General features: G+C 72.5%; 32 protein-coding genes and 1 pseudogene. 11 read left to right on the top strand and 22 right to left on the bottom strand.

Annotation, left to right across the window (positions count from 1 at the left end; all coding sequences use genetic code 11):
• The 3 genes from ACFUJR_RS26430 to ACFUJR_RS26420 all read right to left on the bottom strand — a co-directional run.
• Positions 1-674 (bottom strand): helix-turn-helix domain-containing protein (locus ACFUJR_RS26430; RefSeq protein ID WP_383450769.1); only part of this gene is annotated, 674 nt, incomplete at its 3' end.
• A gap of 274 nt (positions 675-948) precedes the next feature.
• Positions 949-1617 carry a DUF3017 domain-containing protein gene (locus tag ACFUJR_RS26425; RefSeq protein WP_383181133.1) on the bottom strand — a complete coding sequence of 223 codons (669 nt, stop codon included), beginning with the start codon at positions 1615-1617 and terminating at the stop codon, positions 949-951.
• 2 nt (positions 1618-1619) lie between these two features.
• On the bottom strand, positions 1620-2480 hold the full coding sequence (locus ACFUJR_RS26420) for a bifunctional methylenetetrahydrofolate dehydrogenase/methenyltetrahydrofolate cyclohydrolase (RefSeq protein WP_383181136.1): 861 nt from the start codon (positions 2478-2480) through the stop codon (positions 1620-1622).
• A gap of 247 nt (positions 2481-2727) precedes the next feature.
• Here ACFUJR_RS26420 and ACFUJR_RS26415 point away from each other — a divergent pair.
• Positions 2728-3309, top strand: a pseudogene (locus tag ACFUJR_RS26415) (hypothetical protein).
• A gap of 87 nt (positions 3310-3396) precedes the next feature.
• On the opposite strand, the gene ACFUJR_RS26410 reads toward ACFUJR_RS26415, so the two are convergent.
• The 3 genes from ACFUJR_RS26410 to purN all read right to left on the bottom strand — a co-directional run bounded on the left by ACFUJR_RS26410 (position 3397) and on the right by purN (position 7287).
• Positions 3397-4848 carry a DUF2079 domain-containing protein gene (locus tag ACFUJR_RS26410; protein WP_383181139.1) on the bottom strand — a complete coding sequence of 484 codons (1452 nt, stop codon included), beginning with the start codon at positions 4846-4848 and terminating at the stop codon, positions 3397-3399.
• A 259-nt stretch (positions 4849-5107) separates the two neighbouring features.
• Positions 5108-6676: a bifunctional phosphoribosylaminoimidazolecarboxamide formyltransferase/IMP cyclohydrolase gene (gene purH / locus ACFUJR_RS26405; protein ID WP_383180564.1), complete on the bottom strand. Its 1569-nt coding sequence runs from the start codon at positions 6674-6676 to the stop codon at positions 5108-5110.
• Positions 6673-7287 (bottom strand): phosphoribosylglycinamide formyltransferase, encoded by a 615-nt coding sequence (gene purN / locus ACFUJR_RS26400; RefSeq protein ID WP_383180561.1) that lies wholly within the window; start codon positions 7285-7287, stop codon positions 6673-6675. Before purN ends, purH begins: the two co-directional genes overlap by 4 nt.
• Before the next feature lie 219 nt (positions 7288-7506).
• Between purN and ACFUJR_RS26395 the strand changes: the two genes are divergently transcribed.
• Complete coding sequence (locus ACFUJR_RS26395) at positions 7507-8250, top strand: hypothetical protein (RefSeq protein WP_383180557.1); 744 nt, start codon at positions 7507-7509, stop codon at positions 8248-8250.
• A gap of 7 nt (positions 8251-8257) precedes the next feature.
• On the opposite strand, the gene ACFUJR_RS26390 is transcribed toward ACFUJR_RS26395, so the two are convergent.
• On the bottom strand, positions 8258-9784 hold the full coding sequence (locus ACFUJR_RS26390; RefSeq protein ID WP_383180555.1) for a DUF6350 family protein: 1527 nt from the start codon (positions 9782-9784) through the stop codon (positions 8258-8260).
• A gap of 116 nt (positions 9785-9900) precedes the next feature.
• On the opposite strand from ACFUJR_RS26390, the gene ACFUJR_RS26385 reads away from it, so the two are divergent.
• The gene (locus ACFUJR_RS26385) at positions 9901-11343 is read left to right on the top strand and encodes a sigma factor-like helix-turn-helix DNA-binding protein (protein ID WP_383180552.1); all 1443 of its coding nucleotides are present in this window, start codon (positions 9901-9903) and stop codon (positions 11341-11343) included.
• 107 nt (positions 11344-11450) lie between these two features.
• Here the strand turns inward: ACFUJR_RS26385 and sucD are convergent, their stop codons facing one another.
• From sucD to ACFUJR_RS26355, 6 genes are all read right to left on the bottom strand, one after another.
• Positions 11451-12335, bottom strand: a complete 885-nt coding sequence (sucD, locus tag ACFUJR_RS26380) for a succinate--CoA ligase subunit alpha (RefSeq protein WP_260229316.1) — start codon at positions 12333-12335, stop codon at positions 11451-11453.
• A gap of 20 nt (positions 12336-12355) precedes the next feature.
• The gene (sucC, locus tag ACFUJR_RS26375) at positions 12356-13534 is read right to left on the bottom strand and encodes an ADP-forming succinate--CoA ligase subunit beta (RefSeq protein ID WP_383172304.1); all 1179 of its coding nucleotides are present in this window, start codon (positions 13532-13534) and stop codon (positions 12356-12358) included.
• Between the two features lie 377 nt (positions 13535-13911).
• Complete coding sequence (locus tag ACFUJR_RS26370; RefSeq protein WP_383172306.1) at positions 13912-15108, bottom strand: VWA domain-containing protein; 1197 nt, start codon at positions 15106-15108, stop codon at positions 13912-13914.
• Positions 15105-17414 carry a DUF5682 family protein gene (locus ACFUJR_RS26365; RefSeq protein ID WP_383172342.1) on the bottom strand — a complete coding sequence of 770 codons (2310 nt, stop codon included), beginning with the start codon at positions 17412-17414 and terminating at the stop codon, positions 15105-15107. Before ACFUJR_RS26365 ends, ACFUJR_RS26370 begins: the two co-directional genes overlap by 4 nt.
• A gap of 311 nt (positions 17415-17725) precedes the next feature.
• Positions 17726-18895 (bottom strand): AAA family ATPase, encoded by a 1170-nt coding sequence (locus tag ACFUJR_RS26360; protein WP_383172308.1) that lies wholly within the window; start codon positions 18893-18895, stop codon positions 17726-17728.
• Positions 18896-19006: 111 nt separating this feature from the next.
• On the bottom strand, positions 19007-19417 hold the full coding sequence (locus tag ACFUJR_RS26355; protein WP_383172310.1) for a hypothetical protein: 411 nt from the start codon (positions 19415-19417) through the stop codon (positions 19007-19009).
• A gap of 148 nt (positions 19418-19565) precedes the next feature.
• Here ACFUJR_RS26355 and ACFUJR_RS26350 point away from each other — a divergent pair, with 148 nt between their 5' ends.
• Positions 19566-20924 (top strand): SWIM zinc finger family protein, encoded by a 1359-nt coding sequence (locus tag ACFUJR_RS26350; RefSeq protein ID WP_383172312.1) that lies wholly within the window; start codon positions 19566-19568, stop codon positions 20922-20924.
• 71 nt (positions 20925-20995) lie between these two features.
• Positions 20996-22609 carry a DUF5691 domain-containing protein gene (locus ACFUJR_RS26345; protein ID WP_383172314.1) on the top strand — a complete coding sequence of 538 codons (1614 nt, stop codon included), beginning with the start codon at positions 20996-20998 and terminating at the stop codon, positions 22607-22609.
• A gap of 476 nt (positions 22610-23085) precedes the next feature.
• Here the strand turns inward: ACFUJR_RS26345 and ACFUJR_RS26340 are convergent, their stop codons facing one another.
• Positions 23086-23493: a cobalamin B12-binding domain-containing protein gene (locus ACFUJR_RS26340; protein ID WP_352192180.1), complete on the bottom strand. Its 408-nt coding sequence runs from the start codon at positions 23491-23493 to the stop codon at positions 23086-23088.
• 293 nt (positions 23494-23786) lie between these two features.
• Here ACFUJR_RS26340 and ACFUJR_RS26335 point away from each other — a divergent pair, with 293 nt between their 5' ends.
• Positions 23787-24593, top strand: coding sequence for an esterase/lipase family protein (locus tag ACFUJR_RS26335; RefSeq protein WP_383172316.1), 807 nt, complete (start codon positions 23787-23789; stop codon positions 24591-24593).
• 254 nt (positions 24594-24847) lie between these two features.
• On the top strand, positions 24848-26452 hold the full coding sequence (locus ACFUJR_RS26330) for a peptidoglycan DD-metalloendopeptidase family protein (protein ID WP_383172318.1): 1605 nt from the start codon (positions 24848-24850) through the stop codon (positions 26450-26452).
• A gap of 63 nt (positions 26453-26515) precedes the next feature.
• Here the strand turns inward: ACFUJR_RS26330 and pcrA are convergent, their stop codons facing one another.
• Positions 26516-28975, bottom strand: a complete 2460-nt coding sequence (gene pcrA / locus ACFUJR_RS26325) for a DNA helicase PcrA (protein WP_383172320.1) — start codon at positions 28973-28975, stop codon at positions 26516-26518.
• A 278-nt stretch (positions 28976-29253) separates the two neighbouring features.
• Between pcrA and ACFUJR_RS26320 the strand changes: the two genes are divergently transcribed.
• Positions 29254-30429 (top strand): NlpC/P60 family protein, encoded by a 1176-nt coding sequence (locus tag ACFUJR_RS26320; protein ID WP_383172322.1) that lies wholly within the window; start codon positions 29254-29256, stop codon positions 30427-30429.
• A gap of 116 nt (positions 30430-30545) precedes the next feature.
• Here the strand turns inward: ACFUJR_RS26320 and ACFUJR_RS26315 are convergent, their stop codons facing one another.
• Positions 30546-30908, bottom strand: a complete 363-nt coding sequence (locus tag ACFUJR_RS26315) for a hypothetical protein (protein ID WP_383172324.1) — start codon at positions 30906-30908, stop codon at positions 30546-30548.
• Positions 30909-31252: 344 nt separating this feature from the next.
• Between ACFUJR_RS26315 and ACFUJR_RS26310 the strand changes: the two genes are divergently transcribed.
• Complete coding sequence (locus ACFUJR_RS26310) at positions 31253-32338, top strand: NlpC/P60 family protein (protein ID WP_383172325.1); 1086 nt, start codon at positions 31253-31255, stop codon at positions 32336-32338.
• Between the two features lie 162 nt (positions 32339-32500).
• Here ACFUJR_RS26310 and ACFUJR_RS26305 read toward each other — a convergent pair whose 3' ends face one another.
• Positions 32501-33208 carry a LuxR C-terminal-related transcriptional regulator gene (locus tag ACFUJR_RS26305; protein ID WP_383172327.1) on the bottom strand — a complete coding sequence of 236 codons (708 nt, stop codon included), beginning with the start codon at positions 33206-33208 and terminating at the stop codon, positions 32501-32503.
• Positions 33205-34473, bottom strand: coding sequence for a PspC domain-containing protein (locus ACFUJR_RS26300; protein WP_383172328.1), 1269 nt, complete (start codon positions 34471-34473; stop codon positions 33205-33207). Before ACFUJR_RS26300 ends, ACFUJR_RS26305 begins: the two co-directional genes overlap by 4 nt.
• Before the next feature lie 171 nt (positions 34474-34644).
• Between ACFUJR_RS26300 and ACFUJR_RS26295 the strand changes: the two genes are divergently transcribed.
• Positions 34645-35997 carry a PspC domain-containing protein gene (locus ACFUJR_RS26295; protein ID WP_383172330.1) on the top strand — a complete coding sequence of 451 codons (1353 nt, stop codon included), beginning with the start codon at positions 34645-34647 and terminating at the stop codon, positions 35995-35997.
• A 156-nt stretch (positions 35998-36153) separates the two neighbouring features.
• Here the strand turns inward: ACFUJR_RS26295 and ACFUJR_RS26290 are convergent, their stop codons facing one another.
• From ACFUJR_RS26290 to guaA, 4 genes are all read right to left on the bottom strand, one after another.
• Positions 36154-36783: a DoxX family protein gene (locus ACFUJR_RS26290; protein WP_383172332.1), complete on the bottom strand. Its 630-nt coding sequence runs from the start codon at positions 36781-36783 to the stop codon at positions 36154-36156.
• 88 nt (positions 36784-36871) lie between these two features.
• Positions 36872-38101, bottom strand: coding sequence for a hypothetical protein (locus tag ACFUJR_RS26285; protein WP_383172334.1), 1230 nt, complete (start codon positions 38099-38101; stop codon positions 36872-36874).
• A 157-nt stretch (positions 38102-38258) separates the two neighbouring features.
• The gene (locus ACFUJR_RS26280) at positions 38259-39047 is read right to left on the bottom strand and encodes a class II aldolase/adducin family protein (RefSeq protein WP_383172336.1); all 789 of its coding nucleotides are present in this window, start codon (positions 39045-39047) and stop codon (positions 38259-38261) included.
• Between the two features lie 149 nt (positions 39048-39196).
• Complete coding sequence (guaA, locus tag ACFUJR_RS26275; RefSeq protein ID WP_383172338.1) at positions 39197-40798, bottom strand: glutamine-hydrolyzing GMP synthase; 1602 nt, start codon at positions 40796-40798, stop codon at positions 39197-39199.
• 325 nt (positions 40799-41123) lie between these two features.
• Between guaA and ACFUJR_RS26270 the strand changes: the two genes are divergently transcribed.
• The gene (locus ACFUJR_RS26270) at positions 41124-41429 is read left to right on the top strand and encodes a chorismate mutase (RefSeq protein ID WP_383172340.1); all 306 of its coding nucleotides are present in this window, start codon (positions 41124-41126) and stop codon (positions 41427-41429) included.
• The last annotated feature ends 910 nt before the right edge of the window (positions 41430-42339 follow it).

Below are 42339 nucleotides of genomic sequence, written 5' to 3'. Positions count from 1 at the left end.
GTACCGACGTCGGTGAGGAGGACGGCGGCGACGATGACGAACAGGGCGCCGAGGACCCCGGTGACGATCAGGACGGCGCGGCGACGGGGCGGTAGGGGGAAGGGTGGCGGCGCGCCCGCCGGTCCCGCGGGTGCGGTGGGGCGGCGCGGCGGGACGGAGCCCGTAGGGGAGCCGATGCCGGAGCCGGCACCAGGACCCGCACCGAAGCCCGTACCGGAGCCGACACCAGGACCCGCACCGAAGCCGGTGCCGGAGCCCGTACCGGAGCCGGGACCGACTCCCGTACCGGAGCCGTGCGGACCGCCGCCGCCGGCGCCGCTCGTCTCCGTGGCGACGTTCGCGGCGTGTGCGGAGGGGCCCCGGGAGGGCTGCCGGGGGTCCGCGGCAGGTTCGCGGCGCCCCTCGGTACGGCTCCAAGCACGCTCGGCCTGCTCCCACATCGCCGTGAGCAGGCCGGTCTCCGTGCCGGTCACCTCGGCGAGCGCGACGACGGCACCCCGGGGAGCGAGGAGCCGTCCGTCGAGGTACCTCGCCCAGGAGGCCCTGCTGTGGCCGGTGCGGTCGGCGACGGCGGCGACACTGAGCCCGCTGCGGTCGACGAGCCGTCGGAGGTGGCTCACGAACTCGCGTACGCGCGGATCGGGTTCGTCGGGCGGCGCCTTCCCACGAGCCATACGCGATTCCCCCTCGTCACCCACGCCCCCGGAAGATGCTCGGGCCAGGATGACAGCTCGGGGGCGGGGGGCGCAGGGGTGCATGCGCGTCGAGCGCGCGCCCCCGGAGCGTGACGGAGTAGCGGAATGGTCACTTCCGTGCCACAGGGCACCGGCGACGCTTGAACCACGTTGGCGCGTACATGATCCTCAAAGCGGAACGGCGCCCGTCCTCCCTCGGGGGGGAGGACGGGCGCCGTTCCGCCACCGGGGCGGCTAGGGGGTCTGGCACCCCCTAGGTGATCGTCAGATGGAGGATGTCCTCCAGGAACGGGATCTTCAGCCAGGGGGCCGGCTGCACCATCAGCGCGAGCAGCACGATGAGCGCACCCATGACGCCGTACGTCACCATGTCGGTGAACCGCGACCGTACGGCGAGCATCCCCACCGACGGCAGCGCGCGCCGCAGCCCAGCACCGGCGAGCAGCGCGACCCCGACGAGGATCGTCCCGACCCGGAACGCCTGCGGGAAGAGGTCCGTCCCCACGACCAGCAGTCCCAGCGCGGCGAGTCCGAGCACGGTCAGCAGCGGCCACTGGCGCGCGGGCGCGGGAGCCCCGCCGGCCGCGGCCCGCCCGCCGCCCTCGGGCCGCGCGGTGTCGGTCGTCAGCGCCGGAGGCCGCCGCGACCGTCCCGGGGCGTCACCGGACCCCGCTGTACCGGAATCGCCCCCGGCCGCCGGTGCACGGTGCACACCCTCGATCTCCAAGGCGTCCCGAGCACCGGCGCCCGAAGCTCCCGAAGCGTCCCGGGCACCCGCGTCCGAGGCGTCCGAGGCGTCCCGGGCACCCGCGCCCGAAGCGTCCCGAGCGCCGACGTCCGAAGCGCCCGAAGCGTCCCGGGCGCCCGCGTCCGAGGCGTCCGGGGCGTCCGACGTGTCGCCCCCCGTCACCCGCGACGTCATCGTCAGAGCGCCTCGGCCGCGCGCTCCGCGGCCTCGACGACGTTGACGAGCAGCTGGGCGCGGGTCATGGGGCCCACGCCGCCCGGGTTCGGGGAGATCCAGGCCGCCACCTCGTTCACGCCCGGGTCCACGTCACCGACGATCTTGCCCTCGCCGTTGCGCGAGACGCCGACGTCCAGGACGGCCGCGCCCGGCTTCACGTCCTCCGGCTTGATCAGGTGCGGCACGCCCGCCGCCGCGATGATGATGTCCGCACGCCGCAGGTGCGCCGCCAGGTCACGCGTACCCGTGTGGCACTGCGTCACCGTCGCGTTCTCCGAGCGCCGCGTGAGCAGCAGCGGCATCGGGCGGCCGATCGTGACGCCGCGGCCGACGACCACGACCTCCGCACCCTTGATCTCCACACCGTGCCCGCGCAGCAGCGTGATGATGCCGTTGGGGGTGCAGGGCAGGGGCGCCGGCTCGTTCAGTACGAGACGGCCCAGGTTCATCGGGTGCAGACCGTCGGCGTCCTTGGCCGGGTCCATCAACTCCAGGACGCGGTTCTCGTCGATGCCCTTCGGCAGCGGGAGTTGCACGATGTAACCCGTGCACTCGGGGTCCTCGTTGAGCTCCCGTACGACGGCCTCGATCTCCTCCTGCGTGGCCGTCGCGGGCAGTTCACGCTGGATCGAGGCGATGCCGACCTGCGCGCAGTCGCGGTGCTTGCCCGCGACGTACTTCTGACTGCCCGGGTCGTCGCCGACCAGGATCGTGCCGAGGCCGGGCGTGATGCCCTTGCCCTTCAGGACCGCGACGCGGGCGGTCAGATCGGTCTTGATCGCGGCTGCGGTGGCCTTGCCATCGAGAATCTGGGCGCTCATGGCCCCATCCTCCCGGATGACCCCTCGCTTGTTCCAATTCGCGTCGGCGCCGACCGCGCGGAGGCGGGCGGAAAAGTTGCACTCGCACAACACCCGTGCGAACCGACTGGACAAAAAGTCGACGCTACGACGACGATGTCCGCGAACTGCCGCGGGCAGTGCCGGGGGGCAAATCGCTCATAAGCTGTGAAATCTCCTCCGTCGCGGGCCGCGTTGTCCCCGCACAGACCAACGGAGGAATCCCGCGATGAGCTTCGGTGAACCGAACAACCCCTACGGCCAGTAGCAGGGTCAGCAGCCGGGCTACGGCTACCCCCAGCAGCAGGGTCAGCAGCCGGGCTACGGCTACCCGCAGGCTCCCCCGGTCCAGCAGCCGTACGGCGGCGGCTACCCGGGCGTCACGGAGATGCCGGGCGGTGTGAAGGCGGCCCGCGTGATGCTCTTCGTCATCGGCGGCCTCCAGATCCTCGGCGCCATCTTCGCCGCGCTCGCCGCGGTCGGCGTCAGCGCCGCCAAGAACGACCCCGCGCTGAAGGACGACGTCCAGTTCCAGCAGGTGGCCGACTGGTCCGTCGGCGCGGTCTGGGGCGTCACCGTCCTGATCCTCGCCTGGGGTGTCCTCGCCATCGTGCTCGGCGCCAAGTTCGGCAGCGGCGGCAACGGCGTCCGCGTCACGGCCCTGGTCTTCGGCATCATCACTGCGATCCTCGGCATCTACCCGTTCGTCATCATCGGCCTGGCCCACACCGTGATGGCCATCCTCGTCGCGGTCTTCGTCGGCAAGGGCGACGGCTCGGCCTGGTTCAACCGTCAGCGCGCGCAGTACTGACCTACGCGCCGGCCATGCCGAAGGGGCCCGGTTCCGCAAGGAATCCGGGCCCCTTCGACATGGGCGCCCCGCAGGGTCACCCCACGCTCAGCTCCGCTTGAGCACGACGAACTGTCCCGACCGCGCCGACACCTCGTACCGCGCCTCCGGGTGCAGCTGGGAAGCGAGCTGCACCGGATCCGTCACCGGCTGGGACCAGCCCGAGGCCAGGTCGAGGGCAAGGTAGTCCGGGCTGACACCCTTCGCCCCGCCCACCCAGTAGACCTTGCGGTCCGCGGTGAGGTGCGCCATCAGCGTCACGTTCGTCTCGACGCTCGCCCCCGTCGGCACCGCGTCGACCGCCCGCCGGGCCTCCACGGTCCGGGCGTCCGTACGGTACGTCTCCGAGCGCAGCAGCTCCCGCAGCGGCAGGTCCAGGGCGATCACGATCGCGACGGCCGTGACGACCGGGACGACGACCTTGCCGTACGCCACGAGCCACGCGCGCGGGGAGGTCCGGACGGCGCGGACGCCGTCGACGAGGGCGAGGAAGACGATCGGCATCAGGATGGCGCTGTAGTGCCAGATCATCCCCCAGTGGTTCGGGTCCTGGGAGACGAAGCGCCAGCCGAGCGTCGGCAGCACGAGGAGCATCAGCGGGGAACGCAGGGCCAGGAAGCCGGTGATGCCGATGAGGAAGAAGACCATCTCCCACTTGACGCCGGAGTCCAGCGAGCCGAGCAGCACCTGGACGAAGGAGACGTCGGCACCCTCGCTCGACTTCTCGATCTTGGCCCAGTAGTCGTACTGGCCGACCCGGCTCGCCGCCGGGATCAGGACCAGGACCGTCAGGGCGAAGAAGGCGGTGCCGAAGGCGGCCAGCGAGGCGCCGAGGCGCTTCTGCCCCTTGAGGAAGAGGACGGCGCCGACCATCGCGACGGTGAGCCCCATGTCCTCCTTGACCAGGACCAGCGGCGCGGACCAGGCGGCGGCCGCCGTCCAGCGCCCGAGGAGCAGGGCGCGACAGGTCAGCGCGAGCAGCGGGACGGCGAAGGCGATCTCGTGGAAGTCGGACTTGACCGCCTCCTGGAGGCCCCAGGACAGCCCGTACGCGACGGTGAGCCCCAGACCGACGGCGCGGCTGCCGAGCACCTGGTGGGCGGTGCGCCCGACGACGGCGGCGGAGGCGGCGAAGAGCGCGGCCTGCGCGAAGAGGAGGGCGAGCGGGGAGGACCAGATCCAGTACAGGGGCGCGAGGAGCGCCGTTACGGGACTGAAGTGGTCCCCGAGTATGAGGAAGCCGGGGCCCTTGATGTCGACGATCGGTGCCCGGAACTCGGCGTAGGCCCGGACGGACTGGTTGAAGATCCCGAGGTCCCAGGAGGGCGTACGGAAGTGCGCGTACTGAACCCAGGAGTAGAGGAAGTAGAGCGCGCACAGCCCGCCCGCCACCAGGGCGTACGGGCGTACGGGCGCCTCGGCGAGCCCGCGCTCCGGCGGCTCGGCACGGCCGGTCTCCGGGGCGGAGGTCTCCACCGCCCCGCTCTGTACATCCAACACCGCGCCCCCACCCACCAGCCGCCGACAAAAGAGCAACCCATTAGACCAGAGCGCTCCGGCCCGCCCCCCGGCCCGAGGCGTTCCGCGTTCGAACGGACGGCCCGCCGGTACGTGATGTACCGGCGGGCCGTCCGTCGTACCGCTTCGATCAGCGGGGTCCGATCAGCGGGCTACGGTCAGCGCGGTCCGGTCAGTGCGGGCCGGTCAGCGGGCTTCGGTCAGCGCGGTCCGGTCAGCGGGCTTCGATCAGTGCGGTCCGTCAGTGGAAGAAGTGGCGCGTGCCCGTGAAGTACATCGTCACGCCCGCCTTCTTCGCCGCCTCGACCACCTGCTCGTCGCGCACCGAACCGCCCGGCTGCACGACCGCCTTCACGCCCGCCGCCGTGAGGATCTCCAGGCCGTCCGGGAACGGGAAGAACGCGTCCGAGGCCGCGTACGAGCCCCGCGCGCGCTCCTCGCCCGCCCGCTCGACCGCGAGCTTCGCGGAGTCGACGCGGTTGACCTGGCCCATGCCGACGCCGACCGACGCGCCGTCCTTCGCCAGCAGGATCGCGTTGGACTTGACCGCGCGGCACGCCTTCCAGGCGAAGGCGAGCTCGGCCAGCTCGTCGGCGGAGAGGGCGTCGCCCGCCGCCAGCGTCCAGTTCGCCGGGTCGTCGCCCTCGGCCTGGAAGAGGTCGAGGTGCTGGACGACCGCGCCACCCGAGATGGGCTTGATGTCGTCGATCATCGCGGCCGGGAAGCCCTCGACCTTCAGGACCCGGATGTTCTTCTTGCGGGCCAGGACCTCGACCGCCCCGTCCTCGAAGTCCGGAGCGGCGATGACCTCGGTGAAGATCTCCGCGACCTGCTCGGCCATGGCGACCGACACCGGCCGGTTCACGGCGATGACGCCGCCGAAGGCCGACAGCGGGTCGCAGGCGTGCGCCTTGCGGTGCGCCTCCGCGACGTCCTCGCCGAGGGCGATCCCGCACGGGTTGGCGTGCTTGATGATGGCGACACAGGGCTCGTCGTGGTCGAAGGCCGCGCGCCGGGCCGCCTCGGTGTCCACGTAGTTGTTGAAGGACATCTCCTTGCCGTGCAACTGCTCGGCGTTGGCCAGTCCGCCGCGCAGACCGTCGGTGTAGAGCGCGGCACTCTGGTGCGGGTTCTCGCCGTAGCGCAGGGACGACTTGCGCTCCCACGTCTTGCCGAGGAACTCCGGCAGCTCCGCGTCCTCGTCGGCCGCGTAGCTGTCGGTGAACCAGGAGGCGACCGCCACGTCGTACGCGGCGGTGTGCTGGAAGGCCTCGGCCGCCAGGCGCTTGCGCGTGGTCAGGTCGAAGCCGCCGCTCTGGGCGGCCGCGAGCACGTCGGCGTACCGCGCCGGGCTGGTGACGACCGCCACGGACGGGTGGTTCTTGGCGGCGGCGCGGACCATCGACGGGCCGCCGATGTCGATCTGCTCGACGCACTCGTCCGGGCTGGCGCCGGAGGCGACGGTCTCCTTGAACGGGTACAGGTTGACGATCACCAGGTCGAAGGGCTCGACACCCAGCTCGGCGAGCTGGTTGCGGTGGTCCTCCAGGCGCAGGTCGGCGAGGATGCCTGCGTGCACGCGCGGGTGGAGGGTCTTGACCCGGCCGTCCAGGCACTCGGGGAAGCCGGTCAGCTCCTCGACCTTGGTGACCGGGACACCGGCCGCGGCGATCTTCGAGGCGGTGGAGCCGGTGGAGACGAGGGCGACACCCGCCTCGTGCAGGCCGCGGGCCAGCTCCTCAAGGCCGGTCTTGTCGTAGACGCTGACGAGTGCGCGACTGATGGGGCGCTTCGTACCTTCGGCGGTCACGGGATTGTTACCTTTCGTCCCTCAATGCGGTAGCCGTGCCGGGCCAGACGCCCCACGACCTCGACGAGCAGCGAGCGCTCGACTTCCTTGATGCGCTCATGGAGAGCGTCTTCATCGTCCTCGTCCCGGACCTCGACCACGCCCTGGGCGATGATCGGGCCGGTGTCGACGCCGTCGTCGACGAAGTGGACGGTGCATCCGGTGACCTTCGCGCCGTACGCGAGTGCGTCCCGCACTCCATGGGCACCGGGAAAACTGGGCAGCAGCGCCGGGTGGGTGTTGACGACCCGGCCGCCGAAGCGGGCGAGGAACTCCTTGCCGACGATCTTCATGAAGCCAGCCGAGACGACGAGGTCGGGCTCGTGGGCGGCGGTGGCCTCGGTCAGGGCGCGGTCCCACTCCTCGCGGGTCGCGTGGTCCTTCACCCGGCAGACGAAGGTGGGGAGACCGGCACGCTCGGCCCGCTCCAGACCCGCGATGCCGGTGCGGTCGGCGCCGACGGCGACGATCTCCGCGCCGTACCCCTCGGGATCGGCGGCGATGGCGTCGAGCAGCGCCTGAAGGTTGGTGCCGGAGCCGGAGACCAGGACGACGAGGCGGGCGGCGGCCACTGGGTCACTCTTTCCGTGGTGTTTGTACGGTCGCACGAATGAATCGTGCCTCTGGATACGGGGAACCCTACGAAGGACCCGACCGTCAGCAACGATACCGGCACACGGGAAGGCCCCCACGGGACGGGGGCGTGGCCTGGGGGTAGCGTCGGGGTTCGACGACAGTTCAGCCCGTAGTTGAGACAGCAGTTGCGACGACAGAGGGAAGACGTTCAGCAGATGCCGGAACGCCAGTCCACGGACGACAACAACCCGTTCGCGCCGCCGCCCGAGGGGCAGCCGGACCAGCCGTGGCAGCCGCGGCGGCCGGAGGGCTCGGGCGACGACCCGTCGTCCGGGGCCCCCGACGGCTCCGACCGCTCCGGAGCCCCGGGCCGCTGGAGCAGCCGCCAGCCCGGTCGCTCCTCCGACGGCTTCGGCCGACGCCCGGAGCGCCCCAGCGGCCCTGACGGTCAGGGCCAGGGGCCGGGACCCCGGTGGGACCCCACGGACCCCACGCAGCGGCGGGCGCGGTACGCGCTGCTCGCGGGCATGTGGGCGTTCTTCTTCGCGATCTTCGACATCCCGGAGCTGGCGATGCTGCTCGGCGCGCTGGGCATGTACTGGTCGATCAGCGCCCTGCGGTCCAAGCCGAAGGCACAGACACAGGGGCAGGCTCAGGGTCAGGCCCCGGCGCCCGACCCGTCACACGTCCAGCCGCAGCCCCTGTCGGCGAGCGGCCCGCAGCCGCCCGCCCAGCCAGGGACCTCGCGCATCGCGGCCCGCGCACAGCGCACGGCCGCGGTGAGCGGTCTGGTCGCCGCGGTGCTGTCCCTGCTGATCGTGGCCGGTGGCTTCACCCTGCAGATGGTCTACCGCGACTTCTACACCTGCCGCGACGACGCTCTGACCAGGTCGGGCCAGCTTGCCTGCAACGACCTGCTGCCGGAACCGCTGCGGGAGCCGTTCGGCGTACCGAAGTAGGTCCGCTCTACGCGTCGCCGTCAGGAGCCGCCTGCGCCCGAGGCGGAGCCTCGGGCGACGGAGACAGAGACAGAGCCTCGGGCGACGGGGGCGGGGGCGGGGGCGGCAGGGGCAGCGGCGGCAGGGCCGGTTCCCAGGCCGCCGGCAGGTAGTCGTACGGCTCGAACCCCGCATCGTCGTCGTCCTGCTCCGCCTCCTCGGGGAGCAGGACGGATACGGGCACAGGCACGGGCACGGGTGCCGGTCCGGGCGCCGGAACGGGGCCCGGAGCCGTGACGGAGGCCCTCGGCGGCTCCGGCGCGGGCGCCGGCTTCATGCCGCGCCGGGCCCAGGCCCGTACCCCCAGCGCCATCGGCACCCCGACCGCCGCGCACCACAGCACCGCCGCCGCGCCGGCCTGCCACCACACCGGGCCGAACTCGGCCAGCCGGCCCGTGCCGAGCGGGCCTCCCGCGGCCGCCGCGAGCAACGCCGTCGCCGCCCCGCACACCCAGGCGCCGATCAGAGCCGTCAGCACCGTGCCCCGGGCGGTCCAGGTCCGTGCCGAGCGGCCCACACCCGTCCCGAGGATCACGGCCGCCACCAGCGGGACCGCCGCCGCGGCCCAGTGCGGCCAGCCCCCCCGGCCCTCGGCGGGGAGGGCGGCGAGCAGCGGGAAGGGCGGGACGGCCGCGGCGCCGGTGAGGCCCAGGGGGGTCGCGGACGCGCCCGTACCGAGCGCGAATCCGGGGCCGAGGCCGTAGGACGCACCCCACACCGCCGCGTTCGGCACCAGCGCGGCAGCGAGGAGCAGGACCGACACGCGCCCCGACCACTCCCCCGAAGGCCCCGCGAGTCCGGCGAAGGACTCGTGCGCCGCGCCCGCGTGCCAGACCAGCGAGGCCGCGAACACGACGGCCCCACCGCCCACCAGGGCCACGACCGCCGGTCCGGCCGCGCGCAGCGCCACTGCCGTCTGTTCCTGCTCGGGCAGAGGCCGCCCGGCCGCCGTCCAGACGCCCAGACCCGTCGCCGCGGCCACCGTTGCGGGCAGCCACAGTCCTGCGGCCACCGGGTCCGCGGGCAGCGGACCGCTGGCCGCGTAGACCACGACACCGACCGCCACCAGCAGATATCCGCCGGCCATGGCGGCCACCGCGGCGCTCGCGGACGACCGGGACCCGGTCGTCTCCTCGGTGTACGGCTCCATCGTGTCCCGCGCGGCCCGGTGCAGGAGCCAGCCCGGCAGGACCATGAGCAGCAGGGGCGCCACACCCACGGGCGCGCCCGTCCCCGCCATGGCGCCCGCGCGGACCAGGTCGACGCCGTGGGCGAGCAGCCACAGCCCGGCGGCCGTGTGCAGGGCCCCGCCAGGCCCGCTGTCCGGGTACGGCGAGCTGATCCACAGCGCTGTCACCAGGACCGCCAGCGCTCCGAGGCCGAGCCCCGCCGCGACCCCGCCGCGCACGAAGGCGGCCGCCAGGGCGGCGGACCGGCCGCTCCGGACCACGGTCTCGGCTGCCGGCGAGGAGGGCCGTTCGGTCAGATGGGTCACGCGCCCATGCTGCCAACGACACGCGCTTTTCTCGCGTAACAGGCAAAACGCCGTTGTGTCGCTCAAGATACGTTTATGTACTTTTCCGCCCGGAACCCTGCGGGAGGTCGTCGTCCATGAACCGGAGCATGCCCTCCCCCAAGGAGCGGCGCAGACTGCGCGAGGCCAGAGGTTTGAGCGAGGACCAGGTCGCGGAGGCCATGGGCGTCACGCGGGCGACGGTCCGGTCCTGGGAGACCGGCCGCACCTCGCCACGGGGGCGCAAGCAGGAGGCGTACGTAAAGCTGATCGGCGCGTACGACGAGCAGCGCACGCCCTCCGACCCGCCGCAGGCCGCCCCGAACACCCACACCCGTCCGAGAGCCGCGACCAAGCGTGCGGCTAAGCCGCCCAAGGCCCCCGCGGCAGCCGCCCTCGGCCTCGGCGGAGGCCTCGGCGCCTTCGGCGGCGGCGGCATCGGCGGCGGCATCGGCAGAGGCCAGGCCCTGCGGGCCGTCCGCGCGGGCTCCCCCGGCGCCCAGCAGCCCCCGGAGAGACTGAAACCGGTGGAGACTCCCCCGCTGCCCCTGCGCCCGCCGGCCGAGCAGCCCTCCCGGGATCGTGCCGCCGAGGCCCCCGACGCTCCCGCCGGGCCCATCCCCACCGCGGCTCCCGCCGAGCCTGCCCTCGCCGCCGAGCCCGCCCTCGCCGCCGAGGCCCCCGACGCTCCCGCCGGGCCCATCCCCACCGCCGAGGTCCGCACGGCCCCCGCCGAGCCCTCCTTCACCCCGGAGGAGGCCTTCGACGCGCTCTACGCCCACGCGGCGCCCGGACTCCTCCACCAGACGTACCTGCTCACCGGCCGCCGCCGGCTCTCCCGGGAGTCCGTCGAGCGCGCCTTCCAGCAGGCCTGGCAGCGCTGGCCCGAGGTCGCGGTCGACCGCGACCCGGTGGGCTGGGTGCGGGCAGCGGCGTACGAGTACGCGCTCTCCCCCTGGCACCGGCTGCGCCGCACCCACAGACACCCGGACGCCCCGCCCACCGACCCCGGGCGGCGCGAGCTGCTCGGGGCGCTCCTGGAACTGCCGCCGCCATACCGCCGTACGGTCCTGCTCTACGACGGTCTCGGCCTCGACCTGCCCGATACGGCGGCCGAGACGGAGGCGAGCACCCCCGCCGCCGCCAACCGCGTCATGCACGCCCGTACCGTCATCGGAGAGCGTGTGCCCGAGCTCGCCGACCCCGACGCCCTCCACCGGACGCTGGGCGAGCTGGTCGCGGAGACCCCGACGGCGGCGCTCGCGGAGGCGCGGTCCGTACGGGACGGCAGCGAGCGGAGCAGCCGGATGTGGACGCGCGCGGTGGTGGGGGTGACGGCGGCCCTCATCGCGGTGACGGCCCTCACGGCCGCGACCGCGCCGACGCAGTACCTGCCGCTGATCCACCCCGGGGAGACCGTCAACGGCGTCCCGGTCCGCGGCGGCTCGCCGAAGCTCAGCCCGGAGGACGTGAAGCTGCGCGACAGCCTCCGCTCCCAGCCCCACAACGGGCCGGAGCGGCTGATCCCCGACCCGCACTGACTCCCGCCCCGCGGTACGCCGATGGGCCCCCCCCCCGCCCGGTCTCCCGGGCGGGGGGGGGGCCCACCTGTGCGGTTCAGACGCTGTCTCAGCCCGCGAGGCTGTGCTTAACCGGCCAGAATGGCGCGCGCCAGCTTGGCGGTCTCGGTCGGCGTCTTGCCGACCTTGACGCCGGCGGCCTCGAGGGCCTCCTTCTTCGCCTGGGCGGTGCCGGAGGAGCCGGAGACGATGGCGCCGGCGTGGCCCATGGTCTTGCCCTCGGGCGCGGTGAAGCCCGCGACGTAGCCGACGACCGGCTTGGTGACGTTCTTCGCGATGAAGTCCGCCGCACGCTCCTCGGCGTCGCCGCCGATCTCGCCGATCATGACGATCAGGTCGGTGTCGGGGTCGGCCTCGAACGCCGCGAGGGCGTCGATGTGCGTGGTACCGATGACCGGGTCGCCACCGATGCCGACGGCGGACGAGAAGCCGATGTCACGGAGCTCGTACATCATCTGGTACGTCAGCGTGCCGGACTTCGAGACCAGGCCGATGCGGCCCGGCTTCGTGATGTCGCCCGGGATGATGCCGGCGTTGGACTGGCCCGGGGTGATGAGACCGGGGCAGTTCGGGCCGATGATACGGGTCTTGTTGCCCTTCGACTGCGCGTACGCCCAGAAGGCGGCGGAGTCGTGGACGGCGATGCCCTCGGTGATGACGACGGCGAGCGGGATCTCGGCGTCGATCGCCTCGACCACGGCGGCCTTGGCGAAGGCCGGCGGGACGAAGAGGACGGAGACGTTGGCGCCCGTCTTCTCCATCGCCTCGGCGACGGAGCCGAAGACCGGGACCTCGGTGCCGTCGAAGTCGACGGACGTGCCGGCCTTGCGCGGGTTCACGCCACCGACGATGTTGGTGCCGTCACCCAGCATGAGCTTGGTGTGCTTCATGCCCGTGGCACCGGTCATGCCCTGGACGATGACCTTGCTGTCCTTGGTGAGGAAGATAGCCATGGTGTGCTTGACCTCGTCCCTTACTTCGCAGCCGCGAGCTCGGCGGCCTTGTCGGCCGCGCCGTCCATGGTGTCCACACGCTGCACGAGCGGGTGGTTCGCGTCCGACAGGATCTTGCGACCCAGCTCCGCGTTGTTGCCGTCGAGGCGCACGACCAGCGGCTTGGTGACCTCTTCGCCCTTGGAGGCGAGGAGCTCCAGCGCCTGGACGATGCCGTTGGCGACCTCGTCACAGGCGGTGATGCCACCGAAGACGTTGACGAACACGGACTTGACGTCCGGGTCGCCCAGGATGATCTCCAGGCCGTTCGCCATGACCTCGGCGGAGGCGCCGCCGCCGATGTCGAGGAAGTTGGCCGGCTTCACGCCGCCGTGGTTCTCACCGGCGTACGCGACGACGTCCAGGGTCGACATGACCAGGCCGGCGCCGTTGCCGATGATGCCGACCTCGCCGTCGAGCTTGACGTAGTTGAGGTTCTTGGCCTTGGCGGCAGCCTCGAGCGGGTTGGCTGCGGCCTTGTCCTCGAGGGCCTCGTGCTCCGGCTGGCGGAAGTCGGCGTTCTCGTCGAGAGACACCTTGCCGTCCAGGGCCAGGACGTCGCCGGAGGCGACCTTGGCCAGCGGGTTGACCTCGACGAGGAGCGCGTCCTCGGCGATGAAGGTCTTCCACAGGGTCACCATGACCTCGGCGACCTTCTCGGCCACCTCGGCCGGGAACGCCGCCTGGGCGACGATCTCGCGGGCCTTCTCGATCGTGACGCCCTCGTTGGCGTTGACCGGGACCTTGGCCAGCTTCTCGGGGGTCGTCGCGGCGACCTCCTCGATGTCCATGCCACCGGCCACGGAGGCCATGGCGAGGAAGGTCCGGTTGGTGCGGTCGAGGAGGTACGAGACGTAGTACTCCTCGAGGATCTCCGGAGCGGTCTCCGCGATCATCACCTTGTGGACCGTGTGGCCCTTGATGTCCATCCCGAGGATGTCCGTCGCGCGGGCGACGGCCTCGTCCGGGGTGGCGGCCAGCTTCACGCCGCCGGCCTTGCCGCGGCCGCCGACCTTCACCTGCGCCTTGACGACCGACTTGCCGCCAAGACGCTCGGTGGCCTCGCGCGCCGCCTCAGGCGTGTCGATGACTTCACCGGCCAGCACCGGTACACCGTGCTTGGCGAAGAGGTCCCTCGCCTGGTACTCGAACAGGTCCACGCGCGTCCGTCCCTTTTCTGATGATCGCGGTTCGTTGTCTGCGTGGGCGTGCCGCGGAGGGCAACGTGACTGCGCTGTCACAAGGGAGGCGTACACGGTGTCCGTGGACGCGGCATGTCCGTCTCGCAGGTTATCCCCGCAGGCCGTGGGTCCCTAAATCGCAGATCACACCTCAGCGGTGATACGGGTCACAGATCGTAGGGGTTCCGGGGCGGTCCGTAGGGGACCCAGGCGGTGACCTGGGGGCGCCTCGCACAGGTGGGAACAGGGGTGTACGGCCCTCACGGCGCGCCCGGACGCGGGGTGAGGACCCCGAGCATCCCGATGTGATATGGGCCTCAGTGTGCCCGCGCGCACCCGGTCAGGTGGTGGATCGGCTACGGATTCCGCAGCGTCTGCGCCGTGTCCGGCACGGGCAGCGGCCGCTTCTCGATCGCCGCCGCCATCACCTCGGGGAAGAGGTCCGGGGTGCAGGCGAAGGCGGGGGCGCCGAGCGCGGCGAGCGCTGCCGCGTGCTCGCGGTCGTAGGCGGGGGCTCCCTCGTCGGAGAGCGCGAGGAGGGCGACGAACTGCACGCCGGACGCCTTCATGGCCGCGACCCGTTTCAGCATCTCGTCGCGTATACCCCCTTCGTAGAGGTCGCTGATGAGGACGACGACAGTGTCGGCCGGCCGGGTGATCTGGGACTGGCAGTAGGCGAGGGCCCGGTTGATGTCGGTGCCGCCGCCGAGCTGGGTGCCGAAGACGACGTCGACGGGGTCGTCGAGCTGGTCGGTGAGGTCGACGACCGCCGTGTCGAAGACGACGAGCCGGGTCGCGATCGACCGCATGGAGGCGAGGACCGCGCCGAACACGGAGGCGTAGACGACGGAGGCCGCCATCGAGCCGGACTGGTCGATGCAGAGGACGATGTCCTTCTTGACCGACTGCGCCGCCCGGCCGTAGCCGACGAGCCGCTCGGGAACGACCGTGCGGTACTCGGGCAGGTAGTTCTTGAGGTTGGCGCGGATCGTGCGGTCCCAGTCGATGTCCCGGTGCCGGGGCCGGCGGATCCGGGCCGAGCGGTCGAGCGCGCCGGTGAGGGTGGCCCGGGTGCGGGTGGCGAGCCGCTTCTCCAGGTCGTCGACGACCTTCCGTACGACCGCCCGGGCCGTCTCCTTGGTCGTCTCGGGCATGACCTTGTTCAGGGAGATCAGCGTGCCGACGAGGTGGACGTCCGCCTCGACGGCCTCCAGCATCTCGGGCTCCAGGAGGAGGGTGGAGAGCCCGAGGCGGTCGATGGCGTCGCGCTGCATGACCTGGACCACAGAGCTGGGGAAGTACGTCCGGATGTCGCCGAGCCAGCGGGCGACGGAGGGCGCGGAGGCGCCGAGTCCGGCGGACCGGTCACGCCCGGCGCCGCTCGCCCCGGTCTTCTTCGCCCCTCCTCCGTAGAGCGCGGTGAGGGCGCCGTCCATGGCGGCGTCCGTGCCGGTGAGGGAGCGGCCGGTGCCGTCCGCCTCGCCGCCGCCGAGGACCATGCGCCAGCGGCGCAGCCGCTCGTCGTGCCCCGCTCCGTCGATCGTTCTGGTCATCGGTCCGCCCCCGCCATGTCGATGTCTTCCAGGATCAGCGCGAGCACCGGCAGGACTCCGTCGGCCCGCTCGTCGTCGAGGCCGGTGCCGAAGCCGGGCAGGCCGGCCTCCGTACGGCCGGATGTGGCGGACGGGCCGCGGGCGACCAGCTCGCCCAGGGTGCGGCGCACGCCGGGCTCGTACGCCGAGAACGTACGGCGCAGCAGCGGCAGGACGTCGGTGAAGGCGTCCGCCGTGACGCCCGTCAGCCATGTGTCGACCAGCGCGAGCAGCCGTTCGTCGTGGACGAGGAGCATGCCTCCGCCGGAGGCGCCGCCGACGAACCCCTCGATCCAGGCGGCGGCGTCGGCGGGCGGGGTACCGGGCGAGAGGGCGAGGCCCATGAGCCGCGCGGCCTCGTCCTCGTCGAGGCCGCCCTCGTCGAGGAGCAGTCGGGCGGCCCGGCCGCGGATGGTGCCCGGCACGCTGTCGCGGGCGGCGAGCCCGCGCAGGACGCCGGCCCATCTCCCGGCAAGCTCCGCGCTGTCGGGGAGCAGCTGGAGCGCGCCGTGGACGCCGTCGAGATGGCGGCGCATCTCGACGGCGGCGTCCGTGTCGAGCCCTGTGCAGACGGGCGGCAGGCCGACGCAGATCCGTTCGGCGAGCCCGGCCGCGACCTCGGCGAGCGCGGTGGTGTCGGTGGCGCGTACGTCTCCGTAGCGCAGGGAGCGGGCGAGCGCGGGGAGGGCCTGGGCGAGGTGGGCGACGTCGGTGTCGAGCGCGGCGCGGTCGGCGAGGGCCGTCATGACGACGGGCAGGGCCGCGCCGAGGCCGCCGAGCAGGCACTGCTCGGCGAGCGCGGTGACATCGGCGAGCGACGTCGCCTCCAGGGCGCGGGCCTCGGCCTTGGCGGTGGCGGCGGATTCGACCGTGGTGCCCCAGACGCCGGCCTCGGCGACGCGGACGTGCAGCTCGGGCTCCCAGCGCAGCCGCCAGCTCTCCCGGAAGGTGCCGGTGCTGCCGCGTCCTGCGACGGGTGTGCCCCAGCCGACGGCGAGCAGGGTGAGCCGGTGCAGCATGCGGCTGCGTGCCGCGTCGTTCTCCTTGCGCAGGTCCAGCTCCAGCTCCCGCTCCTGCGCCTCGGGCTTGAGGCGCAGGCCGCGCTGGAGCCGGGCGAGGTCGCGCTGGAGCGGTACGGCGGGGGCGGCGGCCGGGACCTCGCCGAGGACGTCGCCGACGACGAGGCGGTCCCGCACGAGGTCGAGCCGCAGGTCGGAGCCGTCGCACATCACGGCCCGTACGGCGTCGGTGGTCTCGCCGAGCCCGGCGAGCGGTCTGCCGCGCATCGCCGCGAGGGTCTCCGCGAGCCGCACGGCCTCGATGACATGGGCGGAGGAGACCATCGTGTCCTCCGCCCTGAGGAGGCCCGCGACCTTGGTCATCCAGCGCTCGATCGGACGGTCTGGGGCGGCGAAGAGGTGTGCGTACCAGCCCGGGGCGTCGATGCCGGCGCCGTATCCGGAACGGCGGGCGAGGCGGCGGTGGGTCCAGGGCACCCACGTCATCTCGGTCTTCACCTTGGGCAGCCCCTTGAGCAGGGCGCGGTCGGCGGTGGCGGTCGTCCTCCGCAGCAGCGCGGGGACGTGCCAGGCGCCGCAGACGACGGCCACGGCGTCGTCCCCGAACTCCTTGCGGGCGGCCCGGAGCTGGATCCGCATGTACGCCTCGCGGATCAGGTCGCGCGCGTGCCCGCCGTGGCCGTACGTCTCGCGCAGGGCGCCCATGGCGTCGGCGAGCGCGCCGAAGGGGGCGACGGGGTCTGCGGCGCCGCGCAGCTCGACCACGTCCTCCCACCAGCGCTCGGGGTCGTCGTAACCGGCGGCGCGCGCGAGTTCGGCGATCGGGTCGATCCGCAGCCCCTGGTCGGCCTCGTCCTCCTCGCCGTCGCCCCAGGTGGGGTCGGTGGCGGCGAGGGTGTGGGCGGCCGGGAGGTCGATGAAGCGGACGGCGGCGCCGTGGTCGAGGGCCCAGCGGATCGCCACCCACTCGGGCGAGAACTCCGCGAAGGGCCAGAACGCGGCCCGGCCGGGGTCGTCCACGGCGTGGGCGAGCAGGGCGACCGGCGGCCGCATCCCCTCGTCACCGGCGAGCGGGAGGAGGGCGTCGGCCTCCGGCGGCCCCTCGATCAGTACGACCGCCGGCTGCCGCGCCTCCAGCGCCCCGCGCACGGCCCGAGCGGACCCGGGCCCGTGATGCCGCACCCCGAGAAACAGCACCCCGGACCCACCACAGGACACAGCCGCCCCTCGAGAACGCCCCGCCCCGATACGCCCCTCCTCGGAAGGCGTCGCGGCGGACGTCGCGGCGACGGCAGGCGCGGACTCGGCAGACGTGCCCCCGGCAGAGGCGCCTCCAGCACGCCCCGCCCCGCTACGCGCCGACCCGGCAGGCGCCGTACCAGCGGGCGCCGACCCGGCAGGCGCCGTACCAGCGGGCGCCGTACCAGCGGGCGCCGTTCCAGCGGGCGCCGTTCCAGCGGGCGCCGTTCCGGTACGCGCCGACCCGGCGGGCGCCGTTCCCGCGCCGGTTTCCTGAGTTGCCGTCATCGACGGGTGTGCCTCCGCCGTCTGAGACGTCGTCATACGCTCACCTCGCGGCAGGCGCGGTAGAAGTCCTTCCAGCCGTCTCTCTCCCGGACGACGGTCTCCAGGTACTCCTGCCAGACGACGCGGTCCGCGGCCGGGTCGCGGACGACCGCGCCGCGGATGCCGGCGGCGACGTCGGCCGGGCGCAGCACCCCGTCGCCGAAGTGGGCGGAGAGCGCGAGGCCGCCGGTCACGACGGAGATGGCCTCGGCCGTGGAGAGCGTCCCCGAGGGGGACTTGAGCTTGGTGCGGCCGTCCGTCGTGATCCCGTCGCGCAGTTCGCGGAAGACGGTGACGACCCGCCGGATCTCCTCGACGCCTTCGGGCACGGCCGGCAGGTCGAGCGAGCGGCCGAGCTGGTCGACGCGGCGCGCGACGATGTCGACCTCCGCATCCGGCGTGGCGGGCAGCGGCAGCACCACGGTGTTGAAGCGGCGGCGCAGCGCGCTGGAGAGGTCGTTGACCCCGCGGTCCCGGTCGTTGGCGGTGGCGATGAGGTTGAAGCCCCGTACCGCCTGGACCTCCTGGCCCAGCTCCGGCACGGGCAGGGTCTTCTCGGACAGGATCGTGATGAGCGTGTCCTGTACGTCGGCGGGGATGCGGGTGAGCTCCTCGACGCGGGCGGTCAGCCCTTCGGACATGGCGCGCATGACGGGACTGGGCACGAGCGCGTCCCGACTGGGTCCGTGCGCCAGCAGCTTGGCGTAGTTCCAGCCGTACCGGATCGCCTCCTCGGGCGTCCCGGCGGTGCCCTGGACCAGCAGCGTCGAGTCGCCGCTCACGGCGGCCGCGAGATGCTCGGAGACCCAGGTCTTGGCGGTGCCGGGCACGCCGAGCAGCAGCAGCGCCCGGTCGGTGGCGAGTGTGGTGACGGCGACCTCGACGATGCGGCGCGGTCCGACGTACTTCGGTGTGATCACCGTTCCGTCCGGGAGCGTTCCGCCGAGGAGATAGGTGGCGACGGCCCACGGCGAGAGCTGCCAACGGGCGGGCCGCGGCCGGTCGTCGGCGGCGGCGAGCGCCTTGAGCTCGTCCGCGAAGGCCTGTTCGGCGTGCGGCCGCAGGACCTCGGAACCGAGGTCTGCGACGTCTGGGGCGGCGCCCGCCCCGGTGTCGGTTCCGGCACCGGGCACGGCGCTCGCGATGGTTTCGGACACGGTCATGGATCCCCCTCCAGATCGTTCGACCTGATGTGGGATCCACCGTGCACCATGGCACTGACAGTCGCCCCCGGCCGCTGTCCGGAGGGGCCGAAACCGGCTGTGCCCGCGGCCTCAGCCGGCGATCGGGGAGACCGCGACGCAGCCTCCGGCCATCGCCTCCGGGCCCTTGGCCTCCTTGATGACCTTGCCCTCGTGGATGACCTTGCAGGTGAGGTCGGACGGGTCGAGCGCGATCGGCATGACGGCCGCCGGCATGATCCCCTTCAGGGTCACCGTCTTCTTCCACGGCGTGGCCGGCTTCGTCTCCTTCTCGAGCTTCGGCTCCATGGCCGTACCGCTGCCGCCGTGGTACTCGATCGACTCGACGCCCTTGCCGGAGACCTCGTAGGTGACCTCGAAGGTCTCGTTCACGGCCTTGTCGACCTGGTCCGCGGCCTTGTCCGCGGCCGAGCAGGCGCCGAGGCCGAACGCGAGACCGGTGACGGCGAGCGCCGAGACGGCGGTGCGGATGGTGCGCTTCATGAGGGGTCCCCCTGGTACGAATCGTGTGGCGGGTCGGTGGGCAGAAAATCGCAAAGGTAAGGCAAAGTCAAATATCCGGCTTCCCTCTCTCCGTGTTCGAACGCGCAGGTCAAGTCCGTTGTCAGTGGGGCCCCCTACCGTCGGGGGCATGAACACACAGGGGGTGCGCTGGACGGCGGATCAGGTGCTGGCACTGGCTCCTGACGACGCCTCGCGCAGAGCGGGAAGCAAGCTCGGCACGGCCGGACCCTGGTCGGGTACGGGCAGCGGCGACGGAGCCGTGTGGGGGCTGTGCAGGGGCAGCGGCAGCAAGCCGTACAGGACGGTCGTCGACACCACGGGCCCGGCGTACACGTGCAGTTGTCCCAGCCGGAAGTTCCCGTGCAAGCACGCGCTGGGGCTGCTGCTGCTCTGGGCGTCGGACACGGCGGCCGTCACCGGCGCCGACGTGCCCGACTGGGCGTCCGGGTGGCTGGAGGGCAGACGCGAGCGCGCCGCCGTCCGCGCGAGGAGCGCGGACGGCGCGGGTCCGGCAGCCCCCGCCGATCCCGAGGCCGCGCGCCGCAGGGCGGAGCGGCGCTCGGCCCGGATCACCTCGGGCGCCGAGGAGTTGGAGCAGCGGCTCGCCGATCTGCTCCGCGGCGGCCTGGCCTCGGCGGAGCAGTCCGGGTACGGCCTGTGGGAGGAGACGGCGGCCCGCATGGTCGACGCCCAGGCGCCGGGACTCGCCGGCCGGGTGCGGGAGTTGGGTGCCATTCCGGGCTCGGGCCGGGGCTGGCCGGTCCGGCTGCTGGAGGAGTGCGCGCTGACCCATCTCCTCGACCGGGCCTGGCTCTCGGTGGACCGCCTCCCCGATCCCCTCGCGGCGACGGTACGGACCCGGGTCGGCCTGACGGCCCCCGTCGAGGGCCCCTCGGTGCGGGACCACTGGCTCGTCCTCGCCCAGTACGACACCGGTGACGGCAAGCTGACGACACGGCGCATCTGGCTGCACGGCCGCCAGACCGGGCGCACGGCCCTGCTGCTCTCCTTCGGAGCGGTCGGGCGCGCGCCCCAACTGGCGCTGCCCGTGGGGGTGGTGATCGACGCCTCGATCGTGCCGCACACGGGCGCCGGAGCGCTCAGGGCGGAGCTGGGAGAACGGTTCGCCGCCCCGGCCCCGCTCGACGCCCCGCCCCGCGGCGGCACCGTCGGCGACGCGCTCGCGGCGTACGGCCACGCCCTGCGGGAGGACCCCTGGCTGGACTCTTGGCCGGTGACGCTCTCCGACGTCGTACCGATACCGACGGACCACGGCTGGCAGCTCGCCGACGCGGCCCCGTCCGCGGACGGCGGCGCGGCGCTGCCCATCAGCGGGCCCGCACTCGGGCGGCCCGGCCTGTGGCGGCTCGCCTCGGTCTCCGGGGGTGGGCCGGTGACCGTCTTCGGCGAGTGCGGACACCGCGGGTTCACCCCGCTCGCCGCCTGGTCGGCCGACGCTCCCGGCGAGACGGTCCCGCTCCACTGACTCCGTACGCCCGACCTCGTACGACATCCCCGACCCGACTCCGTACGCCCGACGACAGCCTGGAGGCCTCCATGGACGCCTGGGAAGAACTCGTCACCTCGGCGCTGCTCGGCACGGATCGCCGACCGCCCGCGCTCCCCGTGACGGCCGCCGGCGGGGCTCCCGTCGCCCTGCTCGACGCCGCCGCGCTCCACACCGTACGGCGCAGGGCGGGCCTGCGACCCGGGCCCGCCGCCCCGGCGCCCGAGCCCGCGCCGGAGGACCACCGCCGCCCCCTGCCCGAGGCCGCCCGCCACCGCCTCGGTCAGCTGCTCGCGGGCCGCGTCGCCCCCGCCCCGTCCGGCGGACGGCGCGGGGCCGCGCCCGACCTCGCCGAGCTGCTCCCCCAGTGGCTCGCCACCGCCAACGAACACGGCTACAAGGCGCCCGCGTCCACCCTGCCCGCTCTCCTCGACGCCGCCCGCGCCCGTACGGACCTGCGGCCGCAGGCGCTGGCCCTCGCCGGACCGCGCGGGCTCTGGCTGGCCCGGCTCAACCCGGACTGGAAGTTCGCGCTGCGCGGGACGGGAGGCAGCGCCGCGCTCCCCGACGCCCGGGACCGAGAGGCGGTCGAGGCGCTCTGGGAGGAGGGCCTGTTCGCCGAGCGGGTCGCGCTGCTCGCCTCCATACGGGCCCGGGATCCCGCCGCCGGTCTGGCCCTGCTGCGCTCCACCTGGACGGCCGAGCGGGCCGAGGACCGGCTGATGTTCCTGGACTCGCTGCGGGCCGGACTCTCCGGCGCGGACGAGGATTTCCTGGAGGAGGCCCTGTCCGACCGCAGCCGTAATGTGCGGTCCACCGCCGCCGAACTGCTCTCCGCCCTGCCCGAATCGGCCCTCGCCGACCGGATGGCGGGCCGCGCGTCGTCCTGCGTCTCCCTGGACCGTACGGAAGGGCCCGCGAGGATCGTTGTCGAGGCGCCGCACGAGTGCGACGCCGAGATGCAGCGGGACGGAGTCGTCGCCGTCCCGCCGACGGGCCGGGGTGAACGGTCCTGGTGGCTGGGCCGGATCGTCGAGTCGGCGCCGCTGTCCTGCTGGCCGGAGCGGTTCGGAGGGCGTGCCCCCGAGGAGATCGTCGCGCTGCCGGTCACGGACGACTGGGAGGGCGAGCTGCACGCCGCGTGGTGCCGTGCCGCCGTCCGCCAGCGGGACGCAGACTGGTCGCGGGCACTGCTCGGCGCCCCGTCCGCCCCGCCGGCGACCGGCCCGGGCACGTCGTCCCTGGCGGAACGGGCGAAGCTGCTCTCGATACTCCCGCACGAGGAGCGGGCCCGCTGGGTCGCCTCGTTCATAGCGGCCCACGGCCTGTCGGAGGCCTTCCAGCTCCTCGGGGTCTGCACGGTGCCCTGGTCGGAGCCGCTGGGCGGGGCGGTGATCGACGCCCTGGACATCGCGCGGGACGCGGGCAGCTACCCCTGGAGCTTCAGCGGAGTGATGGGCCTCGCCGAACGCTGCCTCTCGCCCGACGAGGCCGCCCAACTGGAATCCCTGACCGCCCTGACGACGGACCCGGAGGACGCGTCCCCGGGAGCCGGGGGGTACTGGTCGGAGGCGTTCCAGCGCCTGGTGTCGACGCTCCGCCTGCGCGCGCAGATGCAGACGGAGCTCATGGAGCCGACGGATCCGGCAACCCCACCGGGGTAACCGCGGGGCAGTGCGGCGGATGCCCCGATGGGCGGCGGATTGAGCCGTACGGGTGAAAACCCGTCGCCGTCCCGGCCGCCCGAGCGCCCCGGCGGCGACGCGTCCGCCGGAGCGGCGCGTCCTCCCGGGCGGCGCGTCCTCCGGGGCGGCGGTCCTCCGGGGGCGGCGCGCTGCCGCCGGCGACGGGAGCGCCCCGGCGCGGAGGCGCCACGACGACCGCCTGCGCAGCACGGCGGGACACGTGGCGGCAGGGGACGTCAGACACGGCCGGACACGTGGCGGCACGGCGTCAGGCACGACGGGACACATCGCGGCACGACGTCAGACACGGGGTCCGACACATGGGGGCACGACGGAACGGCTCGGGCACGACGGCCTGGCACCACGCGCGGCGCCAGGCGCGGGCAGCGCGGCGGCGGCCCGCCCCGCGCCACCCGCGCGCGCCGCCCCGTCCTGGCCCGTCCTGGCCTCAGGCCCTACGCCGCGACGCGGACGTTCGCGTTGACCCACTCCACGATGGACGTCGTCGTCGCACCCGGGGTGAAGATCTCCGCCACGCCCTTGTCCTTCAGCGGCGCGATGTCGGCCTCCGGGATGATGCCGCCACCGAAGACCTTGATGTCCTCCGCGTCGCGCTCCTTCAGGAGCTCCAGGACCTTCACGAACAGCGTGTTGTGCGCACCCGAGAGGATCGACAGGCCGATCGCGTCGGCGTCCTCCTGGATCGCCGTGTCCACGATCTGCTCCGGCGTCTGGTGCAGACCCGTGTAGATGACCTCCATGCCGGCGTCGCGCAGTGCCCGCGCGATCACCTTGGCCCCGCGATCGTGGCCGTCGAGACCCGGCTTGGCCACCACCACGCGGATCGGACCGGTCACACCCATCACTGCCTCCACATGCGACCCCCGCGCTTCATTGCCGGGGAGGTGAACGAACGTTATCGCCAGCATCCCGCACGCCGCTGTTTCGCGGTGGGCAGCGAGGGGGAAATCACACGGTGGGACATTGTTCGCCTGCGCCGGACCCCCGGGCCCTCCTCCTGGGCCCACCAGCCGCAAGGGTCGTGCGCAAGGGAGCCGCAACGGGGTAGCCGTACGTCCGGGCCGTCAGCCGGGGGCCCGGACGTACGGCTCACCGGACTACCGTTCGGCGCCCGCGTGCCGCTCGGAGGTCGCCGATGGAGCTCACCAGGCTCACCAAGGTCACCACAGCACTGAAGGCCAACGCCCTCGAGCTGGCGATCCTCACCGGCCATCTGCTCCTCTACCCCTCCGGCATCGTCTCCGAGCGCCCCGAGCCCGCCGCCGACCCCGACGCCGCGCCGGGGGCCGAGACCGAAGCCGGGCGCCCCGTCGTCCTCCTCCACGGCTTCGTGGACAACCGCAGCGTCTTCGTCCTGCTGCGCCGCGCCCTGACCCGGCACGGCCGTCACTCCGTCGAGTCGTTCAACTACTCTCCGCTCACCTGCGACCTGCGCGCCGCCGCCGAGCTCCTCGGCCGCCATGTCGAGGAGGTCTGCGCCCGCACCGGCCGGCACGAGGTGGACCTCGTCGGGCACAGCCTGGGCGGCCTCATCGCCCGCTATTACGTACAGCGCCTGGGCGGCGAGGCGCGGGTGCGGACGCTGGTCATGCTCGGCACCCCGCACGCCGGCACCACCGCCGTCGCCTGGGTCGGAGCTCATCCCCTGATCCGCCAGATGCGCCCCGGCTCCGAGGTGCTGCGGGAACTCGCCGAGCCCGCTCCGGGCTGCCGGACGCGCTGTGTCAGCTTCTGGAGCGACCTGGACCAGGTGATGGTCCCGGTGGAGACGGCGTGCCTCGACCACCCGGATCTCCGCGTGCACAACGTTCAGGTCAGCGGCATCGGCCATCTCGCCCTGCCGGTGCATCCGACCGTCGCGGCGGGGATCTGCGAGGCGCTGGACATCGACGAGCCCGGCGCCACGCCGGAGGCCGAACCGGGTGCCGCGTCCGTCGCCTGAACCGGCACGGCTTCAGGAGGTGTGACGACCCACCAGAAGGCGCTTGTTCTTCGAACGTTCCTCGAACACAAGCCAAAGCTCTTCCCCGGGGCCGCCGAAACACGGCCGATTGCCCGTTTCCTGTGGAACCAAAACCCTCGGAAGATTGTCGGTCGCGTATACCGCCGGGTACAGTCGCGCCACTGCTTAACCCCGGGACACCCTCTACGGGACTGCCCCGGACTGGTCCTGCCGCCGAGGCGAGAGAGAAGTTGGTGAACGACCAGCACCCCCACGCCGGATACGTCGGAGACGACGCCCACAGCGCCGGCGGCTTCGCCACGGACCCGCTCTTCGGCGCCCTTCCGGGCGGTTACGACGCCGGTCACAGCGGCCAGTACGACACCACACAGTGGAGCGGCAGCCACCAGTGGGAGTCCGGCGCGTACGGGACCACCGGCCAGTACGCCACGACGGGTCAGTACGACACGACCGGCCAGCACGACACCGGCGGGCAGTACGACACCACCGGGCAGTGGGACGCCTCCGCCTGGAACGAGGCCCAGCAGACGGGTCAGTACGAGAGCGCACACTTCGCCTCGTACGACACCACCGGCCAGTGGACGACCCCCGCCTTCGAGACGGGCACGTACGACGCCACGGCCTGGAACTACGCCACGGCGCAGCAGGACGTCCTGGTCGCCGACCCCGTCGTTCCCCAGCAGTACACCCCCGAGTACGACTTCGTCCCGGCGCCCGAGGCGCAGGCCGAGCAGCCGGACGCCTACGAGGCACCGTACGAAGCGCCCCACGAGGACACGTACCAGCAGGCGTACGAGGAGACGTACGAGCAGCCTCACGAGGCGCCGTCGTACGAGCAGCCTCACGAGGCGCCGTCGTACGAGCAGCCTCACGAGGCGCCGTCGTACGAGGAGTCGCCGTACGAGGAGTCGCCGTACGAGGAGTCGCGCGAAGGCGACTACACCTACGAGTACGACTACGAGGCCGCCGCGGAGTCCGAGGACCCTGCCACCGAGTTCCCCGAGGAGTCTCCGGCCGCCCCGGAACCCGCCCCCGCCGTCGCGGCCGCCACCGTCGGCCGCCCCGTGCGCCGCTCCTCCGGGGGCAGCCGAGGCCGTCGCCGTACGCCCACCAAGCGCTCCGCGCTCCTGACCGTGGCCGTCCCCTCCGCCTGCGTGATGGGCGTCGCCGGGATCGCCGCCGCCTCCGTCGGCGGGCTCGCGGACCCGGGGGCCGACACGAAGGACGACACGACGGCGCTCGCCGCCGCCGACCCCGCCTCGGTCAAGCCGGTCGCCGCCAACAACGAACTGGACACCCAGCTCGCGGCGCTCAGCGCCGACGCCCGCGACTTCGGCGACCGCGCCAGCCGCACCCAGGAGCGCATCGACCTCAAGGCGCGCCAGGAAGCGGAGAAGAAGAAGCGCGAGGAGGAGGCCGCCCGCAAGGAGGCCATGCGCCCCAAGTTCGCGCTCCCGGTGAAGCTGCACCAGCTCAGCGCGAGCTACGGCCAGGCGGGCGTCAACTGGATGTCCGTGCACACCGGCATCGACTTCCCCGTCCAGTACGGCACGAAGGTGATGGCCGCGACCGACGGCACGGTCCGCACCCAGTGGAACAGCGCCTACGGCAACATGGCGATCGTGACCGCCCCGGACGGCACCGAGACCTGGTACTGCCACCTGAGCAGCACCAAGATCCGCTCGGGCAAGGTCAAGGCCGGCGACGTCATCGCGTACTCCGGCAACTCGGGCAACTCCACCGGTCCGCACCTCCACTTCGAGGTCCGTCCGGGCGGCGGTGCCGCGATCGACCCCGAGGCGTGGCTGCGCAGCCACGGTCTCAGCCCGACCGGCTGACACGTCCGTAGAACCATGGACGAGGGCCCCGGCCGAAGCCTGGGCCCTTTTCCGCGTACCGTCCTACAGCTTCTCGACCGGCGCGTACCGCAGCAGCAGGCGCTTGGGCTTCTCGTCGCCGAAGTCGATCGTCGCCTGCGCGTCGGCGCCCGCGCCCGTCACCTGCATGACCGTGCCGAGGCCGAACTGGTCGTGCGTGACCCGGTCGCCGACCTGGAGCGTGATCACCGGCTTGTCGCCGGTCCGCCGGGTCGCGAAGCCCGAAGGTCCGGAGCGCGCGCGGGAGGAGGAGAGCGAGGACGTGATTCCCGAGGTCGGCCCGGCGGGCTTGACCATGGGACCGGTCCGCTTCCACTCCAGATACGACGCCGGGATCTCCTCCAGGAAACGCGAGGCCGGGTTGTACGAGGGCTGACCCCAGGCGCTGCGCATCGAGGACCGCGTCAGATACAGCCGCTCGCGGGCGCGGGTGATGCCCACGTACGCCAGCCGCCGTTCCTCCTCCAGCTCCTTGGTCTGGCCGAGCGCGCGCATGTGCGGGAAGACGCCGTCCTCCATGCCGGTCAGGAACACGACCGGGAATTCGAGGCCCTTGGCGGTGTGCAGGGTCATCAGCGTGATGACGCCCGACCCCTCCTCGTCCTCGTCGGGGATCTGGTCGGAGTCGGCGACGAGCGCGACCTTCTCCAGGAACTCGGCCAGGGTGCCGGTCTCCTCCTCGCCCCTCTCCTGCTCGAACTCCAGTGCCACGGCGGCCAGTTCCTGGAGGTTCTCGATACGGGTCTCGTCCTGCGGGTCGGTGGAGGCCTGCAGCTCGGCGAGGTACCCGGTCCGCTCCAGGACGGCCTCGAGGACGACGGCCGGGCCGGCGCCGGAGTCGACGACCGTACGGAGCTCCTCCATGAGGGCGTTGAAGCGCTTGACCGCGTTCGCGGACCGCGCCGCCATGCCGTACGCCTCGTCGACCCGCTTCAGCGCCTGCGGGAAGGTGATCTTCTCCCGGAGGGAGAGGGCGTCGATCATCGCCTCGGCGCGCTCGCCGATGCCGCGCTTGGGTACGTTCAGAATGCGTCGCAGCGGCACGTTGTCCTCGGGGTTGGCGAGGACGCGCAGGTAGGCGAGGACGTCGCGGACCTCCTTGCGCTCGTAGAAGCGCACGCCGCCGACGACCTTGTAGGGCAGGCCGACGCGGATGAAGATCTCTTCGAAGACACGGGACTGGGCGTTGGTCCGGTAGAAGACGGCGACGTCTCCGGCCTTCGCGTCACCCGCGTCCGTGAGCCGGTCGATCTCGTCGGCGACGAACTGGGCCTCGTCGTGCTCGGTGTCGGCGACGTAGCCGGTGATCTGCGCACCCGCGCCCGCGTTGGTCCACAGGTTCTTGGGGCGGCGCGACTCGTTGCGCTCGATGACGGCGTTGGCGGCGGAGAGGATCGTCTGCGTGGAGCGGTAGTTCTGCTCCAGCAGGATCGTCGTCGCGTTCGGGTAGTCCTCCTCGAACTGGAGGATGTTGCGGATGGTCGCGCCGCGGAAGGCGTAGATCGACTGGTCCGCGTCACCGACGACGCACAGCTCGGCCGGCTCCAGGTCCTCGTAGCCGGTGCCGACCAGCTCCCGTACGAGGGTGTACTGGGCGTGGTTGGTGTCCTGGTACTCGTCGACCAGGACGTGACGGAAGCGGCGGCGGTAGTGCTCGGCGACGTCCGGGAACGCCTGGAGCAGGTGGACCGTCGTCATGATGATGTCGTCGAAGTCCAGGGCGTTGGCCTCGCGCAGCCGCGCCTGGTACATCCGGTACGCCTCGGCGAGCGTCTTCTCGAAGCCGTCGACGGCCTGGTCGGCGAAGGTCTCCTCGTCGATCAGCTCGTTCTTCAGGTTCGAGATCTTGGCGCTGAAGGACTTCGGCGGGAACTTCTTCGGGTCGAGGTCCAGGTCGCGGCAGACCAGTGACATCAGGCGCTTGGAGTCGGCGGCGTCGTAGATCGAGAAGGAGGACGTGAAGCCGAGCTTCTTGCTCTCCCGGCGCAGGATGCGGACGCAGGCACTGTGGAACGTCATGACCCACATGGCGTTGGCGCGCGGGCCGACGAGGCGCTCGACGCGCTCCTTCATCTCACCGGCGGCCTTGTTGGTGAAGGTGATCGCCAGTATCTGGCCGGGGTGGACGTGCCGGGTGGCCAGAAGGTGGGCGATGCGGTGGGTGAGCACCCGGGTCTTGCCGGAGCCGGCGCCCGCGACGATGAGCAGCGGGGTGTCGGTGTGGACGACGGCGGCGCGCTGCTGTTCGTTCAGCCCGTCCAAGAGCGCGGCGGCGTCCACGACGGGGCGGGCGGCTCCGTCGCGGTAGTACGCGTCCCGGGTCGGCGGCGCGTCGAAGCGACCCCCGAAGAGGTCGTGCGGGACCTCCTCCGCGGCCGGGGCGCCGTGCGCGTGGTGCTCGTCGTCCTCGGGCGGGGGCGGGGGCTCCTCCGAGGAGTGGTTCTGGAGGCTCGCCAGGAAGCTGTCGTCAAAGAGGCTGCTCATCGCACTCACGAGTCTAGGCCGCCGCACCGACAGCCCGCCCCCACCTCCCGAAGTGACCTAAATATCACGGAGGGTGACCGTCCGCTTCAGGTCACGAAAATGTATCGGGCATATCGAACATCGGCCTTCACAGCACCCTCACCGGTTGGCTAGCGTGCTCGCCCAGGCAGCCCGTCCGCTCCGACGGCGAAACGCGCCGAGCGGGCCGCTCACGCCGAAGCCGGCCCTGCCCTGCGGCAGTTGACGCCGGTCGTTCCCCTCGGCGGCCACGGAAGGAGATGCCGGTCTTGGCGTCCCATCGCAAGCCGCGCACCACCCGATCGCACTCCCCCGCCGTCGGGGTCACGACGGCGGCTCTCGCCGGGGTCACGCTGCTGACCACGCAGAGTGCCCAGGCCACGCCCGCCGCACCGGCCAAGCCGACGGTGGAGGAGATCCAGAAGAAGGTCGACGACCTGTACCGGCAGGCGGGCACGGCGACGCAGGAGTACAACCGGGCCAAGGAGGCCACCGACCAGCAGCGTCGCAAGGTCGACGGGCTCCTGGACGACGTGGCCCGGCGGACGGACGAGATCAACGAGTCACGGCGGGCACTCGGCTCGTACGCGGCGGCGCAGTACCGGGCGGGGGCCGTCGGCCCGACCGCCGCGCTGATCTTCGCGGACAGCCCGCAGTCGTACTTCGACCAGACCCACCTCATGGACCGGCTCACCGAGCGCGAGCGCAGCGCGGTGTCGGAGTACGAGAGCAAGCGGGTCGCCGCGGCGAAGCAGCGCGCGAAGGCGACGAAGAGCCTGGAGACCCTGACCGAGTCGCAGGCGACGCTCCGTACGACCAAGCAGACCGTCCAGCGGAAGCTGGGCGAGGCCCGGACGCTGCTGGCCCGGCTGACGGCCGAGGAGAAGGCGCGGCTCGCGGAGCTGGAGCGCAAGCGGGAGGCGGAGGCGCGGCGCAAGGCGGAGGCGCGGGCCGAGGCGGAGGCCGCGGCCAGGGCCGAGGCGGAGGAGGCCGAGCGGCGCCGGCAGGCGGAGGCGGCGAAGGAGCAGCAGCCGACCGCGCCGACGCCCGGCGGATCGACCGGTGGATCGGCCGACTCGACGTACGCGGCGAAGGCGGAGAAGGCGCTGGCCTTCGCCCGTGCCCAGATCGGCAAGCCGTACGTGTGGGGCGCGACCGGCCCCAGCTCGTACGACTGCTCGGGGCTCACCCAGGCCGCCTGGCGGGCCGCGGGCGTCGACCTGCCCCGTACCACCTGGGACCAGGTGGAGGTGGGCACCCGGGTCGCGACGGACGATCTGCTCCCCGGGGACCTCGTCTTCTTCTACGACGACATCAGCCACGTCGGTCTCTACATCGGCGGCGGCAAGATGATCCACGCGCCGAAACCGGGCGCGAACGTCCGCGAGGAGTCGATCTACTACATGCCGATCTACGGCAGCGTCCGCCCGGCCTGAGCCGGCTCCTGCCCCCGGCCTGCGCCCGTTCCGTCAGGCGTGCGCCCGTTCCGCCAGGCCTGCGCCGGATCCGTCAGACGTGGGGCCGTTCCGCATGGCCTGCGTCGCCGGATCCGTCAGGTCCAGAGGGTCGCGATGAAGATGTTCGCGATCGTCAGGCCGCCGACAGCGGCGAAGAGGCCCCTGTCGACCGTCGCGCCCAGCTCGTCGTCTCGCTTCACGTACACGAGGGCGAGGATGACGACGAGCACCGCCATCTTGATGCCGATCTTCACGTTGTTGACGCTCTGGTCGTCCGCCTGATTGAGGCCGACCAGAGCGATGCCGGTCACCAGCATGGTGAGCGCGCCGTGGAGCATGGCGGGCGTGAAGCGGGCCGTACCCGCGCCCATCGCCTTCATCTGGGTGAGGAACCCGCCGAGCAGCGAGGCGATTCCGATGATGTGCAGGGCGACGAAGACATTGATGAGTACGTCCATGGGGCGGAGCCTAACCGGGCACATAGCACCCCCGTTCGGCCGGGTCCAGCTTGTCCGGCTCTTCGGTCACGCCCGCGCCGGAATGCGGCGCCCACCCGTCGCCGCAGCCGGAGGGGAACGGTCCCGAAGGGACAACTGGCGCCAATAGCGATCAAGGCCCCGCCGCCGCGTGACGGGCAGGTTTAGCGTCCTCCCCCAGGTGGCCGGCTCCCCACCACCGTCGGTCTTCCGGCGGAGCCGGCCGCCCCCGCCGAGAATCCGGCGATGGGCCGTCTCCCCTGTGCGGTCCATCGCCGGACCCGGTGGGCAACGACCCCCACAGGGAGAGGATGTGACCCGCCCTCGTGGCAGCGCACCGGAAGCCCAGGAACTCCCCCCTCGGTGGCCAGGCGGCACGGACCGCCGCCACGCTCGCCCTCGCCTCCGCGGCCACGGCGACCGTCTTCGAGGGCTCCGGGCACGCCGAACCCCGGCTCACCCCGGCGCAGGTCAAGGCGAAGGTCGACCGGCTGTACCAGGAGGCCGAGGTGGCCACCGAGAAGTACAACGGCGCGAAGGAGAAGGCGGACGCGGCGCGGGACGCCCTCGACCGGCTGCGGGACGAGGCCGCGCGGAGGACGGCCCGGCTCAACACCGCACGCGACGGGCTCGGTTCCGTCGCCGCCGCGCAGTACCGTTCCGGGGGCCTCGACCCCGCCGTGCAGCTCGCGCTCACCTCCGACCCGGAGCAGTACCTGGAGCGCGCCGCGCTTGCCGAGAAGGCCGGCCAGCGGCAGGCGGCGACCGTCACCTCGGTACGGCGCGAGCTGGCCGGGATCAGGCAGCTGAAGGCCGAGTCGGACGAACGGCTGACGCAGCTGCGCGGGCACGAGGCCGATCTGCGACGCCAGAAGGCGGCCGTGCGGGGCAAGCTCGACGAGGCGCGCTCGCTGCTGGCCCGGCTGACCGCCGAGGAGCGGGCGCGGTACGAGGCGGCGGCGTCCGGGGCGGGGCGGGGTGACACCGACGGCTCCTCCACGGGTACGCCAGGGAGCCGGGCCGACCGCGCCTCGGGGATCCGCGGTCCGGTGACGGCGCCAAGCAGCCGTGCCGCGCAGGCGATCTCCTTCGCCCGTGACCAGCTCGGCAAGCCGTACGTGTGGGGCGCGACGGGGCCGTCGGCCTACGACTGCTCGGGGCTGACCCAGGCCGCCTGGCGCTCGGCCGGGGTGGCGCTGCCCCGGACGACGTACACGCAGATCAACGCGGGGCAGCGGGTCTCGCGCTCCGAACTGGCCCCGGGCGACCTGGTGTTCTTCTATTCCGGGATCAGCCATGTCGGGCTCTACATCGGCGGCGGCCAGATGATCCACGCGCCCCGGCCGGGCGCGCCGGTGCGGGTCGCGCCGATCGACGAGATGCCCTTCGCGGGGGCGACCCGCGTCTCATGACGCCCGTGCCTCACGACGCCCGCGCCTCCTGACGCCCGTGCCTCGTGGCCCCCGTCCCGTGACGCCCATGCCTCGTGACACCCGTGCTCGTGGCCCCCGTCCCGTGACGCCCGCGTCTCATGACGCTCTCCGTCGTGTGAGGCCCTTCGGCCCGCTCGGGGCTCAGACCAGTCGGCGGGCCGTCGCCCAGCGGGTCAGCTCGTGCCGGTTGGACAGCTGGAGCTTGCGCAGCACCGCGGAGACATGCGACTCGACCGTCTTCACCGAGATGTAGAGCTGTTTGGCGATCTCCTTGTACGCGTATCCCCGGGCGATCAGCCGCAGGACCTCACGCTCGCGCTGGGTGAGCCGGTCGAGGTCCTCGTCCACCGGCGGGGCGTCGGTGGAGGCGAACGCGTCGAGCACGAACCCCGCGAGCCGGGGCGAGAACACGGCGTCGCCCTCCTGGACACGGAAGATCGAGTCGACCAGGTCGGTGCCCGTGATCGTCTTGGTGACATATCCCCGGGCGCCGCCCCGGATCACCCCGATCACGTCCTCCGCGGCGTCCGACACCGAGAGGGCCAGAAAGCGCACCGGGTTCTCGGGCGCCGTCATCAGGCTCGTGCAGCGGCGCAGCACCTCCACGCCGCCACCGCCCGGCAGGTGCACGTCGAGCAGGACGACCTCGGGGCGGGTCGCGGTGATCACCGTGACCGCCTGGTCGACGTCGGCGGCCTCCCCGACCACCTCGACGCCAGTGACGTCGGTCCGGCCGATCTCGGCCTGCACCCCCGTACGGAACATCCGGTGGTCGTCGACGAGCACGACCCGCACCCGACGTTCCGTGGTCGGCGCCGCCGTCGTCCCGGTCCCGGTCTGGTCGCTCATCCGTCCGCCCTCTCCATCTCAAGCTCCACTTCGGTGCCGCCGCCCGGTACGGACCGAAGCCGGGCCGAACCGCCGTTGCGCTGCATCCGGCCGATGATCGATTCTCGTACGCCCATCCGGTCGTCGGGCACCGCGTCGAGGTCGAAGCCGGGGCCGCGGTCCCGCACGGAGACGAAGACCGTACGGCCCTCGACCTCCGCGTAGACCTGCACCGCCCCTCCCTCGCCACCGTACTTGGCGGCGTTGACCATCGCCTCACGCGCGGCCTGCATCTGCGCGGCCAGTTTCTCGTCGAGCGGGCAGTCCCCCACGACCACCACCTCCAGCGGGACGCCGTGCTTGTCCTCCACCTCGGCGGCGGCCCGCTTCACAGCCTCGGCGAGCGTCTCGGGCTCCTCGCTCTCGTCCTTGCCGTTGCCCTCCGGCTTGTACAGCCAGTTCCTCAGCTCCCGCTCCTGGGCACGGGCCAGTCGGCGCACCTCGCCCGGCTCCTCCGCGTTGCGCTGGATCAGCGTGAGCGTGTGCAGGACGGAGTCGTGGACATGGGCAGCGACCTCGGCGCGCTCCTGCGCGCGGATCCTCATGGTCCGCTCCTCGGACAGGTCCTGCGACATGCGCACCAGCCACGGCCCGGCGAGCAGCGCGATGCCGGTGAGCACGGCTATCGCGGCGGTGAGCGCCGTGCCCAGCTGGGCCGCGGAGCCCCGGACCACCATGAAGACCGTGAGCCCCATGCCGACGAGGGCGACTCCCGCGAAGCCGCGGGCGAGCTGAAGCGTGCGCCGACGGCGGCCCGGCTCGGTCCAGCTCTCGCGGCGGGCGTTGTCCGCCTGCCGCCAGACGAGGACGACGCCGACACCGATGAGGAGCGTGGGCCAGACATAGCGGTCCGTCCGGTTGCCCCAGTCGATGTTGCCCGCGAAGACCGCCGCGCCGATCGCCAGCGCGATCAGGGCGAAGATCTGCCCCCGGTCGGGCTTGCGCAGCCGGCGTCTGCCGTCCGCGGTGGTCTCGAATACGGGGCGGGGCGTGCTCCGGCCGCCGACGCCGAGCGGGACGACGATCCAGAACACCGCGTACAGGAGAGTGCCCAGACCGTCCGCGAGGAGCAGGACCAGGAACAGGACGCGGACCCACACCACGGGCAGTCCGAGATGTCCCGCGAGGCCACGCGCGACACCGCCGAGCCACCGGCCGTCGGCGCTCCGGTAGAGCTTGCGTACGGGCGGTTCGTCGGTCTCGGTGACGTGGGCGGCTGCTGGCATGCACCGATCGTCACACGTGCGGCCGGGCGGGTACATCAGGGTCGACCCCTGAGATCGCCCCTAGGAAGCGACCCCTGGGACGTTCTCGGGGTGGACCGCCTCCGGAATATCAGGGTCGGGCCAGGGTCGGTCCCGGTGCCGCGGCGGGACGGCGGCCGTCACCATGGACGCATGACGAGTTCGACGCCTTCTTCGCACGAGGCCCCGCCGCCGGCGGAGGCTCCCCCTGTCGCGCCCCTGCGCCGCTCGCGGCAGCACCGGGTCGTGGCCGGTGTGTGCGGTGGCCTCGGCCGGCACTTCGACCTCGATCCGGTGATCTTCCGCATCGCGATCGGTGTGCTGTCCGTGACCGGCGGCTTGGGGCTGATCTTCTACGGCTTCGCGTGGCTGCTCGTCCCGCTCGCGGGCGAGGAGGAGAACGAGGGCCGCAGGCTGCTCTCGGGCCGGGTCGACGGCGCCGCGCTCGTGGCCGTGCTGATGGCCCTGGTGGGGTGCGGCGCCCTGCTGTCGATGCTGCGCAACGGCGGGACGCTCGCGTTCGCGGTGATGCTGTCGATAGCGGTGTGCGGCGCGGCGGTCTGGTCCCAGCGGCGCGCGCAGGTCACCACGGGCGAGGCCGAGGGTCGCATGGACGCGGCGACGGCGGCCGCGGTCGCGGAGGCTCCGCCGGAGACGAAGGCGCCGCCGCTCGTGGAGTTCCCCTCCTGGTGGAAGGACCCCATCGTCAAGGACGGCTCGACGGGCAAGGTCGCCATCGGCTACCTCTGGGGCCCGCACGGCACGGGGCCGGACGGCCGGCTCCCGAACGGGGAGATCCCGGTGCCCGGCAGCCAGTGGGGCTCGGCAGACCCGGCGTACGGGCGGCGGCCCGAGGCGGCGGCGGTCCGGCGTGGGCCGCGCTCCATCGGCGGCCTGGTCTTCCTCCTCGCGCTGCTCGCGGGCGGCCTCGGCACGGGGCTGTCCTGGGAGACGCATCCGCTCGGTACGAGCCTGCAGATCGGTCTGGTCGCCACGCTGGCGGTGTTCGGCCTCGGCCTGGTGGTCAGCAGCTTCCTCGGCCGGACCGGGTTCGGCACTGTCTTCCTGACCGTGGTCGCCGCGGGCCTGCTCGCGGTGGCGGCCGCGCTGCCGAAGGAGATCTCCACGGAGTGGGCGCGTACGACCTGGAGACCGGCGTCGGTCGCCGCCGTGGAGCCCCGGTACGAACTGGGCACCGGCGTCGGGACGCTCGATCTGTCACGGCTCGCGGTCCCGGCCGACACGACCGTCGACACGGAGGCCGCGGTCGGCGCGGGCAGACTGGAGGTGATCGTGCCGAAGAACGTCACGGTGAAGCTGCGGGCGCAGGTGGGCCTGGGCGATCTGCAGCTGCCGCAGCAGCGCCCCGAGGACATCGACATCGCGCCCGACCGCGACGAGCGCCGGACGCTGCCCCCCGCCAAAGGCACCACGCCCGGTGGAACGATCGACCTCTCGCTGGAGGTCGGTCTCGGACAGGTGGAGGTCACCCGTGCTGCTTCATGAGTTCCGACCGGGCCGCCTGATCGCCGGCGCGACCGCCCTCGCCCTCGCCGTCCTCTACGCGGGGGACGCCGCGGACGCCTGGGAGACACCTTGGTACGAGGTGATCCCGGTGCTCTTCGGCGGTCTGGGTCTGGCCGCGCTGGCGACCTGGGTGGCCTACCGGGTGCGCCGCCGTTCGGCGAGAGCGGCGTCGAGCGAGAAGTACGCGGCCCCGGCGAGCAGGAGTGGGAGCCAGGACATGAGATAGGCGAGATCGTTCCCGTAGTAGTACGGGTCGACCTGCCAGCTCACCGTCAGCCAGAGGCTCAGGGAGATCAGCGCCCCGCCGAGCGCGGCCACCCGGGCGAAGAGGCCGACCAGGGTGCCGATGCCGACGGCCAGTTCACCGAAGGCGATGGCGTACCCGAAGGCGACGGGGCTGTTGAGCGCCAGGTCGACGAGGGCCGGGATGGCCGAGGTGTCCCGCACGCCGCGCATCATCTCGCCGATGGAGCCGGTGCCGGTGTCGGACATGAAGGCGGAGTCAGTGAGCTTGTCGAGCCCGGCGTACACGAAGGTGACGCCGAGGAAGACACGCAGCGGCAGGAGCGCGTAGTGCGAGGCGGCGGCCTTCCACGCGGTGAGCCTGCCGGACCGGCCCGGACCGCCGGAGCCGCCGTGACCCCCGCGCCCGCCATGACCGCCGTGACCGCCGCCTGGCGTTCCGTACGGACCGTTCGAACGGTCCGGGCCCGTGGGGCCGGAAGCCCCGGGCGCCCCTGCCGTTCCATTGCCGTGCTGTTCCATCGTCGGCCTGCCTCTCCACGCCACTGTCCGCGGAATCGATTGTCCCCGGACCCCCTCCCCGTGGATACGTGGGGAACACGCGGATTGTTCAGTCGACGACGTCGATCGTGACCCGGTTGGTCTCCACGCCGGAGGCCGTCACCACCGACACCTCGACCCGCCCCGGCTCCACGTCGACCGGGAGCGGGACGGTCAGGACCGTGTCCGTGGGGTTGGCGAAGCCGCCGGGGACGGGGACCAGGGGAACGTGCGCGTGGACGGAGCCGATACGCACGACCAATCGGGTCAGCGGGTCCGGTCCCGCGGCCCCGGCCGGGACGAAACCGGTCCCTCGGATCTCGATGTCGTCACCGGTGCGGATCGCGGCGTCCAGGTCGCCGGCCTCGCGGGACCGGACGACGGAGAGGATCGCGGGCCGGCCGCCCCCGGTACACGTGACCGCGAGGTGCCCGGCCGCCGCCACGGCGACGAGGAGCACGAGGGACCACGGCACCTCGGGCAGACGGTCGGGGTCGCGCCCGAGCCGTACGGCGGCGAGGACGAGGACGGCGCCGGAGACCAGGACGTGGGCGATGTCGGTGAGGCTGCCCCGGCCGTCGTCGTCGCAGAGCAGATCGGCGGCGCGGGGGCGGTCGGCGCGGATCTTCTGCAGTCTCTGACCCACGACGCGGGCCCACACGATCCGGCGGGCGGCGACGGCGACCGCCGCCGTCAGCCCGAAGACGGTCAGCAGTCCGGCGCCGCGGCCGATGCCGAGACCGACCCGGTCGGCGCCGGTGACCAGACGCAGCGCGAGGAACAGCACGGTGTAGACGGCGAAGAGCAGCCAGCCGGCTGCCACCGCACGGGAGGTGGAGAGCCGGTTGTCCTCCCCGATGAGTGGGGCGAGAACGCCGCCGCGCGCCCGGTGGGCATGTGCGGCGAAGGTGAGCGGGGCGGCGAGGACGAGCGCGGCGAGAAGTCCGGCCGTACGCGACCCCGTCCATCCGGTGCCGATCGCCGTGAGGGCCTGTCCGAGGAGCAGGGCGAGCACCGCGCCCCAGACGGCGCCGAGCGTGGCGTACCGGACCCGGCGCAGCCAGGCGTCGCCCGCCGCGTGGCCCCGCGCCGCGACCGCGCGGGCGGACTGGGCGAGCGCGTCGGAGACCCACTGCCGTGAGGCGCCCGGCGAATGCGCGACGGCCACGGGCACACCGTGGCCGGCCGCCAGCTCGTCCCGCCGGGCGAGGAAGGCGGCTACCGCGCGCCGGTGACCCGCGCGCCCGCTCTCCGCGCATCCCGCGGGGTCACCGCACTGTCTCGCCTCTTGCACCGCCACGGTGTCCACTTCCCGATCTGTCCGTCAACTGGCCGTTGAGTACTGGGAATTGTGTCGCACCGAAGAGCCTCCGGCCCGCTCCGTGCGCCCCGCGCGAGAGTGATTGAACAGTCATCACATTGACGTAAGACAGTTAAAGACAGTGAAGGGCGGTGCTCTACGACAGCAGTTCGGGCTCGGCGCGGCTGATTCCGCGCCACAGCGGCTGGTAGTTGATCCAGGCGGCGAGGTCGGTGCCGAGCTGTTCACGGGTGGCGATCGCGTCCTTGTGCCCGATCGGCACGGGCTTCCCCGCGGCCCGTGCGGTCAGCTGCACCCGGGCGCACCGCTCCATGGCGATGAACCACCAGGCGGCGGCGTCGACCGAGGTCCCGACGGTGAGCAGGCCGTGGTTGCGGAGCACGATCGCCTTGTACGGCCCGAGCGCGGTGGCGATCCGCCGCCCCTCCTCGGGGTCGACGGCGACACCGGTGTACGCGTCGTAGAGCGCGTGGTCCTGGTAGAAGCCGCAGGCCTCCTGGGTGATCGGCTCGATCAGGACACCGAGCGCGGCCAGCGCCCTCCCGTAGCTGGAGTGGCTGTGCGCGACGGCGACGACGTCCGGCCGGGCCCGGTGCACCTGGGCGTGGACGGCGAAGGCCGCCTGGTTCACGGGTGCGGCACCCCACACCACCTGCCCGTCCCCGTTGACCAGGACGAGATCGCTCGCGGTCAGCTCGGCGAAAGGCGCGCCGAAGGGGTTCACCCAGAAGCAGTCGGCGTGTTCGGGGTCCCGGGCGGTCACATGACCGGAGACGCCCTCCTCGTACCCGAACCGCCCGAAGAGTCTGAGCGCGCCCGCGAGTCTCCGCTTGCGGTACGTCCGCTCCTCGTCGACGGTCGCGTGGACGGGCGGCATCGCGACATGGAGCTGATCGACGGGTACGGGTGCCGGTGTCTCGCTCATGCGCGGGAAGGTAACGCCGGGCCGTACAACTGACCAGACAGATCACACGACGAAGGCGCCGGACACGACGAAACCGCCGCCCCCGGACGACGGGGGCGGCGGTTTCACACGTACCGGAGTTCACACCCGGACGGGAGCGACCAGCGGTGCTACTCCCACTCGATGGTGCCCGGCGGCTTGCTCGTCACGTCGAGCACCACGCGGTTCACATCGGCGACCTCGTTGGTGATCCGGGTCGAGATCCGCGCCAGGACGTCGTACGGCATGCGGGTCCAGTCCGCCGTCATGGCGTCCTCGGAGGAGACCGGACGCAGGACGATCGGGTGACCGTACGTCCGGCCGTCGCCCTGCACACCCACGGAACGCACGTCGGCGAGCAGCACGACCGGGCACTGCCAGATCTCGCGGTCGAGACCGGCGGCCGTCAGCTCCTCACGGGCGATGGCGTCCGCCTCGCGCAGCAGGTCCAGGCGCTCCTTGGTGACCTCGCCGACGATACGGATGCCGAGGCCGGGACCCGGGAACGGCTGCCGCTGGACGATCTCCTCCGGCAGGCCCAGCTCCTGGCCGACCATGCGGACCTCGTCCTTGAAGAGCTGGCGCAGCGGCTCGACGAGCTCGAACTCCAGGTCCTCGGGGAGGCCGCCCACGTTGTGGTGGGACTTGATGTTCGCGGTGCCGGTGCCGCCGCCGGACTCGACGATGTCCGGGTAGAGCGTGCCCTGGACGAGGAACGCGACGTCCTCGCCGGCGCCCGCCGACTCGGCGACGATCTCGGCCTGCGCCTGCTCGAAGACGCGGATGAACTCGCGCCCGATGATCTTCCGCTTCTCCTCGGGGTCGGAGACCCCGGCGAGCGCGGAGAGGAACCGCTCCTGCGCGTCGACGACCTTCAGCTGGACGCCGGTCGCGGCGACGAAGTCCTTCTCGACCTGCTCGGTCTCGTTCTTGCGCATCAGACCGTGGTCGACGTAGACGCAGGTGAGCTGCGAGCCGATGGCCTTCTGCACGAGCGCGGCCGCCACGGCGGAGTCGACGCCGCCGGAGAGACCGCAGATGGCGCGCTTGGTGCCGACCTGCTCGCGGATGGCCGCGACCTGCTCATCGATGACATTGCCGGTGGTCCAGGTCGGCTCGATGCCGGCGCCCCGGTAGAGGAAGTGCTCCAGGATCTGCTGGCCGTGCGTGGAGTGCAGCACCTCGGGGTGGTACTGGACGCCGTAGAGCTTCTTCTCGTCGTTCTCGAAGGCGGCGACCGGCACGACGTCCGTGGACGCGGTGACGGCGAAGCCCTCGGGGGCGGCGGAGCAGGCGTCGCCGTGCGACATCCACACGGACTGCTCGGTCGGGGTGCCCTCGAAGAGGGTCGATCCGGCCTTGGAGACGTGCAGCGGCGTACGGCCGTACTCGCGGGCGCCCGTGTTGTCGACGGTGCCACCGAGGGTGGTCGCCATCAGCTGGAAGCCGTAGCACATGCCGAAGACCGGGACACCGGCCTCGAAGAGCGCACGGTCGAGGCGCGGGGCACCCTCCGCGTACACGGAGGACGGGCCGCCGGAGAGGATGATCGCCTTCGGCTTCTTGGCCAGCATCTCGGCCACCGGCATGGTGGACGGGACGATCTCGCTGTAGACCCGCGCCTCACGGACGCGTCGGGCGATGAGCTGGGCGTACTGGGCGCCGAAGTCGACAACGAGGACTACGTCCGGGTTGGTGACGTCGGGCGCGGCAGCGGGAGTCGCTGATGACACTACGGCGGCCTTCCGGCGGTAGGGAGGGGGTTCCCCCAAGGGGCTATTTGTCGATTCTACCGGCGCGCCGGGCTCGCTTTTCGTCTCACCATCCGAACCCGGGTTGTCCCGGTCCCGGCGGAGGGGTCCATACTGTCCGCATGCGCAAGCTCACGACCTTCGTCTTTACCTATGGCACCGGCCCGTCCGGCTGCCATGGTCGTGCTGCTTGAGCAACTGACAAGCGACTTCCCAGGCGCCCCGGGCCGACAAGGCACGGGGCGCTCTGTCGTTTCCGGGCCCTGCCGCTCCGGGGCGCCTCACCCGACACCACGAGGAGCCCCCCATGACCGCAGTGACCCGGACCGCGGCGACGCGGACCGAGAAGACCGGCGCCCGCACCGACGAGGCCGCAACGCTCATCGGCGACGCGCGCGAGCGCATCGACGCGCTCGACGACCGGATCATCGGCCTGATCCAGGAACGGATGGCCGTCTCGGCAGTGATCCAGGAGGCCCGGATCGGCTCGGGCGGCCGCCGGGTGAACCTCGCGCGCGAGATGGAGGTCCTCGGCCACTACAGGGACGCGCTGGGCAAGCCGGGCACGGCGCTGGCGATGACGATGCTGGAGCTCTGCCGGGGCCGCATCTGACCCTCTCCGGCTATCCGGTCTGCCCCTCTCCCCCTCCCCCTCTCCGGTCTGGCCCTCTCCCGGACTCTCCGGTCTGGCCCTCCCGGACTCTCCGATGGGGGTGCCTCCAGCGGACTCTCCGGCGGGGTGCCTCCCGCGGGCGGGGTGACGGACCTGAGTTCGGGCCCGCTCTCACCCGTACGGCGCGTGACCGCCTCCCCGACCCCTTCGTTGGTCCCGGTGTCCGTGCCAGCCAGGGGCGGGCCCGAAAAAACCACGCGTGGCTTCGCTGGGGCGTGTGACGTACCGCAAGTACGTCGTGGGACCTCGCTCCAGCGCGCGTGACCGGACGGCAGGGGACAGCAGCCCGGTCACCCAGAAAGGGCGGTCGGCCCCGGGGACGCCCGGGGCCGACCGCAACCGGTCCAGACGCATGCGGTCGGCATCCGTCCAGCACGAACACGCCCACCCCACCCCGTCCCCTCCACCCCACGTCACCCCGCGCGGCGCGACCCCCGGGCGCCGCGTTCCCCCCGGCACCGCCGCCGCCCCGACACCGGTGCCGATCACCCAGGGCCCCGTGCCGCGACCGGAATCGCGCCACGGGGCCCTTGTGCTGCCCGGGAACGGCACCTTCCGAGGCAAGTGACGCGCGTCACACGAAGAATTCGCCGATCGGCTACAACCAATCCCTCAGGCCACAGGTCATGTATGCAGCACCACCCAGAAGCTGGAGAGGCGCTGCACTCGGAGGGGGGTGCAGCGCCTCTTCCATTTCCCTGTTCGATTCCCTGTCCGACCGGTTCGATCCGGATCGGACTCTGAATCCGACCCGGATCGAACCGGCTAGTACTCCAGCAGGATTTCGCTGTCTGACCTGGTCTTTCGCCGGGTGGCGGGAGTGTAGCGGGACTTCGGGCGTGCGAGGGCG

This window comes from Streptomyces sp. NPDC057271, assembly GCF_042668715.1.
Lineage (GTDB): Bacteria > Actinomycetota > Actinomycetes > Streptomycetales > Streptomycetaceae > Streptomyces.
The sequence above is the reverse complement of the archived record's forward strand: the minus strand, read 5'-3'. Positions and strand labels throughout refer to the sequence as shown.

Excerpts from the sequence above, each read along its gene's own strand:
- ACFUJR_RS26425 (WP_383181133.1), bottom strand. The coding sequence starts at position 1,617 with ATGACGTCGCGGGTGACGGGGGGCGACACGTCGGACGCCCCGGACGCC.
- ACFUJR_RS26420 (WP_383181136.1), bottom strand. The coding sequence starts at position 2,480 with ATGAGCGCCCAGATTCTCGATGGCAAGGCCACCGCAGCCGCGATCAAG.
- ACFUJR_RS26395 (WP_383180557.1), top strand. The coding sequence starts at position 7,507 with ATGCCGGAACGCCAGTCCACGGACGACAACAACCCGTTCGCGCCGCCG.
- ACFUJR_RS26385 (WP_383180552.1), top strand. The coding sequence starts at position 9,901 with ATGAACCGGAGCATGCCCTCCCCCAAGGAGCGGCGCAGACTGCGCGAG.
- sucD (WP_260229316.1), bottom strand. The coding sequence starts at position 12,335 with ATGGCTATCTTCCTCACCAAGGACAGCAAGGTCATCGTCCAGGGCATG.
- ACFUJR_RS26370 (WP_383172306.1), bottom strand. The coding sequence starts at position 15,108 with ATGACCAGAACGATCGACGGAGCGGGGCACGACGAGCGGCTGCGCCGC.
- ACFUJR_RS26360 (WP_383172308.1), bottom strand. The coding sequence starts at position 18,895 with ATGACCGTGTCCGAAACCATCGCGAGCGCCGTGCCCGGTGCCGGAACC.
- ACFUJR_RS26355 (WP_383172310.1), bottom strand. The coding sequence starts at position 19,417 with ATGAAGCGCACCATCCGCACCGCCGTCTCGGCGCTCGCCGTCACCGGT.
- ACFUJR_RS26350 (WP_383172312.1), top strand. The coding sequence starts at position 19,566 with ATGAACACACAGGGGGTGCGCTGGACGGCGGATCAGGTGCTGGCACTG.
- ACFUJR_RS26345 (WP_383172314.1), top strand. The coding sequence starts at position 20,996 with ATGGACGCCTGGGAAGAACTCGTCACCTCGGCGCTGCTCGGCACGGAT.
- ACFUJR_RS26340 (WP_352192180.1), bottom strand. The coding sequence starts at position 23,493 with ATGGGTGTGACCGGTCCGATCCGCGTGGTGGTGGCCAAGCCGGGTCTC.
- ACFUJR_RS26335 (WP_383172316.1), top strand. The coding sequence starts at position 23,787 with ATGGAGCTCACCAGGCTCACCAAGGTCACCACAGCACTGAAGGCCAAC.
- pcrA (WP_383172320.1), bottom strand. The coding sequence starts at position 28,975 with ATGAGCAGCCTCTTTGACGACAGCTTCCTGGCGAGCCTCCAGAACCAC.
- ACFUJR_RS26320 (WP_383172322.1), top strand. The coding sequence starts at position 29,254 with ATGCCGGTCTTGGCGTCCCATCGCAAGCCGCGCACCACCCGATCGCAC.
- ACFUJR_RS26315 (WP_383172324.1), bottom strand. The coding sequence starts at position 30,908 with ATGGACGTACTCATCAATGTCTTCGTCGCCCTGCACATCATCGGAATC.
- ACFUJR_RS26305 (WP_383172327.1), bottom strand. The coding sequence starts at position 33,208 with ATGAGCGACCAGACCGGGACCGGGACGACGGCGGCGCCGACCACGGAA.
- ACFUJR_RS26300 (WP_383172328.1), bottom strand. The coding sequence starts at position 34,473 with ATGCCAGCAGCCGCCCACGTCACCGAGACCGACGAACCGCCCGTACGC.
- ACFUJR_RS26295 (WP_383172330.1), top strand. The coding sequence starts at position 34,645 with ATGACGAGTTCGACGCCTTCTTCGCACGAGGCCCCGCCGCCGGCGGAG.
- ACFUJR_RS26290 (WP_383172332.1), bottom strand. The coding sequence starts at position 36,783 with ATGGAACAGCACGGCAATGGAACGGCAGGGGCGCCCGGGGCTTCCGGC.
- ACFUJR_RS26280 (WP_383172336.1), bottom strand. The coding sequence starts at position 39,047 with ATGAGCGAGACACCGGCACCCGTACCCGTCGATCAGCTCCATGTCGCG.
- ACFUJR_RS26270 (WP_383172340.1), top strand. The coding sequence starts at position 41,124 with ATGACCGCAGTGACCCGGACCGCGGCGACGCGGACCGAGAAGACCGGC.